Below are 56,754 nucleotides of genomic sequence, written 5' to 3'. Positions count from 1 at the left end.
GAGCTTCAGCGGCGACTGCCCGGCAGCGTCGTCAGCGACCCCGAGCACGTGGGCTTCGGCCTGCACCGGATGCTGCCGGCGCCGCTGCGCGCGGACTTCCAGGACCTCGCGTCCTGGCGCCACGGCGTCCACGAGGTCCTGGATCTCGCGCTGCGCGGGTACGAGGGCGTGGTGATCGTCCCCATGACCGTCGTGGAGCCCGCGTACTTCGAGGAGACGGTGGGGCGCCTGCGTGAGGCCGGGCACGAGGTGCACCACTTCGCGCTGCTCGCCGAGCGCGAGACGGTGCTGCGCCGGCTGACCGAGCGGGGGCTGGGACGCGGGCTGAAGCGGGAGAGCTTCGCGGTGGGGATGCTGGACCGGTGTCTGGAGCGGCTGAGCGGGCCGGAGTTCGCCGAGCACATCCGTACGGACGCGGTGAGCGTGCCGCAGGTGGCCGACCGTATCGCCCGCTCGGCGGGGCTGACCCTGGCGCCGAACACGGACGGGCCGCTGAAGCACCGGCTGCGCAAGGCGTGGACGGGGATCAAGCACATCCGCTTCGACTGACCGGCTGCTTCGGCGTACTGGCTCCGCTGGCTGGCTGGGAGACCGGGTGACCGACTGGCCGCCGGGCCGTCCGGCCGTCCGGCCTCCCGGTCGCTTACGCCCGCCTGCGCGCGCCTAGTCGCCCCGCAGGACGAGTGCGAGCAGTCCCGGAAAGCGCTCGTCGAACTCCGCCCGCCGCAGCCGGTTGACGCGCTTGGGGCCGAGGTCGCGCTGCTCCACCAGCCCGGCGCCGCGCAGCACCGAGAAGTGGTGGCTGAGGGCCGCCTTGCGCACCGGCACGTCGAAGGAGCCGCACGCGCGCGTCCACTCCTGCGATGCGGCGAGCTCGCGGACGATCTGGATGCGTACGGGGTCGGCGAGGGCGTCGAGCGCGGCGAGGAGCGGGACGTCGTCGGGGTGGGTGTGCTCGGGCGCGGGCCGGTGACTGCTCATGTCCCTGTCCTGATCCTCTCGGCGGTCATGTTCTCGGCTCGGTGGTCATGTTCTCGACGTGCTCGTGCGCGGTGCTCGTGCTCGGTGCTCGGGCTCGCACTTGTCGAGTGTTCGATGATGGTCGTACACTCCGAGTGTTCGCTTTCCATTGAACACTCGGAGTCCATTATGCGCGCAATACAGGTGACGGAGTTCGGCGAGCCCGACGTGCTGCGACTGGTCGACACGGACGCACCCGAGCCCGGCCCCGGCGAGGTCGCCATAGACGTCGCCTACGCCGGGGTGAACTTCGCCGAGATCCTCGCCAGGTCCACCGGCTTCCGAGTGCCGCAAGTGCCCTTCCGCCCCGGACTCGAGGTCTCGGGCCGTGTGCGAGCGCTCGGCGAGGGCGCCGCGGACCTGACCGACCTGAGCATCGGGCAGGAGGTCGCCGCCTTCCTCCCGCACGGCGGCTACGCCGAGGTCGCGGTCGCGCCCGCCGCCCAGGTCCTCCCGATCCCGGACGGCGTCTCGCTGCGCACGGCGGCCACGCTGCCGACGGTGCTGCCCACCGCGCACGCGCTGGTCCACGAGGTGGGGCGGCTGCGGGCGGGCGAGAGCCTGCTCGTACGGGCCGCCGCGGGCGGAGTCGGCACGGTGGCGGGCCAGTTGGCCAAGCGCGTCGGCGCGGGAGCCGTGTACGGCGTCGTGTCGTCCCCCGCCAAGGCGGAGTTCGCCCTCGAGCACGGCTACGACCAGGTGTTCGTCGGCGACGACTGGGAGCGGCAGGCGGCCGAGGCGACCGGCGGGCGCGGCGTCGATCTGGTCCTCGACCCCCTGGGCGGGGAGCAGTTGCTGCGCGCTCTCGACGTGCTCGCGCCCTTCGGCCGGGTGGTCTCCTTCGGCAACGCCAGCCACGAGGACCCATGGCGGCTCGGGGCGGCGGAGCTCAACTCCGCCGGGCGCTCGGCGGCGGCCTTCTCGATCATGATGCTGGCGCGCGCGGAGCCGGGCGCGCTGCGCGCGCTGTCGCAGCGGGCGTTCCAGCCGGTCGCGGACGGGGCGGTGGAGCTGCCCGTCACCGCCGAACTGCCGCTGGCGGAGGCGGCGCAGGCGCACCGGCTGATCGAGAGCCGTACGACGACGGGCAAGCTGCTCCTCCGGGTCACGGGCTAGCGGAGCACCATCTCCAGGAGGTCGCTGCCCAGGCGGGCGACCGCGGACACGTCCAGCTGGTGCAGTACGTAACGGCCGCGCCGCCGGGTGGAGATCAGCCCCGCCTTCTTGAGCACGGCCAGATGGCGGGAGACCTCGGGGGCGGTGATCCCGTACGAGTCCGCCAGCTCGCTCGTCGTGTACGGAGCGCGGGCGAGGTTGCGGCACAGGCGCAGGCGCATCGGGTGGGCCAGCGCCTCCATTCGGAGCTTCAGCAGCTCGACGGGCGCGGCGCCGGGGAGCTCGGGGGAGCCGACCGGGTAGTGGACGACGGGCCGCCAGCCCGGGGCGTGGAGCACCATCAGATGCGGCCAGCCGAAGCTGGAGGGCACGAACGAGACCCCGGCGCCCACGGCCGGGTCCACGGCGGTCGTCCGTCCGTCGGCGAGCTTGTCGGCGCAGATGCGGTCGCCGTCCGCGTCCAGCGAGAGCGCGGGGGAGACCGCGTGCAGCGCCTCGGCGAGGCCCTTGTGCCGCAGGATCTCGGTCTTGTGGCGGGCGTCGGCGGCGAGCTGGGTGCGCACGCGCCGCCAGGTGTCGGCGAAGAAGGCCTGGTCGCAGTCCTCGAAGAGACGGCGTATCCAGGCGCGTACGGACGCGGGGTCGTCGAGGAGCCGACGGGTGAAGTCGAGCTGCTTGGGGCCGCGGGTGGCGGCGAGTTCGAGCGCGCGGTCGCGGCGCACCGGCCCCCCGACGCCGTACTGGCTGGAGCAGGTGAACTCCAGCGCGGCGGCCACGAACCGCTCCTCGTCCAGCCGGTCGAGCATGTCCAGCTCTTCGCCGATGGTCGCGCCGGTGCTCCCGCCCTCGCCGGCCGGGAGCCCCGCGAAGGGCATGAACACGTCCGAGAAAGTCGAACGCCACAGGAAGTCCGCCTCGTGCAGCCGGTCGGCGAGGTCCGGCTTGAGGCTCGCCGAGGTGGCGGTGGCCCAGCCGTGCAGCCCGGGATGGTGCCCCGGCTCGGCCAGCGCGTGCAGCGCCACGCCGAGCTCGGCGAGGGGGGATATGTCGAAGACGATGCGCTCAGGGGGAAGGCCCGCTATATCGATGCTCACGCTCACGCGTCCCATAGTGCGGCGTGCGGGGGAGCGGCCCCCACTCAATTGACGGGCCTGGTCAATCGACGCGACGCCGGACGCGGGGCGGGCGCAGCGTGATGGGCATGAACGCCATGCATCAGTACATGCTCGACAGCTACCGCTCCTCGCAGCAGCACGGCGACCGCACGCCGCCGCAGCCCGGTCTGCACGACTGGCAGGTGGTGCGCGAGGTCTGCGACTACCGCCGCCTCCCGTCGGTCCTGCCCAGCCGCAGCGCCCAGGGCCGCAGCTGGCGCATTCGCAGCTCGCACAGCCGCAGCTCCAGCGGCCGCGGCTCCCCGGGCCGCAGCTCCCCGGGCCGCCTCCGCGCGACCCTCGCCCGCGCCCTCGGCCTGCGCGCCCGCCGGGCTGACTGACGCCGACCAGTCGGCGAGTGACCAGCCGACCAGCCAGCAGCCGACCAGAAGCCGCCGGGGGCCTCCCTCCCCCCCGCCCTCCCCCTCCCGCCCCCTCCCCCCGTTTCCTTTTTCGTGGCTCCGCAATGGAGCCTTCTACGAACCCCGACCAGCCTCAGCTGGCTGATCCCGCGCGGCCTCGCCGCACACGGGGTACCCCCTCCCGCCCTCCCCCCCCGCTCTAGCCGCCCAGCCTGCGTGCGAAGTCGGCTACGGCCTCCGCCACGTCCGTTCCCGTCCAGGACAGACCGTCTCGGCCCACCGCGACCTCCGTCACCGAGATGCCCGGCGGGCATCCCCACCCCTCGCCGAACCAGCGGCGGAACAGCGCCACCCCTGTCTCCTCCGCCTGTCTCAGCGACGCCTCGTTCAGCGCGTCCGCGTCGCCCGCCAGCCAGACCTGGAACTGGTGCGTGTGCGGGACCTCCGGGTGGACGCGGGACCAGCCCGCGCCGGCAGCCTCCAGGCTCTTGCGTATCGCCTCCGCCACCACCTTCGCGTGCGCCACGTACTCCGGCAGCAGCGGCAGCTCGCGCTCTAGGCCCAACAGGGCCGAGAGCACCGCCGGATACTGCTGGAAGACATCGCCCCCGTACCGATGCCGCCACGCCCGCGCCTCGTCGACCAGATCCTCGGGCCCCGCGAGCGCCGCCCCCGAGAGACCGTCCAGGGACTTGTAGAACGACACGTACACGCTGTCCGCGAGCGAGGCGATCTCGTCCAGCGGGCGGCCGAAGTGCGGGGCGCACTCCCACAGCCGCGCGCCGTCGAAGTGCACCACCGCATCCCGCTCCCGCGCCGCGGCCACCACGTCCACCAGCTCTTCCCAGGTCGGCAGCACGAAGCCGGCTTCCCGCAGCGGCAGTTCCAGCATCAGCGCGCCGAACGGCTCGTCGCAGTCCAGCACCTCCTCCGCCGTCGGCAGCCGCGGCTGCCGCGTCGGATGGACCGTGCGCAACCCGCTCACCACGCTGAACGCGTCCCGCTCGTGCACCTCCGGGTGCGCCGCCGGATGCAGCGCCACCGTCGCGTTCCCCGTCCGGCCCGCCCAGCTGCGCAGCGCCGCCTGCTGCGCCATCGTCCCCGTCGGGAAGAACGCGGCCGCGGGGAAGCCGAGCAGCCGCGCCACCCGCTGCTCCAGCTCCTCCACCACGCCGTTTCCGTACATGTCGGCCCACTGGTCCAGGTTGTAGACCTCGGCCGCGTCCGCGGCGAGCGCCGCGAGCCGCTCGCCGATCCGCAGCTCAGCCGACGAACGCCACAGGACACGGTCGGCGCTCCGCCACGCGGCGAGCCTCCGCTGCCGCTCATCGCGCTGGTCGTCAGGCCGCTCGTCGCGCTGCCCGTCGTGCAGGTCGTCGCGCCGCTCGTCGTGCTGCTCGCTCGGCTGGTCGCCAGGCCGAGCGCGCTGCTCACTGGTGTCTGCCATTCCTCGATCATCCTCCGGTCCGCGGACATCGCCCACAGCCTGTGGAAAACCTGCCTGTGGACAACCGGAAGTCGCTGGGAAACGCTGGCGTAGCATGACGAGAAATCGTCCGGTACCCCCCGCGGACTGGAACGGAAGGCCCCTACCGCGTGAATGCCACAGCACCACGACAACCGCTCGATCCGCGGGACCGCCCCGCCCGGCTCACCGTCGGCGTCGTCGGCGCCGGCCGGGTGGGCCCGGCTCTCGCGGCGTCGCTGCAGCTCGCCGGACACCGCCCGGTCGCCGTCTCGGGCGTCTCCGACGCCTCGGTGCGCAGAGCCGCCGCGCTCCTGCCCGAGGCGCCCGTCGTGCCCCCCGCCGAGGTGCTCGCGCGCGCGGAGCTGGTGCTGCTGACCGTTCCCGACGACGCGCTCCCCGGCCTGGTCGAGGGGCTCGCCGAGACCGGCGCCGTACGGCCCGGACAGCTGCTCGTGCACACCTCGGGGCGCTATGGCACGAAGGTGCTCGACCCCGCCCTGCGGGCCGGGGCGCTGCCGCTCGCCCTGCACCCCGCCATGACCTTCACCGGCACCGCCGTGGACGTCCAGCGGCTGGCCGGCTGCTCCTTCGGCGTGACCGCCCCCGAGGAGCTGCGGCTGGCCGCCGAGGCCCTGGTCATCGAGATGGGCGGCGAGCCCGAGTGGATCGAGGAGGAGGCCCGCCCGCTCTACCACGCGGCCCTCGCCCTCGGCGCGAACCACCTCGTCACCCTGGTCGCCCAGTCCATGGAGCTGCTGCGCGCCGCAGGGGTCTCCGCGCCCGACCGGATGCTCGGCCCGCTCCTCGGCGCGGCCCTGGACAACGCCCTGCGCTCGGGCGACGCCGCGCTCACCGGCCCCGTCGCCCGCGGCGACGCCGGCACCGTCGCCGCGCACGTGGCCGAGCTGCGCAAGCACGCGCCCGGCGCCGTCGCCGGCTATCTGGCGATGGCCCGCACCACCGCCGACCGGGCGCTCGCCCACGGAATGCTCAAGCCGGAGCTGGCGCAGGACCTGCTCGGCGTTCTCGCGGAGGGTGAGCAGCGATGAGCCACACCGTCGAACTGGTCTCCACCCGCCAGGACCTCGACCGTCTCCTCGACCGCTCCGCCGTCCCCGGCCGCACCGCCGTCGTGATGACCATGGGCGCCCTCCACGAAGGCCACGCCGCCCTCGTGCGCACCGCGCGCGAGCGCGTCGGCCGCGAGGGCCTCGTCGTCGTCACCGTCTTCGTCAACCCGCTGCAGTTCGGCGCGGGCGAGGACCTCGACCGCTACCCCCGCACGCTCGACGCCGACCTCAAGACGGCCGAACTGGCGGGCGCGGACGTGGTGTTCGCCCCCGGCGTGGAGGACGTCTACCCGGGCGGGGAGCCGCAGGTCACCATCGCCGCGGGCGCCATGGGCGAGAGGCTGGAAGGGGCCTCGCGCCCCGGTCACTTCGACGGCATGCTCACCGTCGTCGCCAAGCTGCTCCACCTCACCCGCCCCGACGTCGCCCTCTTCGGGGAGAAGGACGCCCAGCAGCTCGCCCTGATCCGCCGTATGGTCCGCGATCTGAACTTCCCCGTGGAGATCGTCGGCGTGCCGATCGTCCGGGAGTCCGACGGCCTGGCCATGTCCAGCCGCAACCGCTACCTGTCGACGGCGGAGCGCCGCACCGCCCTCGCCCTGTCCCGCGCGCTGTTCGCGGCGGGCGACCGCCTCGCCGCCCAACAGGCCCTGCACGCCCGCGCCGAGGCCATGCCGGCCGCCCCCGGCCGTACCGCCGCGCTCACCGCCATGGGCGAGGCGCGCGCCGCGGCCGACGCGCACGCGGTGGTCCTGGCGGCCCCCGCCGGGGGCGCCGACGCGGTGCGCGCCACGGCCCGCGCCGTCCTGGACGAGGCGGCGAGGGCACAGCCGCCGCTGGTGCTGGACTATCTGGCCCTGATCGAACCGGCTACCTTCGCCGAGGTCCCCGACGGCCACGGCGGCGAGGCGATCCTCGCGGTCGCCGCCAGAGTCGGCACGACCCGCCTGATCGACAACATCCATCTGACCTTCGGAGCCGACAAGTGACCGGAATACGGCTGAACGCCCCCGCCCCCGGCTGGGCCATCGAGGCCGACGTCGTCGTGGTCGGCTCGGGCGTCGCGGGCCTGACCGCGGCGCTGCGCTGCGCCGCCGCCGGGCTGAGCACGGTCGTGGTCACCAAGGCCCGCTTGGACGACGGCTCCACGCGCTGGGCGCAGGGCGGCATCGCGGCCGCGCTGGGCGAGGGCGACACCCCCGAGCAGCACCTGGACGACACCCTGGTCGCGGGCGCGGGCCTGTGCGACGAGGCGGCGGTGCGCACGCTGGTCACCGAGGGCCCGGGCGCGGTACGCCGACTGATCGCCACCGGGGCGCAGTTCGACACCTCCGACGCCGGCGAGATAGAGCTCACCCGGGAGGGCGGCCACCACCGCCGCCGGATCGCCCACGCGGGCGGCGACGCGACGGGCGCGGAGATCTCCCGGGCGCTGGTCGACGCGGTGCGCCAGGCGGGTCTGCGGACCATCGAGAACGCGCTGGTGCTGGACCTGCTGATGGACGCCGAGGGCCGTACGGCCGGCATCACCCTGCATGTGATGGGCGAGGGCCAGCACGACGGCGTCGGCGCGGTCCACTCGCCCACGGTCGTCCTCGCCACCGGCGGCATGGGCCAGGTGTTCTCGGCGACGACGAACCCGGCGGTCTCCACCGGCGACGGCGTGGCGCTCGCGCTGCGCGCCGGGGCGGAGGTCTCCGACCTGGAGTTCGTGCAGTTCCACCCGACGGTGCTCTTCCTCGGCGCGGACTCCGAGGGCCAGCAGCCGCTGGTCTCCGAGGCGGTACGAGGAGAGGGCGCCCATCTCGTCGACGCGTCCGGCACGCGGTTCATGGTCGGCCAGCACGAGCTCGCCGAGCTCGCCCCCCGCGACATCGTCGCCAAGGGCATCATGCGCCGGATGCAGGAGCAGGGCACGGAGCACATGTTCCTGGACGCCCGCCACTTCGGCGCCCGGATGTGGGAGCAGCGCTTCCCCACCATCCTGGCGGCCTGCCGTCAGCACGGCTTCGACCCGGTGACCGAGCCGATCCCGGTCGCCCCGGCCGCGCACTACGCCTCCGGCGGCGTGCGCACCGATCTGCACGGCCGTACGACCGTCCCCGGGCTGTACGCCTGCGGCGAGGTCGCCTGCACGGGCGTGCACGGCGCGAACCGCCTCGCGTCCAACTCCCTCCTGGAGGGACTGGTCTTCGCCGAGCGCATCGCCGCCGACATCGCCGCGGGCGCCGCCGCCGGCGCCACGCGCCCGGCCGGCCCGCCGGCGCCGCACGCGAGCCCCTCCGTGCTGCCGCTCATCGAGCCCGAGGTCCGCCACGAGATACAGCGGATCATGTCCCTGGGCGCGGGAGTGCTCCGCTCCGAGCGCAGCCTCAAGGACGCCGCCGAGGCCCTGGACGCCGTGTACCGCAACGCGGTCGAGGAGGGCTCGTCGAAGACGGCGGAGCCCGGCGTCGAGTCGTGGGAGACGTCGAACCTCCTGTGCGTCGCCCGGGTGCTGACCGCGGCCGCGCTGGAGCGCGAGGAGACCCGCGGCTGCCACTGGCGCGAGGACCGCCCCGACCGCGACGACGCCGGCTGGCGGCGCCATCTCGTCGTCACCGCGGCTCCCGACCGCAGCCTCCTCGTCCGCCGCACCGAGAACACCGACTTCGCCCCGACCGTCCCCGACGCCCCCCTGGAGCCGTAACCGTGAGCACGCCCGAAGAACGTCCGCAGCCCGTGGACGTACCGCTGATCCAGATCGGCGCCCCTGCCAGCGAGGCGGGCGGCTGCGGCGACGCCTGCGGCTGTTCCGGCGGCGACGAGGCGTACGACGAGCTGGAGTGCGGCCTGGACCCAGGCCTCGCCCAGCTGCTGGCCGACGCCGGCCTGGACCCCGTCCAGGTCGAGGACATCGCGCACCTCGCCCTCAGCGAGGACCTCGACGGCGGCGTCGACGTGACGAGCGTGGCGACGGTCCCCGCGGACGCGGTCGCCACCGGCGACTTCACCGCCAGGGAGGCCGGCACGGTCGCGGGCCTGCGGGTCGCCGAGGCGGTCCTGTCGATCGTCTGCACCGAGGCGTTCGCGGTGGAGCGGCACGTCGAGGACGGCGACCGCGTCGAGGCGGGCCAGACGCTGCTGTCCGTCACGGCCAACACCCGTGATCTGCTCACCGGAGAGCGCAGCGCGCTCAACATCCTGTGCCGCCTCTCCGGCATCGCGACCGCCACGCGCGCGTGGGCGGACGCGCTGGAGGGCACCAAGGCCCGGGTCCGCGACACCCGCAAGACGACGCCCGGCCTGCGCGCCCTGGAGAAGTACGCGGTGCGCTGCGGCGGCGGCGTCAACCACCGGATGTCGCTGTCGGACGCGGCGCTGGTCAAGGACAACCACGTGGTGGCGGCGGGCGGTGTGGCGCAGGCCTTCAAGGCGGTACGGGAGCGGTTCCCCGAGCTGCCCATCGAGGTCGAGGTGGACACGCTCCACCAGGTCCGCGAGGTGCTGGACGCGGGCGCCGACCTGATCCTGCTGGACAACTTCACCCCGGCTCAGACGGAGGAGGCCGTCGCGGTCGTCGCCTCCCGCGCGGCGCTGGAGTCCTCCGGCCGCCTCACCCTGGACAACGCCCGCGCCTACGCCGAGACGGGCGTGGACTACCTCGCCGTGGGCGCCCTGACGCACTCCTCGCCGATCCTCGACATCGGCCTGGACCTCCGTGAGGCTGAGCTCTGATGCTGCTCACGATCGACGTCGGCAACTCCCACACCGTGCTGGGGCTCTTCGACGGTGAGGAGATCGTCGAGCACTGGCGCGTGTCCACGGACCCGCGCCGCACGGCGGACGAGCTGGCCGTCCTGCTCAACGGCCTGATGGGCATGCATCCGCTGCTCGGCGACGAGCTGGGCGACGGCATCGAGGGCATCGCGATCTGCGCGACGGTCCCCTCGGTGCTGCACGAGCTGCGCGAGGTGACCAGGCGCTACTACGGCGACGTCCCGGCGGTGCTGGTGGAGCCCGGCATCAAGACGGGCGTGCCGATCCTGGTGGACAACCCGAAGGAGGTCGGCGCGGACCGGATCATCAACTCGGTCGCGGCGGTCGAGCTGTACGGCGGTCCGGCGATCGTCGTCGACTTCGGGACGGCGACGACGTTCGACGCGGTGAGCGCGCGCGGGGAGTACGCGGGCGGGGTGATCGCCCCCGGCATCGAGATCTCGGTCGAGGCGCTGGGCGTCAGGGGCGCGCAGCTCCGCAAGATCGAGCTGGCCCGTCCGCGCAGCGTGATCGGCAAGAACACGGTCGAGGCGATGCAGTCGGGGATCGTCTACGGCTTCGCGGGCCAGGTCGACGGCGTGGTCGAGCGCATGAAGCGCGAGCTGGCGGAGGACCCGGAGGAGGTCACGGTGATCGCCACGGGAGGTCTGGCCCCGATAGTCCTGGGCGAGGCGTCGGCGGTCGACGAGCACGAGCCGTGGCTGACGCTGATCGGCCTCCGCCTCGTCTACGAGCGCAACGTGTCCCGCATGTGAGCCACGCGAGCTGAGCGGTCCATGTGGTCCATGCGATCCATGCGAGCCAGGGGGCCCCTGAGACGCGCGTCGTCTCGGGGGCCTTCGCATGCGGGCCCTCGCTGCCGGGGCTTCGCATACGGGCCTCCGCATACCGGCCTTCGCACACGGGCCCTCGCATACCGGGCCTCGCTACGAGGCCTTCGCAGAGGGGGATGCCTCCGGGCACCGGCTGCGCGGCGACCGGCGCCCGCGGTGCCGACGGGGGCGCGGCGAGCTCCCGCGGCACGGGCTCGGGGGCCCTTCCTCACAGGGAGATGCCTCCGGGCCCGCACACGGCCGCGCGGCGGCCGGCACCCGCGGAGGGCCGCGGAGCAGGCGGGCGCGGTGAGCTCCCACCGCGCGGGCCGCGGGGTCCTGCCCGGCCCTCCCCGTCCCTCCGCTCGCCGACCAGCTCGCCTTCGCCGGGCCTCTGTCGCAGGACCAGGCCGCTGCGCGCCGGATTGGGCACTTCCCGCCGCGCGGGCCGCAGGGCCTGCCCGGCTCTCCCCGTCCGCTCGCCGACCGGCTCGCCTTCGCCGGGCCCCTCCCGCCGCGCGGGCCCCTCCGGCCGACCGCACCCCTCCGCCGACTGCATCCCTCCCGCCGACCGCACCCCTCCGCCGACCGGACTCCCCGGCGCGCCGATTCGTGGCATATTAACCGGATTTAGTCCATTTTGGACGTATTGTCGATCTATGCCCACGCCATACGGATCCCGTGGCGGCATGGCGTTCAGCGCAGACGAGCTGCGTGTGCTCCGACGCGCTCTCGCCCGTGCCCTCCATCCCGTCCCTCTCGCCGACGAGGACGTGCAGGACTGTCTGCGCCTGGCCGACTCCGTCGACGAGGCCGTCCGCGAGGCCGGTCGGCTGCGCGCGTTCCTCCTCGCCGACCTCGCCCGATACCGCCAAGCGCTTCCCGGCTCCGCCGGCAGCTATCTGGAGCTCCTTCAGGACGCCCTGGCCGCCGGATACGATCCCCGGCCCGAGGATCTCGCCGCGCTGCGCACCCTTCGTTCGACGCCTCTGGGGGCCGCCGTGCTGCAACGTTGTCAGACCCTCGCCGAGATGTCCGTGCGCGCCCGGCTCGCCGGCGCCCCCGCTCCCCGCACCCGGCTGCTCGCGCTGCCCGGCGGGCGGTCCGCGGACGAGCCGAAGCGGAAACCCCAGCCCGAGCCGCAGCCCAAGCCCCAGACCAAGCCGCCCGCCCCGGACGAGCGCCCCGTCCCCAAGCCGTCCGAGGTCTTTCCGCCCCGGCGGCGGCCGACGCCCCCGCCGCAGCAGCGCGCCGCCGGATAGCTACTCTGGGAGCCATGGACTATCTCTCCGCGCTTGTGCCTCCCGTGGTGATGGCCGCCTTCTTCACCGCTCTGGTCGTGACGATCGTCAAGAGTCAGGGCGGCCCGAACAAGGCCAAGGAGGACGCGGTCGTGGACGCGACCCTGGCCCGCGCCGACGCGGCCCGTCAGGCCCCCCGCGGCGACTGAGCGAGATGGCGCGCGACGGGCGCGGACGGGACGGGCAGGCGCCGAGCGCCCGGACGGCCCGCCTGGCGCGGCCGACCGGCCGGCGTGCGCGCCGGCCTTCCGATCGACCTGAGGACGTACGGCAGAGTCTCTGCCGTACGTCCTTTTTTGTTACGTCAATATCCAGTCATTCCGACATCTCTTGGACATCTCGCACTATGGTTGCGCTGTGCCCCGCCAATTGGGAGAGCTCGAAGACGCCGTCATGACACGCGTCTGGCAATGGAACCGGCCGGTCACCGTCCGGGAAGTCCTGGAAGACCTACAGCAGGAACGGTCCATCGCCTACACCACCGTCATGACCGTAATGGACAATCTCCATCAGAAGGGCTGGGTGCGCCGGGAAGTCGACGGCCGCGCCTATCGATATACCGCGGTCTCCACCCGGGCCGCCTACTCGGCCGCACTGATGAACGAAGCCTGGTCCAAGAGCGACAACCCCGCCGCCGCACTTGTCGCCTTCTTCGGCATGATGTCGCCGGAGCAGCGCGAGTCGCTCCTTGCCGCCGTCCGCATCGTTCAGGACGCCGAGGCCGGCGAGGGCGGGCAGGCCCCGGGGCGATAGCGTCGGCCCATGCCTTATGACGCAGCAAATGCCATCACCGTCCGACGGGCCAGGACCGGCGATGTCCGCGCGGTGCGCCGACTCGTCGATCCGTACGTCGGCGAAGGCATCCTGCTCGACAAAGCGACCGTCACCCTTTACGAGGCCATCCAGGAGTTCTGGGTCGCGGAACGCGACGAGGACGCCCAGGTCGTCGGCTGCGGGGCACTGCATGTGATGTGGGAAGACCTCGCCGAAGTACGCACTCTCGCCGTCGACCGCGCCTTCAAGGGCTACGGCATCGGCCATCAGGTGCTGGACAAGCTGCTCCAGACCGCCCGCTGGCTCGGCGTGCGGAAGGTTTTCTGCCTCACCTTCGAAGTGGACTTCTTCTCGAAGCACGGCTTCGTGGAGATCGGGGAGACTCCGGTCGACGGAGATGTCTACAGCGAGCTGCTGCGTTCCTATGACGAGGGCGTCGCCGAGTTCCTCGGGCTCGAACGGGTGAAGCCGAACACCTTGGGCAACAGCCGGATGCTTCTGCACCTGTGATCACGACATGAGCCGGAACCCTATGTCCGAATCGCGCACGTTTCCCGCGTTCTTGAGGTTCTGAACCTCTGTCAAGGGTTTGTGTTTTCCAGTGAAAAGCGGTTTCCTTTCCGCGTACTGCATTTTCGATGAAAGGAAATCCGGTGGCACAGAAGGTTCAGGTCCTTCTTGTCGACGACCTCGTCGGTGGCGAGGCGGACGAGACGGTGACGTTCGCTCTGGACGGCAAGACGTACGAGATCGACCTCACCGCCGCCAATGCGGAGAAGCTCCGGGCCTCGCTCGCGGACTTCGTGAAGGCCGGCCGTCGCACCGGCGGCCGCAGCTCCGCCAGCCGCGGCAAGGCCCGTGTGGCCGCCGGCGGCAGCGCCGACACCGCGAAGATCCGCGCGTGGGCCAAGGAGAACGGCTTCGAGGTCAACGACCGCGGCCGCGTCCCCGCCACGGTGCGCGAGGCCTACGAGAAGGCCAACGGCTGACTCTTCGCACGAGGCGAATTCGTACGCAGCAGCCGGACTCGGTGGCACGCCGTCGCCGCCGTGTCCACAAGCCGTACGAGATCGGGGTTGCCGTCGAATCCGGAGCTGTGCCCGAACGGGGCCAGAGCCGGCAGCGTCGGCTCCACCTCGCGCCCCGGCGCGGGGGGCCGCAGCCATACGGCGGCCCCCCGGGAGTCAGAGTGTCCGGACCGGTCGCGGCACGCGGACCGGCCGGCTCCGTCGGTCGCCGAGCACTCCCAGGGCTCCACGGGCTCGCCAGGCCCCTCCGGCAGGCCGGACCAGCCGGGCGGGGGCGGGGCGGTCATCCGTCCGCCGGAGCCGACCGCGGTCAGGTCCAGGGCGACGCCGCCCCACTGAAGCCAGTCGAGCAGCCCAGGCAGCTCGTCAGCGCTCCCCGCGGCCACCAGGAGCCGCATTCTCCGCCCCGACAGCGCCACAGGGCCGGGCAGGTCCATTCGGCGCAGCACAGCGACGCCTGCGTCCACGGGCAGCTCCAGCACGTCGAAGCGGAGACCGGTGAGCAGCCGCACGGGAGATCCGGGCGCGGCGGCCCAGCCGAGCTCGTCCTCGTACCACTGCGCCCACGGCGCGGCGCCGCCCTCGAGCGGCGCGCGGGGGAGCGGGACGGTGAAGGCCATACCCCGGGAACTAGTCCGCGGACCCGATAGTTACGCAGTGTGCGGACTCGACTGCGGACAGTGCCCGAGTTGAGAGCGTACGGGAGCATTCGAGGGCGCAAAGTTGTTCGCCCATAGCTGAGGGAACCGGTGCGCGCCGCATGGAGTGTCAGTCCTTACGGGTAAGACATTCCTAGTGGGGAGGGGCGACACGCTCCTCAGGCCGTCTCACGTTCGCCATCGGCGTAGCGGAGGCATGGGTATCTGCCTGGCCTGCGGGAACATCGTCTCGCACCATCGGGTTGGAGCAATTGTCGGCGTTCGGGGTCAGGAGGCCACAGACGGGTGTCGGCAGTTGGAATGAGCGGTCCCCGCTTGCGGGACTAAGCTGCGGAAGGACAGGGAGGGGACCGACCCCTTACTGCCTGACCGCTCTGAGGAGCGATTAACGATGTTCGAGAGGTTCACCGACCGCGCGCGGCGGGTTGTCGTCCTGGCTCAGGAAGAAGCCCGGATGCTCAACCACAACTACATCGGCACCGAGCACATCCTCCTGGGCCTTATCCACGAGGGTGAGGGTGTCGCCGCTAAGGCCCTGGAGAGCCTCGGGATTTCGCTCGAGGCGGTCCGCCAGCAGGTGGAGGAGATCATCGGGCAGGGCCAGCAGGCTCCGTCCGGGCACATCCCCTTCACGCCCCGTGCCAAGAAGGTCCTGGAGCTGTCGCTCCGCGAGGCTCTTCAGCTGGGCCACAACTACATCGGCACCGAGCACATCCTGCTCGGCCTGATCCGCGAGGGCGAGGGCGTCGCCGCACAGGTCCTCGTGAAGCTGGGCGCCGATCTCAACCGGGTGCGGCAGCAGGTCATCCAGCTGCTCTCCGGATACCAGGGCAAGGAAGCCGCCACGGCAGGCGGCCCGGCCGAGGGCACGCCCTCGACCTCGCTCGTCCTGGACCAGTTCGGCCGGAACCTCACCCAGGCCGCTCGTGAGTCCAAGCTCGACCCGGTCATCGGGCGCGAGAAGGAGATCGAGCGGGTCATGCAGGTGCTGTCCCGCCGTACGAAGAACAACCCCGTGCTCATCGGCGAGCCCGGCGTCGGCAAGACGGCGGTCGTCGAGGGCCTGGCGCAGGCCATCGTCAAGGGCGAGGTGCCCGAGACCCTCAAGGACAAGCACCTCTACACCCTGGACCTCGGCGCGCTCGTCGCCGGCTCCCGGTACCGCGGTGACTTCGAGGAGCGCCTGAAGAAGGTCCTCAAGGAGATCCGCACCCGCGGCGACATCATCCTGTTCATCGACGAGCTCCACACCCTCGTGGGTGCGGGCGCCGCCGAGGGCGCGATCGACGCCGCGAGCATCCTGAAGCCGATGCTGGCCCGTGGCGAGCTGCAGACCATCGGCGCCACGACGCTGGACGAGTACCGCAAGCACCTGGAGAAGGACGCGGCCCTCGAGCGCCGCTTCCAGCCCATCCAGGTCGCGGAGCCGTCGCTGCCGCACACCATCGAGATCCTCAAGGGTCTGCGCGACCGGTACGAGGCCCACCACAGGGTCTCCATCACGGACGAGGCCCTCGTCCAGGCCGCGACCCTGGCGGACAGGTACATCTCGGACCGCTTCCTGCCGGACAAGGCGATCGACCTGATCGACGAGGCCGGCTCCCGGATGCGCATCCGCCGGATGACCGCGCCGCCGGACCTCCGCGAGTTCGACGAGAAGATCGCCGGCGTGCGCCGGGACAAGGAGTCCGCGATCGACTCCCAGGACTTCGAGAAGGCGGCGTCTCTCCGCGACAAGGAGAAGCAGCTGCTGGCGGCGAAGACCAAGCGGGAGAAGGAGTGGAAGGCCGGCGACATGGACGTCGTCGCCGAGGTCGACGGCGAGCTGATCGCCGAGGTCCTCGCCACGGCCACCGGAATTCCGGTCTTCAAGCTGACCGAGGAGGAGTCCTCCCGGCTGCTGCGCATGGAGGACGAGCTCCACAAGCGCGTCATCGGGCAGAAGGACGCCATCAAGGCCCTCTCGCAGGCGATCCGCCGTACGCGAGCCGGTCTGAAGGACCCGAAGCGCCCCGGCGGCTCGTTCATCTTCGCCGGCCCGTCCGGCGTCGGTAAGACCGAGCTCTCCAAGACGCTCGCCGAATTCCTCTTCGGCGACGAGGACGCGCTGATCTCCCTCGACATGTCGGAGTTCAGCGAGAAGCACACGGTTTCCCGTCTCTTCGGCTCCCCGCCCGGATACGTGGGTTACGAAGAGGGCGGCCAGCTCACCGAGAAGGTGCGCCGGAAGCCGTTCTCCGTCGTCCTGTTCGACGAGGTCGAGAAGGCCCACCCCGATATCTTCAATTCGCTTCTGCAGATCCTTGAGGACGGTCGGCTGACCGACTCCCAGGGCCGCGTCGTCGACTTCAAGAACACGGTCATCATCATGACGACCAACCTCGGGACCCGGGACATCTCCAAGGGCTTCAACCTGGGCTTCGCCGCCCAGGGCGACGTCAAGACGAACTACGAGCGGATGAAGATCAAGGTCAACGAAGAGCTGAAGCAGCACTTCCGGCCTGAGTTCCTCAACCGTGTCGACGACACGGTGGTCTTCCACCAGCTCACCGAGGAAGACATCATCCAGATCGTCGACCTCATGATCGCCAAGGTGGACGAGCGCCTCAAGGACCGTGACATGGGCATCGAGCTCAGCCCCACGGCCAAGTCGCTCCTCGCCAAGAAGGGCTACGACCCCGTGCTGGGCGCCCGGCCGCTGCGCCGGACCATCCAGCGCGAGATCGAGGACATCCTGTCGGAGAAGATCCTCTTCGGCGAGCTGCGCCCCGGTCACATCGTGGTCGTGGACACCGAGGGCGAGGGCGAAGAGAAGAAGTTCACCTTCCGCGGCGAGGAGAAGTCGGCTCTGCCCGACGTCCCGCCGATCGAGCAGGCGGCCGGCGGCGCCGGTCCGAACCTGTCGAAGGACGCCTGAGCGTCCGGAGGGCTGAAGAGCCGGTAGAAGGGGCTGCCCCGGTCCGTACGCGTCGTACGGATCCGGGGCAGCCCCTTCTCCGCTGTTCGCGGCCCCTCGCAGGCCTTGCCCGTCAGACGTACACGCTGTAGCTGAGCCGGTCGCCGAAGAGCTCGTGCCCGACGACCATGGTGATGTCCCTGTCCAGGCCCCGCACGTCGATCGTCAGGCCCGGCAGCCGCCGGAGCGGGGTCAGATCCAGGACGTCTGGCGGGCAGCCGGGCGCCAGGGACAGGGCGAGGTCGGCCAGGTGGGGGAAGACGTGCGGAACGGCGTCGAGGGCGCCGCTCCAGTCGTCCACGGCGAGAGTGAGCTCGACGAGGCCGGGCGCCTGCGCCTGTTCCGCCAGCTCGCCGCAGGACCGCACGCTCAGGTGCAGGCTTGTGAGCATCGGCATGCGTCGGACATGTGTCAGCAGCTCATCGAGCCGGGGGTAGCGGTCGACGGTCAGGTCGTTGAGGCTCTCGGCGTGCGCGGTCAGGAAGTCGAGGTCGGTCAGCGCGGTGTTGTTGCGGATCCGCAGCGCCCCGACCGATACGGCCCGGAGCCGCTCGGAGAGCTCGGCGGAGGCGAAGTCGCCGTCGACGATCAGACATCCGATCGGCGACAGCCGGTGCACCTGGGCCAGTTGCTCGCGCGTGTTCACATGGAGGATCCCGTCCCTGAAATCGAGGTGGGCGAGGACCTCCACGGCGTACTGCTCGGCGTCGTACTGGGGCCAGTCGGAGGCGAGGCAGTTCGTCGCGGCGCTCCCTGCGTGGAGGGCGACGGCGTGGGCGTGGGGGATCGCGGCCGAGCCGCCGATCATGCCGATCAAGGCGGCCGAGTTGAAGAGCTCCGCCGAGCTGAGCCCCTCCGGCTCGGGGAGAAGGGGCAGGACCCAGGCGCCGAGCCGGGACAGCTGGATCGCCCACGCGTAGTTCTTCGGCGGGATCGTGGCGGTGACGCGCTCTCTGATCCGCTCGGCCGTCTTCCCGTCGAGCCAGGCCGCGTGCTGCGCGCACAGGGCCGCCAGCACCGACAGATCGGGATCCTCCGCGTCCAGCAGGCCGTTGACCAGGTGCGCCACCTCGCGGCGGCTGCAGTGGCCCGCCGCCAGCAGGACCACGTCCTGCCAGGTCTCCTCGTCGGCGTGCAGCACCAGCTCGCTGACATGGTCGTCCTCCACGAACTCCTTCGCCGCCAGGAAGTCCTGGAAGGTGCGGTGGATGAACTGGTAGACGTCGTCGGCGCGTTCCTGGAGGAGGCCGCTGCGGTTGAGCAGATGGGTCAAGATGGCGTCCGCGGAGCCCTGGAGCCGTACCCGCTCCATCCCCGCCAGCGCCGCCGCCAGTTGGCGTCCGGCCTGCTCGCGCGAGAACTCCGACTGGCCGCCCCGCACCAGCCACACCGCGATCCGCTGGAGCAGCTGCTGGTGCTCCTCGACGCTCATGTCGATGCCCTCGGGCATGGCGATCCGACGCTGCTTGTCGCGGTTGCCGAGGAGCATCGCCAGCGCCGACTGGTAGAGCATCCAGCGGGTCTCGGGCAGAAAGCCCTGGCGCTGGCGGTGCAGGGCGCAGATCACGGCGCACAGCAGCGGGGTGCGGGCGAGGTCGCGCAGCGCGCCGTTCTGGCCGAACTGCTGGGCCAGGTCCCGCTCCAGGTCGGGCAGGCCCTCCTGGTCGTCGTCGCTCAGCTGGGCCGCCCGGTGCCAGGCGGCCGTGAACTCCTGGATGTCCTCGTCCCGCATCGGCAGCAGCCGCAGCTCCTCGAAGCCGGCGGACTTCAGCCAGTCCGGGGCCACCGCGAGAGGGCGCACGGTCGCCAGGCACCGGGTCTCCGGGTAGCGCTCCAGCAGCTCGGAGAGCCAGCGGTGGGCCTCGTCGCGGTCGTCCTGCGGCACCTCGTCCAGACCGTCGACGAGCAGCAGCGCCCGCCCGGCCTCCAGCACCCGCTCGGCCCAGCCCAGCGGCGCCTCGTCGACCACGAGCCGGGCGACGGTGGGGAGCTGGGCGGGGGCTGGGAAGGCCAGACCCCGGGAGCGCAGGGTGCGCAGCGGGACGACGAACGGCACCATGCCGTTGAGCTCGGTGAGCTGCGGGCTGAGCGTGCCCGCCGCGGCCTGGGCGGCGAGGCGCCACACCAGGGTGGTCTTCCCGGCGCCGGCGTCGCCCCGCAGCAGGACGCGCGGACGCGAGCGCAGCAGAGCCTCGACGCGCGCGGGCGCGTTGTCGTGCAGGGGGCGCGAGTCCGGCGCGGACTCCTCGGCGGGCGCCGTCTCCTTCGGCTGCGCCTCCAGGCTCAAGTAGGCCGTCTCCAGGTCCCATTCGGACTCGAGCCGGTCCAGCTCGTCGAGCCCGAAGATCTTGGTCTTGCGGTAGGCGGCGCCGAGGGCCTTCGCGTACTCGTCCTCGAACTTCGGGTCCTGGGGGTAGTCCAGCGTCGGCATCTGCGGGCGCTGCGCGGCCGCGGCCATCTGGTTGTACCAGTCCAGGAAGCCCTCCTGGGTGACGATCGACTTCAGGGGTATGCACTCCACCCGCAGCCGGCCCCAGGACTGGCGGATCGTGCGGACGATGCCCAGCACCTCCTTGCCCTTGACGACCGGGGCACCGGCCAGACCGGACAGCTCGCCGGTGGGCGGCTCGTCGAACTCGAACAGCAGGCTGTGCCGCAGGAGTCCGCCTCCGGGGCGTACGGCTCCGGCGTACTGCTGGGCCTCGAGTCTGCTCGTGGGGTAGCCGATGATCGAGCAGCCGTTGATCGAGGACGCCGGGTCGGCGATGCTCAGCTGCGGATAGGAGGCGAGTATGGACGACTTCGGTCCGCCCGGGGTGTAGAGGAACGCCACGTCGAGCTCCGGGTCCGACCAGGCCACCTGGAGGAACGTCTGCGCCTTGGACCGCGGTATCGCGATGCGCACCATGCCGGGGGCGCCGAGGATGTGCGCGCAGGTCAGCACCACGTTGGGCCCGATGAGGACGCCGCTGCCCTGCTGCTTGGCGAGTACGGCCACGATGTTCCCGGGCGCGACCCGGTTCAGAAAGCCCACAAGCTCCGAGCTTAGAGTCACGGCACTGCCCCGGACCGTGACTTTCCATCGATCCGGGGCAGTCGAGGCGCCGAGCGGCGGGCGAGCGGGCGGTCAGCAGAGCTTCGGCTTCTGCCAGGAGCACTCGAGGTCGCCGGTCAGGGCGCCGGTCGCCTTGCCGGGCGGCGGTACGGCGGTGATCTCGCCCTCGCCCGTCCTGGAGGAGGCGAGCGTGATCACGATCGCGTCCTCGATGCTCTTCACCGAGGACGCGAGGTAATCGTTCAGGACGACGCTGTAGACGAGTTCGCGCCCGCCCGCGTCGGTGACGTACCCGCTCAGGGCCGAAGCCCCGGTCAGGGAGCCCGTCTTGGCGCGGGCGTTGAGGGCCGCGGGAGTGGAGCACATCCGGCTGCGGAGGGTGCCGCCGACGGCGCGGTCGGGGTGGCAGGCCACGGGCAGGGACGCGTGCCACGCGTCGTACCAGGGGGCGTCCCGCACCGCCAGCAGCAGCGCGGCGAGCTGCTCGGCCGGGAAGAGGTTCATCCGGGACAGTCCCGAGCCGTCCACCTGGCGCAGGACGGACGTCGAGACGCCCTCCTGCTTCAGATAGCCCTCTATGGCGGCCAGCCCGGTGCGCCAGTCGCCGCGGCCTGAGGTCTCGTAGCCGATCGTCTTGACGAGCGTCTCCGCGTGCATGTTGTTGGACAGCTTCATGAAGGGGTGCATCAGCTCCTTGAGCGGCATGGAGCTGTGCGAGGCGAGGACCGCGGCGCCGGGCGGTGTGGGGCGGCCCAGGCGGGGGCTGCCCGCGATGCGCACGCCGTGGGCGGCGAGGGCGTCGGCGAAGACCGCGGCGGCGTAGCCGGTCGGCTCCCAGAGGGCGATCCACTCCTTGGTCGCGCCGGCCCCGACCGGGATGTCCCCGCTGACGGCGATCGTGTGGGAGCCGTGCTGCCTCTCGATGCCGAGGGTGTCGCTCTGGCCTGCGGGAACGGTTCTGCCGCGGATGTCCAGGCGTACGTAGTCGGTCGTCGGGGTGATCTTCACACGCGGCTTGTCGCCGGGCGCGTCGCCGGGCAGCGCCTCGACGATCACCGTGCCGGAGTCGTAGTCCCTGTCCGGCGCGAGGGTGAGGGGCGAGATCTGCGCCGAGTAGTACGCGGACTCGTCGTCGGCGGCCCAGGAGCGGCCCAGGCGCTGCGCGTCGAAGCGGGTGTCGTCGGCGATCAGGCGGCCGGTGACCCGGCGGACGCCGGTCGCGGCGAGGTCGGCGGCGAGCCGGTCGTAGTCCTCGGCGAGGGCGGTGGGGTCGCCGCCGCCCCGCAGATAGAGGTCGCCGTGGAGGGTCGAGCCGTGGCGGCGGCCGGGGGACAGGACGTCGGTGCGGAAGCGGTAGTCGGGGCCGAGCAGCGCCATGGCGGCGGCGGAGGTGGCGAGCTTGGCGTTGGAGGCGGGCATCTGGCGGTCTGCGCCGTCGCGCTGGTAGAGCCGCCGGCCGGTGGCGGCGTCGGCGACGACCACGCTCGCGGACCCGCCGCTCAGGCGGGGGTCGGCGAGGATCTCGTCGATCGCTCCTTTCAGCCCGGTGTCGGAGGGGCCGGCCCCGGCGGGCGGGCTCCAGGCGGTCCAGACGAGCGTGCAGACGAGCCCGACGATCACGGGCCAGGTCCAGAGGCGGGGGCGGTGGTGCGTACGAGAGGGGCCCCGGCGGTTCACGCGAATCACGGGTCTGCTCATGGCACAGGAGGATCCCGGACGGACCTGCGCGCGGGAAGAACGCCTGCGACGTCGACAGGGTGTTGCGCTGCGGTCGCGGAGTGTGTCGCGAACCGTCTCTCAGACCTCCGCCGAGGACCCCGCCGGCGCCTCTTCCGGACCCCTTTCAGACCCCTTTCGGGCCCTCGGGGAGTGACCCCCGGCACACGGCTCTGGGGCCTCCAGGTGACAAGGCGCACAGGCGTATCTCGGCCTACTAGCCCCAATAGTGGACCTTATCAGTACAAATCCGACACCCCTGGCGTGGGGGCGCCCGGGACTTCCGGCCCCTCGACCCCTTGAGGCGTCCGATGTGAGGCGTTCTCCGGGTCGACCGGTCCAGGACATGGGGTTAAACCGGTCTGAACGGGTAAACGAAGGCGATTTCGGGGCCCCTCCGCCGTGGGGCCGGAGGGCGTCAAGAGGTCTGGTCACACCCGTCCCTTCTACGACGTGATGTCGTAGATGGGGGGTTTGAGTCGGGTTGGGGGCGCGGGTTACCAATGTGTCGTCAGCCCGGTGCGAACGTGCCGGGTCAGTTCATGACCGGAGGTTCTCCCGTATGTCGAAGCACGTCCTGATCAACCGACTCCGTCCGTCCGCGCTCCGTACCCGTGGCGCCGTCGTCGCCGCCGGCCTCGGCGCCGTGATGGTCGTCGGAGCCGGTGCGGGCGTCGCCTCCGCCAATGCGGGCGAGGCCGCCGTTTCCGCCCCCGCCGCCAAGGCCGCGCCCGCCAAGAAGGCGAAGAAGGCGAAGAAGGCCGTGTCCTGGGTCAAGCCCGTCGGCAAGTACACGCTGAGCGCGAGCTTCAACCAGGGCGGCGCGATGTGGGCCAGCAAGCACTCCGGCCAGGACTTCGCCGTCCCGGTCGGCACCCCGGTCAAGGCCGCCGGCGCCGGCACCGTCGTGAAGGCCGGCCCGAACGGCGGCGGCGACGGTCCCGCGTACGGCAACGCCGTCGTGATCAAGCACGCCAACGGCAAGTTCTCGCAGTACGCGCACCTGTCGAAGATCAACGTCGGCATCGGCTCGAACGTGAAGGCCGGCCAGCTGATCGCCAAGTCCGGCAACACCGGCAACTCGTCCGGCCCCCACCTGCACTTCGAGATCCGTACGACCCCGAACTACGGCTCGGCCCTCAACCCGTCGGCCTTCCTGCGCACGGTCGGCGTCACCCTCTGACGCACTGCCCCCCTGAGGGACAGAGCTGACCCGGCCCGATCGGCCGGGCAGCCCCGCCGACCGGTCCGAGCGGCCGGTCAGCGCGGCCCGTGATGGGCCTGATTCACCAGATCGACGGCGACCTCGAGAATGGCCTTGCGCTTCTCCTCCGGGTCGCCTTCGACGTCGTTGAGCGCGTACATCCCGGCGTGCATCGTGAAGAGCGCGCTGACGCAGCGGACCTGGTCGGGCAGGGCGGCCTCGGGCGCCTTGAGCAGGTCGAGCATGACCAGCATCCGGTCCTTGAACGTCGAGCCGACGCTCAGATCGCGCATGGCGGCCTGGTTCTCCTGCATGAAGCGGAAGAGCGGGGCGCCGGCGGTGAGCGCCTGGCTGTAGCGGTCCAGAATCTCCCTCTTCGTCTCCAGCGTGCGCGGCTGGAGCTTCCCCCACTCGATCAGCTCGTCGATCGGCCTGGTCAGATCCTCGAAGATGCTGACCAGGATGTCTTCCTTGGTCTTGAAGTGGTAGTACAGCGCGGCCTTGGTGACGTCGAGCCGCTCGGCGATCTCGCGCAGCGAGGTCTTCTCGTAGCCCTGCTCGGCGAAGAGTTCCAGGGCGACGTCCTGAATGCGCTGACGGGTGTTGCCTCTGGCCATAGGGCTCTCCTGGAAAACTTACTTGACGCCCGGCTAGTTACGGGTCTACCGTCCCCCAGTGTAGTCAACTTGCCGGGCGGCAAGTAAGTGTCGGGGAGTGGGGACGGTGGCCGATATGGCGAAGCTCGAGAAACAGCCGAGGAAGACCGAGACCGCAGGGGACGCCGCGAGCGGCGCGGCGGCAGCGGGCGGCACGGGGGAGACCAAGACCGCGGGCGCGGAGGGCGAGGGCCGCAGTGTCCGCGTCGTCGTCCTCGCGCTGATGATCGCGATGCTGCTGGCGATGCTCGACAACATGATCGTCGGCACCGCGATGCCGACCATCGTCGGCGAGCTGGGCGGCCTCGAGCACCTGTCCTGGGTCGTCACCGCGTACACCCTGGCCACCGCCGCCTCCACCCCGATCTGGGGCAAGCTCGGCGACATGTACGGGCGCAAGGGCATCTTCCTGACGTCCATAGTCATCTTCCTGATCGGCTCCGCCCTCAGCGGCATGGCCCAGGACATGGGACAGCTGATCGCCTTCCGCGCCGTACAGGGGCTCGGCGCGGGCGGACTCATGGTCGGCGTGATGGCGATCATCGGCGACCTCGTGCCGCCGCGGGAGCGCGGCAGGTACCAGGGGATGATGGCCGGCGTCATGGCCATCGCCATGATCGGCGGACCGCTGGTCGGCGGAACCATCACCGACCACCTCGGCTGGCGCTGGAGCTTCTACATCAACCTGCCGCTGGGCGCCGTCGCGCTCGCCATGGTCACCGCGGTGCTCCACCTGCCGAAGAAGGAGCGGACGCGGGCACGCGTCGACTACCTCGGCGCCGCGCTGCTGACCGTCGGCATCACCGCGATCGTGCTGGTCACCACCTGGGGCGGCACCGAGTACGCCTGGGACTCGGCCGTGATCATGGAGCTGACCGCGATCGGTCTCGCCTCCCTCATCGGGTTCGTCTTCGCCGAGACCAAGGCGGCCGAGCCGCTGGTGCCGCTGCACATCTTCCGCAGCCGCAACTTCACGCTGATGTCGGTGATCGGCTTCCTGGCCGGGTTCGTGATGTTCGGCGCGGTCCTCTTCCTGCCGCTGTTCCAGCAGTCGGTGCAGGGCGCCTCGGCGACCAACTCCGGGCTGCTCCTGCTGCCGATGCTGCTCGCGATGCTCGTCGTCTCGATGGTCGCGGGCCGGGTCACCACCAGCAGCGGCAAGTACCGGATCTTCCCGATCGTCGGCGGCGCGCTGATGACGGTGGGCCTGTTCCTGCTCGCGCAGATGGACACCGAGACCTCGCGGCTGACCTCCGGCCTCTACATGGCGGCGCTGGGCGCGGGCATCGGATCCCTGATGCAGGTCACCATGCTGGTCGCGCAGAACAGCGTCGAGCAGAAGGACATGGGCGTCGCGTCGTCCACGTCCACCCTCTTCCGTACGCTCGGCAGCTCCTTCGGCGTCGCGATCATGGGCGCGCTCTTCACCGGGCGGGTCCAGGACGAGATGGCGGCGCGCGGCGGCGGCCAGATCACCGAGGGGTCGGCGCAGCTGGACGCCGCGAGCCTGGCCAAGCTGCCGGACCCGGTCCGGGAGGCGTACGAGTTCGCGGTGGCGTCCGGGACACACGCGGCCTTCCTGCTGGGGGCGGCGGTCGCGGTGGTCGGGTTCGTCGCGGCGTTCTTCGTCAAGGAGGTGCCGCTGCGGGGGGCGGGCCCCGCGCCTGCCGCGGAGAGCGGACCGCAGGGGTCGGGCGCCGTTGATGCCGCCGGCACCGTTGATGCCGCAGGGGACGTCGAAGACTCCGGCGCCGCCGGTCCCGCCGGGGGCGTCGGGGAGGTCGGCGGCAAGGTGGCCGAGAAGGTCTGACCCGCCCGAGCACGGCCCCCTCTCGTCTGGCCGACGGCCCCCGGTGTGCACACACACCGGGGGCCGTCGGCAGTTCCGCGTGCCGGCATCGGAGCGTGGACCGCACCGCCTCCGCGCGGCCCGCCGGCACGGACCGCGTCCGCGTCCCGCACTCTGCGCCGCCCGCCGTACGGGGCATGGACGGGGCGCGTTCGGGGGTCGTACGGGGGTGGAGACGTCCTAGTCGGACACCGGCATCATCGGGAAGCTGCCGGTGTTGGTCGGCGCGTGCTCGGGGAGCCAGAGCACCGCGACCGCGCCGCCCGACATCCCCAGCGGGACGGACATGCCCTCCGGTGCGGCGTTGCGGAAGGTCAGCCGTGCGCCCAGGACGCGCGCCTGCCCCGCCGCGATCGTCAGACCCAGGCCGTGGCCCGTCCCCGCACGGTCGCTGGCCCCGGTCCGGAAGCGGCTCGGCCCCTCGCGCAGCAGCTCCTCGGGGAACCCGGGCCCGTGGTCGCGCACCCGCACCACCCGGCCCTCGACCGTGACCTCGACGGGCGGCTTGCCGTACTTGGCGGCGTTGGCCAGCAAGTTGAACAGAATGCGCTCGAGCCGCCGGGGGTCGGTGCTGACCCAGGACTCGTGCACCACCCGGACCTCGACGCCGGACTTCAGCGCGCCGATCCGGCGGCTGACGAACTCGCCGAGCGCGATCTCCTGGAGCTCGGCCCGCTCGGACGCGCTGTCCAGCCTGGCCACCTCCAGCACGTCCTCGACCAGGGTCCGCATCGCCTGCGCCCGGTCCCGTACCAGCTCGGTGGGGCGGCCGGGCGGCAGCAGCTCGGCGGCGGTGAGCAGCCCGGTCACCGGGGTGCGCAGCTCGTGCGCGATGTCGGCGGTGACGCGCCGCTCCGCCTCGATGCGCTCGTTCAGCGCGTCGGTCAGCGCGTCGACCGCGCGGGCCAGATCGTCGGTCTCGTCGCGTACGACACCGCCGATGGCGTCCCGTACGCGTACGTCCGTGTTGCCCTCCGCGACGGTGGCGGCCGCGGCGGCGGCCTTGCGCAGCCGGCGCGAGAGCTGGCCGCCGATGAGCACGCCCAGCGCGCAGCCGCCGAACACGACGGAGACCGAGCCGATGATCAGCGCCCGGTCGAGGTCCTTCATCACGCCCGCGCTGCGGCCGGCGAACTCGGTGCGCGCGGAGAGCACGTCGCCGTTGGCCAGCGGCACGGCGGCCCAGATGATCGGAGGTCCGCTGTGGGACTCGTCGACGTACGTGCCGCGCCGCTTCTCCCGCATCAGCTTCTGGAGGTCCTTGGGCAGGGCGGGGTCGTTGACCTTGGTGTTGAAGCGGGGGTCCTTCTTCGACATCTCGTACACGCGCTGGGCGAGGTTCACCCGAGTCAGCTGCACGTCACGGGCGTTGTCGAGCATCGAGACGCGTGCGGCGTTGTGGACGACCAGGCTCAGCGCCATGGCGATGAGCGCGCCGACGGCCGCGATGGCGATGCTGATCTTCCAGCGGACACCGGTGCGCAGTACGGGCCGCTTCATGCGTCGGGATCCTGTTCCGTGCGGGGTCTGCGGACGCCCATGCTCGCAGCCGTGTCCTCGGCCCTGCTCCGGGCCGTGCCCTCAGTCGTGTTCTGAGCCGTGCCCTCAGCCATGTCGGTGACGCATGCCATGCCCTGAGATACGCCCCGACCCGCCGCCCGACTCACGTCCCCTGCCGGGCTGACGACCGCCGCCCGCCCCAAGACCCCTGCCCGGCTCACGTCCCCTGTCGGGCTGACGACCGCCGCCCGGCTCACGTCCCCTGCCTGCCTCATGACCATGTCCTGCCTCATGACCCATGCCGTGCTCAGGCCTTGAGCTTGTAGCCGAAGCCGCGCACGGTCTCGATCCGGTCCTGCCCGATCTTGGTGCGCAGCCGCTGCACATGGACGTCCACGACGCGGGTGTCCCCGCCCCAGCCGTAGTCCCAGACCCGCTCCAGCAGCTTGTCGCGCGAGAGCACCGTGCCGGGCGCGGACGAGAACTCCAGCAGCAGCCGCATCTCGGTCGGCGTCAGCGACACCGGCATGCCGGCCTTGCGCACCTCCATGCCCTCGGTGTCGACCTCCAGGTCGCCGAAGGACAGCGCGCCCTGCTCCTGCTGCCCGGCCGTGGCCGCCTCGCCGGCCGCCGGTCCGCCCGCGTGGCCGAAGCGGCGCAGCACCGCGCGGATGCGCGCGACGAGCACCGCGCCGTCGAACGGCTTGGTGACGTAGTCGTCGGCGCCGGCCTCCAGGCCCAGCACCACGTCGATCGAGTCGGCGCGCGCGGAGAGCATGATCACCGGAACGGTCGACTCGTCCCGGATACGACGGCACAGGCTCACCCCGTCCAGTCCGGGCACCATCACGTCGAGGAGTGCGATGTCGGGCCGGTCGGCGCGGAACGCCTCCAGACCTGACAGCCCGTCGGGCATCGCCGTGACCACGAAGCCGTCCCGCTCCAGCGCGAGCTGGGTGGCCTCACGGATGACGTCGTCGTCCTCGACGAACAGGACATGGGTCTCAGCCATCCAGCTTGCTCTCTCAGTTCTCGTTCGGCGCGGTCGCCTCGGGCATCGGCTCGCCCTGTCCGACCGCGGTGCTGAATTCGTTGCGTACCCAGTACTGCTGGACGAACTTCCCCGCGGCCGTCCAGCGGTAGGTGGTCACTTCCTCGCCGGAGGGCTCGCTGACCGGGTCGTCCTTCGCGTACACCTGCCGCGTCACGACGAGGTCGCCCCGGTCGATCGCGGAGTACACCGCGGGCTGCTCGGCGGCGAAGACGTTCTCGAACTTGCCGCCGCTGTCGCGGTACACGTACGTCCCCATGCCGACCGCGTCGCCGCAGGTCAGCACATTGACGACGACGTCAGGCGAGTCTCCGCCGGTGAGGTTCCCGTACGACGTGTCCACCGGGTACGTGTCCGGCGTGCACGGCTCGAGGTCGGCCTTGACCCGGTCGCTGACCTTCGGATCGTCCTTGAGGAGCTGCACGGCGTCGACCGGCTGGAACGGCTGGGCGGCCTCGTCGGCGGCCGACGGCGCCGGCGACGGAGTGGCCTTGGCCACGGAGTCGGCGAGGGCCGCGCCCTCGTCCTGGACCCCGTTGCCGCCGGTGGAGCAGGAGACGGTGAACAGACCGACGGCGGCGAGCCCGGCCATCGCCGCACTGCTCGCCGCCAAGGTTCGCTTTCTGAGCCTGCCCTTGTTCTTGCCGGAGGATGAGGCTCCTAGGCCGCGCACCGCTCCCGCCCCCGTTCGTCCCGCCCACCCACACGATCACGTCCTGTTCCGGAATCGGCACGCTCCAGCGCACGGGCGTCCAGATCCCGGCTCTCCAGCTCCTGGCGGAGCCTGGCGAGCGCGCGGTGCAGTGTGCTCTTCACGGTACCGGCAGACATGCCGAGCGCGGCAGCGGTCTCCTCAGTGCTCATCTGCTCCCAGTGTCGCAGCACGACGACGCTGCGCTGCTTGGGCGCCAGCACCTTCAGGACGTCCATCAGCAGGGCGCGGTCCGCGCGCTGCTCGCTGCCGTCCTCGACGCTCGCGTCGGGGAGCTGCTCGGTGGGCACCTCTTCGAGCTTGCGGGCCCGCCACCACTCCGTCCGCGTATTGATCATCACGCGGCGGAGGTACGCGTCGGCGAGGGACTTGTCGGCTATGCCGTCCCAACGGCCGTACGTGCGGACCAGAGCGGTCTGCAGGAGGTCCTGCGCGTCGATCGGGTCGGGGACGAGACGTCGTGCGCTGCGCAGCAGCGCCTCCTGCCGCGTGCGTACGTACTCTTCGAATGCGAGCACCTCGCCGTGCGCCATTCCAACCGCCTCCGTCCCCGTGTAAAGCACCTTCGTTCCCCTGTCGGAGCAAGAAGTTACGGAGGTGTTGTCACGGCACTGTGCGGAGCAGCCGTCGGAGGGCGCACGGCCGTCCATCGGTTGTGTAACAGCGGATGTTTAAAGTGCCGACTCAGGTGAGAGGGAGCCGGAACGCACCGTTTTCCAGGGGTTCTACGAGTCCGTCGGCGACCAGTCCGTCCAGTGCGCGGGCGCGTTGGACGGGCTCGTGCCAGACGGCGTCGAGGGCGGACTGGGGGACCGGGGCCGTCGCCTCGCGCAGCACGGCCAGGAGCTTCCCGCGGACCTGGCGGTCCGTCCCGGCGTACGTCTGACCACGGCGTACGGGGCCTTCGTGCGCGGGCTTCCCGGCCAGCCGCCAGGCGCACTGGGAGGCGATCGGGCAGCGCGAGCAGTCCTCGTTCTTCGCGGTGCACACGAGCGCGCCGAGCTCCATGGAGGCGGCGGCCCAGCGAGCCGCGGTGGACTCGTCGTCGGGGAGCAGGGCGCGGGCGAGCTTGCGCTCGGCCGCGGTGGTGGCGTTGGGCGGGTACTGGATCCCGGTGGCGGCGCGGGCGAAGACGCGGCGGACGTTGGTGTCCAGGACGGCGTGCCGCTGTCCGTACGCGAACGAGGCGACCGCCGCGGCCGTGTACTCGCCGATGCCGGGCAGCGAGAGCAGCTGGCTGTGGTCGCTCGGCACGTCGCCGCCGTGGCGCTCCGTTATCGCCTTCGCGGCGCCGTGCAGACGCAGCGCTCGCCGCGGGTAGCCGAGGCGGCCCCAGGCGCGCACCGCCTCGCCGGGCGCCTCGGCGGCGAGGTCGGCGGGCCGGGGCCAGCGGGCGATCCACTGCTCGTAGACCGGGAGCACCCGGCTGACGGGCGTCTGCTGCAGCATGAACTCGCTGACCATCACGCCCCAGGCCCCGGCCTCAGGCCGCCGCCAGGGCAGATCGCGGGCGTGCTGGTCGAACCATGCGATGACGGGCGTGTGAAGGGAGGCGGACTCTGCGACGGCCACGTCGGCGGCGTGGCCGGCGGGGCCGGCGTGCGTCGTGATCTCAGTGGTGTTGTCAGTCATGGCACTCCGATCCTGGCATGCCAGAGGGGGAGTACGTCGCATCCCGCGTCGGCCGGGGACGGCGTCGGGCGTCGGTGTGGGCGTCGGTGTGGGCTGGGTGGGTGTGGGGCGTGGGCGTCGGCGTCGTCGGCCGGGGTGCGCGCCCGGAGGGGGGACGGGGCTGGGCTGGCGCCGGCGCGTCGGCCGGGGCGGGCCCGACGCGCCGGTCTCGATCTCGGTGGGGGTGGGTGTCGGGTGGGGGCGCGGGGGTGCGGTCGGCGTCGGGGCCGGAGGCCTGGCGCCGGGGTGCCGGGGGCGGCCGTCTCGGCGCTGGGGCGGCGGGTCAGCCCGGGGTGCCTCAGCCGCGGGGCACCTCAGCCGCGGCGGGGGTTCTAGGGCGGCGGCTCAGCCGCGGCCGGGGCCCGCGAACCAGAGCACCACGCCGGTACGGCTCGTCCGCATCGTTGTGAGCAGCGCTCGCACCGGCCGGAGCAGCAGCGCCACCGAGGCCGCCGCCACCGCCGCCCCGACGAGCAGGCCCGCGGCCACGTCGTGCGGGTAGTGGACGCCGACGAACACCCGCGAGAACGCCATCAGCAGCGCCAACGGCACGGTCAGCAGGGCGATTCGGGGCCAGGCCAGCGCCAGGGCCATCGCCGCGGCGCCCGCGATCGCCGAGTGGTTGCTGGGGAACGACCAGTCTCCGGTCGGCGGGCACTGCACCAGCGAGGCCGCCGCCTCCGTCACCGTGCGGCAGGGGCGCTCCTCGTCCACGACGGACTTGAACGACTCGCTGGCCACGTACCCGATCGCCGTCGCCAGCGGCGCGAGCACGGCCAGGGCTATCGCTCGTACGTCGGCCGCGCGGGCCTTCCACCACGCGACGACGAAGAGCGCGGCGAAGACCAGCAGCCCTCCCTCCGTGAAGAGCTCGGCGAGATGCTGCACCCAAGAGGGCGTGGTGTGGGCGAAGTCGAGGATGTCGCGGTAGAGACCGCGGGTGATGCTGCTGTCCATGGTCACGGACGGTACCTGTAACAGTGGCACAGTCACCTGCAGCGATCGTCCACCCCCACCCCCGACGAAAGTCAGGGCGCCTCTCCTACCGCCCCGGAGGGGAGTTGGCTTCGTTCTCTCGTAGAGTTTGGGCCGTGGGATCTCTGCGCAATCCGATCGGGCCGCTCCCCTCCTCCATCTACTGGCGACGGAGGGCAGTCGCGGCGTCGTTGGTCGCGCTTCTCGCGCTGCTGGTCGTCTGGGCCGTCAGCTCCGGCGGAGACGGCGGCGGCGGGGACAAGAACGACGACGGCGCCAACGGCTCCACGCCCGCGCCCTCCATCACTCCCGGCCCCACCGGCTCCGGTCCCGCGATCAGCGAACAGCCGGGCGGGCGCGACGAGTCGGACGAGACCGGCGGCGGGGACGGCGGCGACTCCGGCGGCGGAGACGGCGGTTCGGCCGGCTCCGGCGGAGACTCGGGCAAGAACGGCGACAACGGCGCGGGCGGCGCGTCCAACGGCGGCGCGGGCGGCGAGCAGGTCCCGGCCGGCTCCAGCCTCCCCGACTGCGCCCCGAGCGCGCTGAAGCTGACGCTGCGCAGCCTCGAAGTCTCGTACGGGCCGGGGGAGAAGCCCACGTTCCAGCTGGTCGCGACCAACTCGTCGGCGACCGCGTGCAAGGCGGACTTCGGCCCCAAGGCGGCCGTCCTGAAGGTCGTCGACGACGAGAACGAGACGGTGTGGTCCTCCAAGGACTGCCCGCGCGAGGCCGACGGCCTGCTGCTGAAGGTCCCGGCGAACACGAGCATCACGCACACCGTGGAGTGGGACCGCAAGCGGAGCGCCTCGCAGTGCGCCACGCCGCCCGCGGGGGCCGTCCAGGCGGGCAGCTACCTCGTGGAGGCGGACTTCCCGGGCGCCAAGGTGCTGCCGGCGCCGTTCCGCCTGGAGAAGGACTAGGGAACCCAGCCGGCTCGGGGCCTCGACCAGGGGACCCTGGCGGCTCGGGGCCTCGTGGGAGACGTTCCCGCTCCCGCGCCTCGGCCTCGCGCTGACGGCACCGCCCGTCGCTGGACATACCACCTGCTACGGGTCATACCGGCCGCCGCTGGACACACGGTCGGCACCGCTGGCGCTGGCTGTGTGCCAGTAGCCGCTGGACGTACAGGTCGGTACCGGCGTACTGCCCGTCCCCGCTAGACGTACCGCTCCAGGATCGACGACTCCGCCAGCCGGGAGAGCCCCTCGCGCACGCTCCGGGCCCGCGCCTCGCCGACGCCGTCCACCGTCTGCAGGTCGTCGACGCTCGCCGCGAGCAGCTTCTGCAGTCCGCCGAAGTGCTCGACGAGCCGCTCGATGATCGCGCCGGGCAGTCGCGGGACCTTCGCCAGCAGCCGGTAGCCGCGAGGCGAGACCGCCGAGTCGAGCGTCTCCGGGGAGCCGCTGTAGCCCAGCGCCCTTGCCACTATGGGCAGTTCCAGGAGCTCCGCGTGGGTGAGGTCGTTCAGCTCGGTGAGCGCTTCGTCGACCGTGCGGGAGCGCTTCGCGGTCGGCTCCGGCACATAGTCGCGGACGACGAGCTCGCGCTCCGGCTCCACGCCCGCGATCAACTCGTCGAGCTGGAGGGAGAGGAGACGCCCGTCGGTGCCCAACTCCACCACGTACTCGGCGATCTCGGTCGCGATCCGCCGCACCATCTCCAGGCGCTGCGCCACGGCCGTGACGTCCCGGACGGTCACCAGGTCCTCGATCTCCAGGGCGGAGAGGGTGCCCGCGACCTCGTCGAGGCGGAGCTTGTACCGCTCCAGCGTCGCCAGCGCCTGGTTGGCGCGGGACAGGATCGCGGCCGACTCCTCCAGGACGCGGCGCTCGCCGTCCACGTACAGCGCGATCAGCCGCATCGACTGGGAGACGGAGACGACCGGGAAGCCGCACTGCCGGGAGACCCGGTCCGCGGTGCGGTGGCGGGTGCCGGTCTCCTCGGTGGGGATGGACGCGTCCGGGACCAGCTGCACGCCGGCCCGGTGGATCTTGGTGATGTCCTTGTCGAGGATGAGCGCGCCGTCGAGCTTGCACAGCTCGCGCAGCCGCGTCGCGGTGAACTCCACGTCCAGCACGAAGCCGCCGGTGCACATCGATTCGACCGTTTTGTCCATGCCGAGGACGATGAGGCCGCCCGTGTTGCCACGGAGGATCCGCTCCAGGCCGTCGCGCAGGGCCTGGCCCGGCGCGACCGCGCTCAGGGCGGCGCGGATCAGTGCTTCGTTGCCGGAGCCTCCGCCGGACTTTCCGGGTGCTGCTGCCCGGTCGTTGGCTGCCACTGCACTCCTCCGGCTCGTACGGATGGGCGAGACCAGGGCAAAGTCTACCGGCGCGTGTCCGCGTCCCGTGGGGCGTCCGTCCGCTCTTTCCTCGGAGCGGCCTCCGAGCCCCTGTCCGAGGCCCTCTGCCGGCCGCGCGGCAGCACCCTCAGGGCATCCCCCATGTCGGCCACCTCCGTGACCGTCATCCCGGCGGGGACCTTGCCCGGATCGGACGGCACCAGGGCGTGCGTGAAGCCCAGCCGGTGCGCCTCGGCCAGCCGGCGCTGGACGCCTGTGACCCGTCTCACCTCGCCCGCGAGACCCACTTCGCCGATCGCGACCAGGTTCTTCGGCAGCGGGGTGTCGCTGGCCGCCGAGGCCAGCGCCAGCGCGATGGCCAGGTCCGCGGCCGGCTCGGAGAGCTTCACCCCGCCCACCGTCGCGCTATAGATGTCCCGTTTGCCCAGGGCGGTGATCCGGCCGCGCTGCTCCAGCACGGCCAGCATCATCGAGACCCGGGAGGTCTCCAGGCCGGAGGTGGTGCGCCGGGGCGAGGGGATCTGCGAGTCGACGGTCAGCGCCTGCACCTCGGCGACGAGCGGGCGGCGGCCTTCGAGGGTGACCGTCAGACAGGTCCCGGGCACGGGGGCGTCGCGCCGGGTGAGGAAGAGGCCGGAGGGGTCGGCGAGGCCGGTGATCCCCTCGTCGTGCAGCTCGAAGCAGCCGACCTCGTCCGTCGCGCCATAGCGGTTCTTGACGCCTCGTACGAGCCGGAGCCGGGCATGCCGGTCGCCCTCGAAGGACAGTACGACGTCCACCAGGTGCTCCAGCAGCCGAGGACCGGCGATCGCGCCGTCCTTGGTGACATGGCCCACCAGCAGCGTGGACATGCCGCGCTCCTTGGACGCGCGGATCAGCGCGCCCGCGACCTCGCGGACCTGGGCCATCCCGCCGGGCGCGCCGTCGATCTCGGGGGAGGCGACGGTCTGCACGGAGTCGAGGATCAGCAGGGACGGCTTGACCGCGTCCAGGTGGCCGAGGACGGCGGAGAGGTCGGTCTCGGCGGCGAGATACAGATGGTCGTGCAGGGCTTTGATCCGGTCCGCGCGGAGCCGGACCTGGCTCGCGGACTCCTCGCCCGTCACATAGAGCGTGCGGTGCTCGTCGCTGGCGGCCTTCGCGGCGACGTCGAGCAGCAGGGTTGACTTGCCCACGCCGGGCTCGCCCGCGAGCAGCACCACGGCGCCGGGCACGAGCCCGCCGCCGAGGACCCGGTCGAGCTCGTCCACGCCGGTGGAGCGGGCGGTCGCCTGCCGCCCGTCGACCTGTCCGATGGGCAGGGCGGCGGTGGAGACCCGGCCGGCGGCGGTCGTGCGCACAGCGGGCGCGCCGTACTCCTCGACCGTCCCCCAGGCCTGGCACTCGGGGCAGCGGCCGAGCCACTTGGCGGTCGTCCAGCCGCATTCGGTGCAACGGTAGGACGGCCGGTCCTTCGCGGATTTCGTACGGGCAGCCATGCGGAGAACCGTAGCGCCGACCACTGACAACGCGGTGGCCGCGTACCGGCGGGGAACTCGGCGAGGGGGTGGCGGTCGTGCGGTGCGACGGCGGTGCGGGTAGAGGTGCGGTAGCTGTGCACTGCCGTACCAGTGGTGTGCGGCTGTGTACTGCCGTACCAGTGGTTCACTGCTGTACCGCGGTCGCCGGCGTGCCCGTGCCGCGCCTCCTGGCCTGTTGACCACGGGTGGGCAGGGAGCGCATCGAACCCGGGCGGTCTGAATTCGGCATTCCTGTACCCCTTCGAGCGAACTGTTCACCCGTAAGGATTAAAAGTGTTCAAGGGGTACGAACAGGATGTGCTCCTGCGCCTACGGTCGCCGCGTGACGAGCAGCAGGGTGGAACCACCCACGCACACCACCGGCGCACACCGGGCGCACCGGCGCGCGACCCGTACGCTCGGGCAGCAGCCGCCCGCGCGCTATGAGCCGTACCTCGACGGCCTGTTCACGTACTGCCTGTCCGTGCTCTGCGACCACGACGCGGCGACCGCGCTGCTCGGCGACGTGCTCGCCATCGCCGAGCGGCAGTACGGGCGTTGCCCGTCAGGCGAGGCCGAGCGGAAGGCGTGGCTGTACGCGCTGGCGCGGTGGGCCTGCCTGCGCCGGCTGAGCGCGCAGCGGCGCACGCGCCAGGGGGCGCACACGGGGCGTCCGGTCGTCTCCGAGGAACGGCCCCGGGTCTCCGAGGAGACCGCCGAGCGGCGGCGCGCCGAACTGGCCCTGCTGGCCTGGCCGGAGGCCGCCGGCACGGCCCCCGAACAGCGCGAGGCGCTCGAACTGGCCGTACGACACGGGCTCGGCACCCGCGAAGTCGCCGCGGTCCTCGGCATGGACGGGCTGGCGGCGCGCGATCTGCTGGCCACGGCCGCCTGCGAGGTGGAGCGCACGCGCGCGGCGCTCGCGGTCGTCGAGACCGGCAACTGCCCCGCCGTCGCCCGGCTCGCCGGCGACAGCCGGGTGCTGCTCTCCGCGGCGCTCCGCCGCGAACTGGTGCGGCATGTGGACGACTGCCCGCGCTGCCGCCGCGCGGCGGAGCGAGCCGGGGCGGGCGGCCCCTGGCCCGGGTCGTCGGTCACCCCGGCGGCGCTGCCGCTGGTGGAGGCGCCGCGGGCGGCCGCGTACATGGCGATGCTGCACGTCCCCCGCGCCCGCGCGGGCGCGCCGAGGTTCGGGCCCGGCGGCTTTCCGCTGGACCCGAAGGACCGTGCGGCCCGTCGGGACCGGCTGCGGGCCCGCGCGCTGACGACGACGGTCGTGGCCACGGTCGTGGCGGCGCCGGTGCTGGCGCTGTGGGCGGCGTACCGGGGCGCGCCGCAGACGGGCGAGGGCCACGGCGGGGCGTCGGTCACGGCGAGCGAGGCGGACGCGCCCGACGGGATGGCGGGGGAGCCGTACGACCACTACGCGAACGCGGGCAACGCCCGGTCGGAGCCGGACCCCCGGTTCACGGCGGGCCCGCACGCGCCGGACGTCTCGGTCGAGGTCATCAGCGCCGGCGCCCCGGCCCCGCCGTCCCGCCCGGGCACGCCCGGACCGGGCCGCATCACGGTCGCCGCGGAGCCCTCGGGCGACACGACCCGCCTGACCCTGACGGCCTCCGGCGGCGCCCCGGTGACCTGGTCGACCTGGACGGACGCGCCATGGCTGTACGTGAGCCAGCCCTCGGGGACGCTCCGCCCCGGCGAGTCGATCACGATCTACATCACGGTGAACCACGACAGGGAGCCGGAAGGGCCCTGGACGGCGAGGGTGGGGGTGGATCCTTCGGGAGCGGTGGTGGAGATCGACGGGTATGGGGCGAGGCCGTCTGTGCCGCCGCCGTCTTCGTCGACCCCTACGCCGACACCAACGCCTACGCCGACTCCGCCGTCTCCCACGCCGTCCGACCCGAGCCCGACTCCGACGCCGTCGGAGGGGTCGCCGTCGGACCAGCCGTCGTCGGAGGGGTCACCGTCTGAGGCGGAGTCGCAGCCGCGGTCGATGTCTGCGGCGGGCTGATTCCTCCCCCACCCCGCCCCTTCCCTGAACTGGGGGCGAGCCCCCAGCCCCCCAAGGGGGGAGGTTGATGTGGGGGCGGAGCCCCCACACCCCGATTCGCGGCGGCTTCGCGCCGCGGGGGTGGGTGGGGTGGCCCGGGGGGCCGGGGATTTGGGTGAGCGAGGGGCTGCGCCCTCTACGCTGCGCCGCGGGCGCGGGGGCCTTCCCCCGGAGGGAGAGGTGTAGGGGCTCTGCGGCGGTTCCCGCCGCTGGCGCGATGGCGGCCGAGTCCCTCGGCGGGGTTCATGGAGGGGCTGCGGCCCCTGTATCCCCGGCTGCGGCGGCTTCGCGCGCTCGAGGGTGCCCCGGGCTCGGCAGAGGAGGCGGGGTCCTGAGGCGCCACGCCCCGGTGCGGCGGCTCACACCGCGAGGTGCCTCGGGCCCATGGGCCCTGTGTCCTTCGGCAGTTGGAGCGGTGCGGGGTCTTGGTCCGCTGGGGTGCTCGATGTGGGGCCGTGCAGGGTCGTCCCCGCAGGGGATCGGCGGCAGAACCGGGGTGCGCGGGACAAGGGCCTGTACGCCGCCGACCCCGAGGAGTCGAGCCCGGAGGGGCACCGCACCACCCGCACCGAACAAGACCGGCTGCCACGCGGGACCCCGGACGCCCAGGTGCCCGCACCTGCGGAGAGCCCGAGCCCTGGGACACCCCATGAGCCCAGGCGCCTGCACCAAACAGGACCGGCCTCCCCAGGCGACCCCGTGTGCCCGCACGAAACAAGACCGGCCGACTCGGGCGACCCCAGAGGCCCAGGTGCCCGCACCTGCGGAGTGCCCGTGCCCCGGGCGACCCCGCATGCCCGTGTGCCCGCACCAAACAGGGCCGGTCGGCCTGGGGACCGTGCCCGGGCGCCCGCACGAAACAAGACCCGCCGCATCGGGCGACCCCGGAGGCCCGTGTGCCCGCACGAAACAAGACCGGCCGCCCCCGGGCGACCCCAGAGGCCCGCGTGCCCGTACGAATCAGGACCCGCCGCCCCGAGCCCCCCCCGCAACCCCCGCCTCACCCTCCCGTCGGGTCCGCCGGGTGTGGTGCCAAGAGGGGGAGCTGGGACGCGAGCCTCGCCTCGCACAAGCCCGCCAGCACGTCGTACGCCGCCTTGCCCATCAGCTCCGTCAGCTCCGGGCGGTACGTCACGTACACCGGCTCCCCCGCCCCGTGCGCCGACGTCGCCGATGTGCACCACCAGTGGAGGTCGTGGCCGCCCGGGCCCCAGCCCCGCCTGTCGTACTCGCCGATCGAGACCTGGAGCACCCGCGTGTCGTCCGGCCGGTCGATCCAGTCGTACGTACGTCTCACCGGCAGCTGCCAGCACACGTCCGGCTTCGTCTCCAGCGGCTCGCGCCCCTCCTTCAGGGCGAGGATGTGCAGCGAGCAGCCCGCCCCGCCCTTGAAGCCCGGGCGGTTCTGGAAGATGCAGGAGCCCTCCCAGCGGCGCGTCTGGCGTTCGCCGTCCTCGTCGACGCCGACCCAGCCCGTGTCCGTGCCCACGTCGTGGAACTGCCACAGGTCGGGCGTCAGCTTGTCCACGAACCCGGCCACCCGCTTCTCGTCGTCCTCGTCCGAGAAGTGCGCGCCCAGCGTGCAGCAGCCGTCGTCCGCGCGGCCCGCCTGGATGCCCTGGCAGCCGCTGCCGAAGATGCAGCTCCACCGCGAGGTGAGCCAGGTCAGATCGCAGCGGAAGACCTGTTCGTCGTCGGCGGGATCGGGGAACTCCACCCACGCTCGCGCGAAGTCCAGACCCTTCTCGTCGTGCTGGTCGGGCTTGATCTGCTTCGGGGGCTTGGCTTTGCCCTGCTTCGCCTTTTTCGTCTTTGGCACGAGACCAGCGTATGTCCGCAGCCGCAGTAGCGTTCCTCCCATGAGACTCGGAGTCCTCGACGTCGGTTCGAACACGGTTCATCTGCTGGTGGTGGACGCCCACCCCGGCGCGCGCCCGCAGCCCGCCCATTCCCACAAGGCCGAGCTGCGCCTCGCCGAACTGCTCGACGGCGACGGCGCCATCGGCCCGCACGGCGTGGACCGCCTGATCGAGGTCGTCCAGGGGGCCGTTCAGGCAGCGGAGGACAAGGGCTGCGAGGAGGTCCTGGCCTTCGCGACCTCCGCCGTGCGCGAGGCGCGCAACGCCGACGGGGTCCTGTCCCGGGTCAAGAGCGAGACCGGCGTGGACCTCGACGTGCTCACCGGCGAGGAGGAGGCGAGGCTCACCTTTCTGGCCGCCCGCCGCTGGTTCGGCTGGTCCGCGGGGAAGCTGCTGGTCCTGGACATCGGCGGCGGCTCCCTGGAGATCGCGTACGGAATCGACGAGGAGCCGGACGCCGCCGTCTCCCTCCCCCTCGGCGCCGGCCGGCTGACCGCCGGCATGCTGCCCGGCGACCCGCCCGACCCGCAGGACGTGAAGGCGCTGCGCCGCCATGTGCGGGCGCAGATCGCTCGTACGGTCGGCGAGTTCAGCCGCTTCGGACGGCCGGACCACATCGTCGCCACGTCCAAGACGTTCAAGCAGCTGGCGCGGATCGCCGGCGCAGCGCGTTCCACCGACGGGCTCTACGTCCAGCGGGAACTGAGCCGTAGATCACTCGAGGAGTGGGTGCCCAAGCTCTCCGCCATGACGGTCGAACAGCGCGCCGACCTGCCCGGCGTCTCCGAGGGCCGCGCCCGCCAGCTGCTGGCCGGGGCGCTGGTCGCGGAGGGCGCGATGGACCTGTTCGGGGCCGAGGAGCTCGAGATCTGTCCCTGGGCGCTGCGGGAGGGCGTCATTCTGCGTCGCCTGGACCACCTCCCGACGTCCTAGCGAGGGCCCGTACGCTGTCCCTCGTGGCAGAACCAGTGGTGCGCATCCCGGATGCGAAGGTTGTCCTGTCGACGGCTTCCGTCTACCCGGAGTCCACGGCGACGGCCTTCGAGATCGCCGCGCGCCTGGGCTACGACGGCGTCGAGGTCATGGTCTGGACCGACCCCGTCAGCCAGGACATCGAGGCCCTGCGCCGGCTCTCCGACTACCACCAGGTCCCCATCCACGCCGTCCACGCGCCGTGTCTGCTGATCACCCAGCGCGTCTGGTCCACCGATCCGTGGGTCAAGCTCCAGCGCGCCCAGGCGGCCGCGGAGAAGCTCGGCGCGTCGACGGTCGTCGTGCATCCGCCGTTCCGCTGGCAGCGGCAGTACGCCCGCGACTTCGTGGCGGGCATCTGGCGGATGGCGGACGAGACGGACGTGCGGTTCGCTGTCGAGAACATGTATCCGTGGCGCTATAGAGACCGCGAGATGCTCGCGTACGCCCCTGACTGGGACGTCACCAAAGAGGACTACCGCCACTTCACGATCGACCTCTCGCACACGGCCACGTCCCGTACGGACACGCTGGCCATGGTCGACCGGATGGGCGGCCGCCTGGCGCACGTCCACCTCGCCGACGGCAAGGGCTCGGCGAAGGACGAGCACCTGGTCCCGGGCCGCGGCGACCAGCCGTGCGCGGAGCTCCTGGAGCGACTGGCCCGAAGCGGCTTCGACGGGCATGTCGTCATCGAGGTCAACACCCGCCGGGCGATGTCCGCGGCCGAGCGGGAGGCGGACCTCGCCGAGGCTCTCGCGTTCACTCGGCTGCACCTGGCCTCCGCCGCGTCCGGGATCAGCCGGTCATGAAGGGCGGCGCGGCCGACGGCGGCGAGAACGGCGAGAGCGGCGGGAACGGCGACGGCAAGGGCAGCACCGCCAAGCCCAGCCGTACCAGCAGTACGAGCCCGAGCCCGGGTAAAAGCCCGACCGCGAGCCCGAGCCCGAGCCCGAAGGCAAGCCCGAGCCCGAGCAAAAGCCCGAACCCGACCGCAAGCCCGAGCCCGAGGCGGCGCGGCCGCCCCGCCCGTACCGACTCCGAGACCGGCCCCGGCGCCCGGGACCGGATTCTGGAGGCGGCCCGCACGGAGTTCGCCGAGCGCGGCTACGACAAGACCACCGTCCGCGGCATCGCCAAGGCGGCGGGCGTGGACGCCGCGCTCGTGCACCACTACTTCGGCACGAAGGACGAGGTCTTCGCGGCCGCCATCGAGGTCTCCTTCGAGCCGGCCCTGGTGCTGCCCGCGGTGCTGGGCCAGGGCGCGGAGGGCGTAGGCGAGCGGCTCGCCCGCTACTTCATCGGTGTGTGGGAGAACCCGGCGACCAGGGCCCCGCTGCTGGCGATCATCCGTTCCGCGCTCACCCACGAGGCCGCGGCCAAGGTCCTGCGGGGCTTCGTGCTGCGGCGGCTGCTCGAGCGCATCGCGGGCGAGCTCGACGTGCCGAATCCGAAGTTCCGCGCGGAGCTGGCGGCGGCGCACATGATCGGGATCGCGATACTGCGGTATGTGATCAAGGTGGAGCCGCTGGCCTCGGCGGATCCCGAGGAGATCATCGCGACCGTGTCGCCGACCCTCCAGCGGTATCTGACCGAAGCGTGAGCCGTGCGTCCCGCATAGCGGACAGAGTGTCCAGATCTTGGAGCACCGGCGTACGCTCGAATGCAGTCCTATCTGTCTGAAGGAGCGAGCGACGATGCCCGAGCTGCGGTCCCGCACTGTCACCCACGGCCGGAACATGGCGGGCGCCCGCGCCCTTATGCGGGCGTCGGGCGTAGCCAGCGCGGACATCGGCAAGCCGATCATCGCGGTGGCCAACTCCTTCACCGAGTTCGTGCCCGGCCACACGCACCTCGCCCCGGTCGGCCGGATCGTCTCCGACGCCATCCTGGCGGCGGGCGCGGTGCCGCGTGAGTTCAACACGATCGCCGTCGACGACGGCATCGCCATGGGCCACGCCGGAATGCTGTACTCCCTGCCCTCCCGCGACCTGATCGCGGACAGCGTCGAGTACATGGTCGAGGCGCACTGCGCCGACGCGCTGATCTGCATCTCCAACTGCGACAAGATCACCCCCGGCATGCTGATGGCCGCCCTGCGGCTGAACATCCCGGTGGTCTTCGTCTCCGGCGGCCCCATGGAGGCCGGCCAGGCCACCCTGGTCGACGGCACGGTCCGCAAGCTCGACCTGATCAACGCGATCGTCGACGCGGTCGACGAGAACGTCTCGGACGAGGACGTGCTGCGCATCGAGGAGAACGCCTGCCCGACCTGCGGCTCCTGTTCGGGCATGTTCACCGCCAACTCGATGAACTGCCTGACCGAGGCCATGGGCCTGTCCCTGCCGGGCAACGGCTCCGTGCTCGCCACGCACACCGCCCGCAAGGCGCTGTACGAGGAGGCCGGCCGCACGGTCGTCGAGATCGCCAAGCGCTACTACGAGCAGGACGACGAGTCCGTCCTGCCGCGCAACATCGCCACCCGCGAGGCCTTCGAGAACGCTATGGCGCTCGACATCGCCATGGGCGGCTCCACCAACACGATCCTGCACCTGCTGGCCGCGGCGCAGGAGGCCGAGCTCGACTACGACCTCAAGGACATCGACCAGGTCTCGCGCCGCGTCCCGTGCCTGGCCAAGGTCGCCCCGAACATCGCGCCCGGCGGCACGTACTACATGGAGGACGTGCACCGCGCCGGCGGCATCCCCGCCATCCTCGGCGAGCTCTACCGCGGCGGCATGCTCAACGAGGACGTCCACTCAGTCCACTCCTCCTCCCTCGCCGACTGGCTCAAGACCTGGGACGTGCGCGGCGGTTCGCCGTCCGCCGAGGCCGTCGAGATGTGGCACGCCGCGCCGGGCTGCGTGCGGTCCGCGACCGCGTTCTCGCAGTCCGAGCGCTGGGCGTCCCTCGACGTGGACGCCGCCGGCGGCTGCATCCGCGACGTCGAGCACGCCTACTCCAAGGACGGCGGCCTCGCCGTGCTGAAGGGCAACCTGGCCGTGGACGGCTGCGTCGTGAAGACCGCCGGCGTCGACGAGTCGATCTGGACCTTCGAGGGCCCGGCCGTCGTGTGCGAGTCGCAGGACGAGGCGGTCGAGAAGATCCTCACGAAGCAGATCAAGGAGGGCGACGTCGTCGTCATCCGCTACGAGGGCCCGCGCGGCGGACCCGGCATGCAGGAGATGCTCTACCCGACGTCCTTCCTCAAGGGCCGCGGCCTGGGCAAGGCCTGCGCACTGGTCACCGACGGCCGCTTCTCCGGCGGCACCTCGGGCCTGTCCATCGGCCACGCGTCCCCGGAGGCGGCCTCGGGCGGCGCGATCGCACTCGTCGAGGACGGCGACCGCATCCGCATCGACATCCCCAACCGCTCGATCGAACTCCTCGTCTCGGACGCCGACCTGGCAACCCGCCGCGAGGCCCTGGCCGGCGTCTACGCCCCCAAGTCCCGCGACCGCAAGGTCTCGGCGGCCCTGCGCGCATACGCGGCGATGGCAACGAGCGCGGACAAGGGCGCGGTCAGGGACGTCTCCCAACTCCCGTAGCCCGTCTCAGCCCCGCCGGCGCTTGAGGCGACCCACCTCAGCTCCGGCGGCGTTTGGGGGCGGGCCATGTCAGCCTCGCCGGCGATTGAGGCGCGGGGTCCGGGGCAGAGCCCCGCGGGCCAGGCCGACGTTTCAAGCCCCGCCGGCGTTTGAGGCGCGGGCTGCCCGAGCAGTCCTCAGCCCCGCCGGCGTTTGAGGCGAGAGGACCCTGAGGCCGCCGCCCCCCCCACCCCTCACCACCGCCCCGGCTCCCCCGCCCCCACCCCGAACACCGACCCATTCGGCGCCGTGCCGAACACCCGTCCCCCCTGCGCCACCGGCGCCGGCAGCACCGACGAGAACGTATAGCGCCCATCGTCCATCCGCGGCTTCGTCTGCCCGATCAGCTCCCCGCGCCGCGCGTCCACCGCCAGCAGCCGCCCGTCGCCCGCCGACACATAGACCGCGCTCCCGTCCGCCGTCGGCCGCGAGAGATGCGTGACCTGGGTTTCCAGCCGCCATAGCTGCGCGTTCTTCTTGCGCGCCGTGTCGAGCGCGACGAGGGCGCCCCCGGAGCCGCTCAGATAGACGGTCCCGCCGGCCACGGTCGCCTGCGCCTGGTCCACCCGCACGGGCAGCTTGATCCGCCGTACAGCAGCAGTACCGCCCCGGGCGTCGATCCGTACGACCGCGTCCGTGTACCCGTCGGTGTCGGCGGAGAGCAGATACGACACCCCGTCCACGAGCCCCACCGGGCTCAGCGCCCCCTTGACCCGCTTCTCCCAGAGCGCGTCGCCGTTGCTCGGATCGACCGCGCTGACCAGGGTGGTCGTACCGTCGGCGGACACCGCCGCGACGAGCGCGAGGCCGCCCTGCCCCGGCGACGACATCCACTCGGAGGGGCCGGTGCCGCGCTGGCGCGTCCACCGCTCCTCGCCGGTCGCGGAGTCGAGCGCCCGCACCAGCCCGCTGGCGGCGACGAGCAGCACCACGTCGCCGGCGTGCCGGACGTTGGAGTACTGGGAGAGGTCACGGCTCCAACGCACCTTCCCGGACTCCGGGTCGAGCGCCTCCAGCCGGCCTCCGCCGGGCGTCACGATGTGCAGCAGCCCTCCGGAGAGCACGGGGGTCATGCCCGCGTCGGTCTGCGTCTTGCCGCCCCCGGCCTCCGACGACCAGACGGCCCTGCCGTCGGCGGGGTCGAGCCGGGCGGCCTTGATCCCGGGGGCGGTGCAGTAGAGCCCGGAGCCCGCGGCCGCGCAGACCGGCATCCTGTTCTCGCCGTCGCCTCCGCGCAGAGCGACGCTCCAGGGCTGGAAGCCCTGCTCGGCGCGCGGGCCGGCGGCCGAGGACCGAGGCGCGGGCTCGCCTTCGGCTATAGAGCTCACGACGACCCCGGCGGCGACCAGCACCGCTATAGCGGCCCCGACGGCCAGCCACCGCGCCTTCCCACTCCGCTTCCCACTCCGCTTCCCTCGCCGCTCCCGCGGCGCGGCGGAGGCAGCAACAGCCGCCCCGGACCCCGCACCCCCACCCTCGTCCGATCCTGCGCCCTCACCCGATCCCGCGCTCTCGCCCGGCTCCGGCGTCCGCTGCAGCGGTATGTAGGCCTGGGTGTCGTACGACGCCGAGGGCGAGGACGCCCGCAGCGCCACCATCAACTCGTCCGGGGTCGGCCGCTCGTCCGGGTCCTTCGCCAGACAGCGGAGGAACAGCGGCGCCAGGTCCTCCGGCACACCCGCCAAGTCGGGCTCGTTGTGGACGACCTGGTACGCCACGATGTACGGGCTGTCCGAGTCGAACGGCCCACGCCCGGTCGCCGCGTGCACCAGCACCGCGCCGAGCGCGAACACGTCCGCGGCCGGTCCGACCTCGCGCGGACGCTGGAACTGCTCGGGCGCCATGAAGGGAGGCGTGCCGATCAGCTTCCCCGTCTCCGTCCGCAGATCGCTGTCCTTGGGACGGGAGATGCCGAAGTCGATCACCTTGGGCCCGTCGGGCGCGAGCAGCACGTTGCTCGGCTTCAGATCCCGGTGGACCACGCCGACGCGGTGGATGTCGCGCAGCGCCTCGGCGAGGCCGGCACCAGCCCTGCGCAGTTCCTGGGAGCTCAGCGGCCCGTTCCGCTTGACCCGCTCGGCGAGCGTGGGGCCCTCGATGAACAGCGTGGCCATCCAAGGCCGTTCGGCCTCCGGGTCGGCGTCGACGACGGGCGCGGTGAACGCGCCGCTGACCCGGCGGGCAGCTGCGACCTCCTGCTGAAAGCGTGCCCTGAACTCGGGATCCGTGGCGTGCTCGGCATGGATGACCTTGACGGCGAGACGGAGTCCCGAGGCGGATTCGGCCAGATGGACCACGCCCATGCCGCCGGTGCCGAGACATGACTCGAGCCGGTACTGCCCGGCGTACTCCGGATGCTCCGCTTCCGGGAACGGACCGGCACTGCGCAGCGGCGGCATCGCCCACCCCCGTTTTTTCGGTGCGCACCCGCGACGCACGGAGCCTAGTCGATGATGCGTGCGAACCAGCCATACCTTGCTAGCCTGCGCGGCGAACGGCACACACACCACAACGGGGGAGATATCGATGGCTGTTGAAGAGGTGCAGAGTCAGACGGGGACGGCGTCCGCGGAGGCGGTCGAGGCTCTGGACGCCGCCGACGAGGCGCTCGGCTCGAAGCGCTACCCGGTCGCGCCGGGCCACCGCGTGAACGTCCGCAGCGGCCCCGGCACGAACTACCAGCTCGTCAAGACGCTGCCGTACGGCGCCCGCGTCCCGATCAACTGCCAGAAGCCGGGGGAGCGGATCAGCGGGCCGTACGGCACGACCAACCTGTGGGACAACATCGCCAACGGGCAGTTCGTCTCGGACGCGTATGTGAACACGGGCAGTGACGGCTATGTGACCATCCGCTGCTCCTGACCCACGGCACACCTCACCCGGGGGCGCCCAGGGATAATCGCCCCTGTGAGCGAGCAGACCGGGAACGACCGCACCGACGACACCCGCAGAAGCGCCAGCAGAAGCACCGGCGGAAACAGCAGCGGAAGCACCAGCAGTAACAGCAGCACGAGCACCGGTAGAGCCAGCAGCAGAGGCGCCGGCGGCGAGAGCGGCGGCGGCCCGCAGCCCGAGCCCATCCGTTTCTTCGGCACGACCTGGGTGGGCCGCGACGGGGGCTACGGGCTCCGCCGCGTCGGCGTGGCGGCCGGCTCGCTGGCCGCCGCCGTCGCCGGCTGCTTCGTCCTGCGCTTCGCCTACCAGGGCCTGGCCGTCGCCGACGTCGGCGGCTTCGTGAACATCCTGGTCGTCGTCATGTTCGCGATCTGCAGCGCCATCGCCTTCCGCAAGACGTGGGAGAGCTTCACGCGCCGCGCCGCGCGCTCAGCCGCCGAGGACTCCCTGCGCAGCCTGAAGGCCATCGGCTTCGTGGGCGTGCTGCTCGCCTACTTCCTCCGCTCGCTCGCCGAGGCGCCCGGAGAGAAGCTGCGCCGCGAGGAGTACGAGACGGCCCGCAGCCAGTACGAGAAGCGTCGCAACGCCCGTACCGGCAACCCCGCCGCCCGCAAGGGAAAGAGCGGCAAGCCCAGGCGCAAATAGCCGATTTTCAGCCAGGATGGGCCGTGTGCGTCGCGGCCGCCGCTCCCGTGGGACGTCCATGCCGTCCTGCGTGAGGCTTCCGCGCCGTACACCGGGCGGGGCAGGGCGGGACCTGTGCCGCTGCGCCGCACTCCATAGGAGACGCCGCCGAGTCGCTCGCTCGGTCGGGGCGTCGCATTCCACGGAGCCGCGTCGCACTCCGCGCGGTGGTGTCACATCCCGCGCGGCGGTGTCACAACCCGTGCGCCCGAACCGTCCACCCAGTAGGCGCCGCCCATAGGCGCCGTCAGCAGCAGAGGGAGGGCCGAATATGGCCGAGCTGGCCGAATTCGAGAAGCAGCGCAGCCGTCTGTGGGGCATCGCGTACCGCATCACCGGCTCCGTCGCGGACGCCGAAGACGCCGTACAGGAGTCCTGGCTGCGCTGGGAGTCCCTGCCGGACGGCGAGGCGGAGGACCCGCGGGCGTATCTGACGACCGTGGTCAGCCGCATCTGCTACGACCAGCTCGGTTCGGCCCGCGCCCGGCGGGAGGCGTACGTCGGTCCCTGGCTGCCGGAGCCGGTCGTGACCGTCGCCGCCGAGGGGCCCGAGGACCCGCAGGACCGCGTCACGCTCGACGAGTCCGTCGGCGTGGCGCTGCTGACCGTGCTGGAACGCCTCACTCCGGCCGAGCGCACCGCCTTCATCCTGCACGACGTGTTCGCCGTGCCCTTCCCGGAGATAGCCGACGTGGTGGGCCGCACCTCCGACTCCGTACGGCAGCTCGCCTCGCGCGCCCGCCGTCGCGTACGGGCGGAGGCGCCGCGCCGCTCGGTCGACCGGGACGAGCACCGGCGGACGGTCGACGCGTTCCTGACGGCGGTGATGGGCGGGGACTTCGAGGGGCTGCTGGAGGTCCTGGACCCCGAGGTCGTATGGCGTTCGGACGGCGGCGGCATGGTGGTGGCGGCCCGACTGCCGGTCCTCGGCGACGAGAAGGTCGCTCGCTTCGTCCAGCGTCTGACGCGCGACTTCGACCCGCAGACGATGCGCGCGCTGGTACGGGACGTGAACGGCGCGCCCGGCGTCGTCTTCGTCGACTCCGCGAACGCGCGGGCCGGCGTCTTCGCGTTCACGGTGCACGACGGTCGGATCACGGAGATCTCCGCGGTCGTCAACCCGAACAAGCTCCAGCACCTGGACCTCGAGAGCCTGTGAGGGCCGCGATGGCCGCACGCGCGGGCTAGGCAGCGGTACGGGCGGGGGTGTAGCGGGGAGCGTGTGCACGCCGCTGTTCGGGGCTGTCGCGCTGGCCCCTCTTGCCCGACGGGCCGCCATGGACGACGGTCGGCGCCTTGCCGTACGGCTGGCTGGTCGATGCCCTCGGCGGCCGTACGGGCGGGGGTGTAGCGGGGAGCGCGTGTACGCCGCCGGTCAGGGCTGTCGCGCTGGCCCCTCTCGCCGACGGGCCGCCATGGACGACGGTCGGCGCCTTGCCGTACGGCTGGCTGGTCGATGCCCTCGGCGGCCGTACGGGCGACGGCGTCGCGGCGAGCGCGATGCGCCCGGAGACCGCCGAGTCGGCGGAGGCGCTGCACAGGGGCTGGGCGGCCGTCGTCGGCGGCCTGACCTGCGAGCTGGCGGCGGAACGGTCCGTGGCGTACCCCCGCGACGACGTACGCCTCCTGTCCGGCACCTCCCTCGCCGCCGACCACTCCGCCGACCACTTGGCTCGCGGTCGGCCGCTCCGCCCGCCGCTGGCATACGGCCCGCGGCCGGTTGCTCCGCCTGCCACTCGGCGCCGCTGGCCACTCCGCCGCCACGCGGTGCCGCTGGCCACGCGGCCACTCCGCCCGCCACTCGGCCCGCGGCCGGTCGCTCCGCCGCCCCTCGGAGCCGCTGGCGGCCACTCCGCCCGCCGCCGGTCCCACGCCCGCAGGGTCCACCACGCCTGGGTCCGCCGCGCCAAGGCCCGCCACGCCATAGGCGTCCGCGTCGAGGAGGGCGTCCCCGACACCGCCCTCACCCGCGCCCCCGCGGCCTCCAAGCACCTCGCGGTCGAGCGCGACGCATCGCGGTCGACCCAACCTGCGCGCTGCGCGCATGCCCGTCCCCGCCCCCACCAGCTCCCACCGCACCCATGCAGCGACCTCGAACACCGTCGAGCCCCGGGCGAGCCGCCCACGCCACCACGCCTCGGCTATCCGAGCCAGTCCAGTTCGTCCGCTCCACGGCCCCCGCCCTCCGCCGGACAGCCCGCCGTCCGAACGCGTTCCCGCCGCCCCCGCCCTTGACGGCACCCACCGCCAGGCGCAGTATTCATCACATGATGAATTTCCTCGGCCCGTTGACGCCCGACCCGGCGCCAACCCCCGTGCCCGACCCGTCGCCCCCCGACCCGTCGCCCCCCGCCCTCGCCGTCCTCGCCCGCGACCTCACGGTGCAGCGAGGCCCCCGCACCGTCCTGCGCGGCCTCGACTTCACCGTGTGGCCCGGAAAGATCACCGGCCTGCTCGGCCCCTCCGGCTGCGGGAAGTCCACGCTGATGCGCTCCCTCGTCGGCACCCAGGCCGGCGTCGCAGGCACCCTCGAAGTGCTCGGCAAGCCCGCGGGCGACGCCTCGCTGCGCTCCCGCATCGGCTACGTCACCCAGGCCCCGTCGGTGTACGACGACCTGACCGTCCGCCAGAACCTCGAGTACTTCGCCTCGGTCCTCTACCCCGGCCGCCGCCACCGCGACGTCCGCCGCGAGAACGTCACGCGCGCCATCGACGACGTAGCCCTCGCCTCGCACGCCGACTCCCTCGCCGGCCGGCTCTCCGGCGGCCAGCGCAGCCGCGTCTCGCTCGCCGTGGCCCTGCTCGGCACCCCGGAACTGCTCGTCCTCGACGAGCCCACCGTCGGCCTGGACCCCGTGCTCCGCCGCGACCTGTGGGACCTCTTCCACCGCCTCGCCGCCGACCGCGGTGCGACGGTTCTGGTCTCCTCCCATGTGATGGACGAGGCCGAGCGCTGCCACCGCCTCATGCTCATGCGCGAGGGCGAGCTGCTCGCCGAGGACACCCCGGACGACCTCCGCACCCGCACCCACTGCGCGACCGTCGAGGACGCGTTCCTCCACCTGGTCGACGCCGCGAACGCGGCCGACGCCAGAACGAACGCAGCCGACGCCGGACCGGACGCGCCCGACTCCCAATCCCGCTCAGGCGCACCCGCACCCGCGCCCTCACCCGCGCAGGAGAACGTCCGATGAGCGCCGCCCGTACCCTCGCCACCGCCGCCCGCGTCCTGCGGCAGCTCCGCCACGACCCCCGCTCCATCGCGCTGATGGTGCTCGTGCCGTGCGTGATGCTGTTCCTGCTGCGCTACGTCTTCGACGGCAGCCCGCAGACCTTCGACTCCATCGGGGCCTCGCTGCTCGGCATCTTCCCGCTGATCACGATGTTCCTGGTGGCCTCCATCGCCACCCTGCGCGAACGCACCTCGGGCACCCTCGAACGGCTCCTCGCCATGCCCCTCGGCAAAGGCGACCTCATCGGCGGCTACGCCCTCGCCTTCGGCCTCGTCGCCGTCGTCCAGTCCGTCCTGGCCACCGGCCTCGCACTGTGGGCCCTGGGCCTCGACGTCGTGGGCTCGCCCTGGCTGCTCCTGCTCGTCGCGCTCCTCGACGCGCTGCTGGGGACGGCACTCGGCCTGTTCGTCTCGGCCTTCGCCGCGTCGGAGTTCCAGGCCGTCCAGTTCATGCCGGCCGTGATCTTCCCTCAGCTGCTGCTCTGCGGCCTGTTCACCCCGCGCGACCAGATGCAGCCCGCCCTCGAAGCGATCTCGAACGTCCTGCCCATGTCGTACGCGGTCGACGCCATGACCGAGGTCCTGCGCTACCCGGACGCCACCGGCGCCTTCACCCGCGACGTCCTGATCGTCGCCGGCTGCGCGATTCTCGTACTGTCCCTGGGCGCGGCCACCCTCCGCCGCCGCACCGCCTGACCCCCGACGGGCCCGACGGGCCCTACGCCCCCGCGCACGCCCGGCCCGCCCAGTTCCCCGAGCCCATCGTTCTCACAAAGCTCGTCTAGCTCACCGCGACCGTGTCCCCGACCTTGAAGTTGTCGTAGAGCCACTGCGCGTCCGCGGCAGGCACAGCGATCGCGTTCAGGTCGATGGCGTTCTCGCCGGACTCGTAGACGTACACCGTCCCGCCGTTCGACCGGCTCAGCTCCACCACCCAGTTCCGGGTGACCTCGTCCTTGGACATGTCGTACCTGTCGGTCGGCACCTTGCGCTTCGGAGACTTGGCGGCCACCGTCAGTCGCCCCTCGGCGACCCCGTCGAACTCCACCTCGATCGTGCGCACCGGCAGCCCGTCCCGGCTGACCGTCAGCATCCGCTTCCCCGTGTCCAGGGTGAACGGCGGAGGCGCCGGAACCGAAGGAGCCGGCTCCACCCCCGTCGTCGGCGGCGCCGCAGGCAGCCGCCCCTCGTCCTGCGACCCCAGCACCCGCGGCAGCCCGAACACGACGCCGCTCAACACCACGACCGTGGCCACTCCCGCGCCCACCACCCGGCGCCGCCGCCCGCGCGCCTCGGCCCGCCGCCGTACCTGCGCACCGGACACGGCTGGCGGGGTCTCGCCCGACGCGGCCAACTCCCTTATCGCGGACTTGAGTTCATGATCAGACACGACTCTCCTCCTTCTCCTCGGGAGACAGCAGCTGAGCCAGCGCGGCCCGTCCCCGAGACAACCTCGCCTTGACCGTTCCCGCGGGGGAACCCGTCTCGGCAGCGATCTGCTGAATGGTCAGATCACACAGATGATGCAGCACCACAGCCTGACGCTGCGCCTCCGGCAACTGCCGCAGCGCCTCCACCAGCACCGTGTGCTCCGGTCCCGGCCCCGGCGTCCGGTCCGCCGGCGGATTGTGCCGCACCAGCTCCAGCCACCGGCGCGCCCGCCGCCAGCGGCTCACCGCGAGCCGCATCGCGACCGTGCGGATCCACGCCTCGGGCGCCTCCTCGGCAAGAAACGAGCCACGCCGGTCCCAGGCCCGCACAAAAGCCTCCTGGACCACGTCCTGGGCCTCGCCGTGATCGCCCGTCAACGCGTACAGCTGCCCCACTATCCGTGGGAACGCGGTCGCGTAGAAAGCGTCGAACTCCTCCTCCGTCACGAGCGCTATGACAGCCCCACAGCCCTCGCGGTTCCCCGCGAGAATTTCCGTGTCCTACGTGCAACCTCCTCTCTCTCCCGTGCGTACAGAAGCCGAACCAGCACAGCTGTCACACCAGCTGACCCCGGGGGAGAATCCATGTCACGCCTGTCACGACTGCCGCGCCACCTCACCACCGCCGCGCTCGGAGTCATCTGCGCGCTGTCCATCACCAGCTGCTCGAACGGGAGCGTCACGCCGGACGCCGCCGCGGCCCCCAAGCGCCCCGCAGCCGACGGCTCCGCCTCCGCATCGCCCAGCCCCACGGCCACCCCGCTGTCGGCCGCGACCCTCGGCCACCTGGCCGACGCCTCCGTCAACATCGCCGACGGCCAGCGCATCGGCGTCGGCCTGCCGATATCGGTCACCTTCAAGCGCCCGATACCCAAGGCCGAGCGCGCCGACGTCGAGCGCCAGCTGAAGGTCACCGCCAACCCCGGAGTCACCGGCAGCTGGGCCTGGATCAAGGACCGCAACCTCCACGACGGCCAGCGCGTCGACTTCCGCCCCCAGGACTACTGGAAGCCGGGCACCGAGGTCAGCGTCAAGGCCGGCCCCTCCCTCTCTCGTTCCTTCACCGTCTCCCGCTCCCTGGTCGCCACAGTCGACGTCCGCTCCCACCAGATGAAGGTCGTCAAAGACGGCGCCCCCACCCAGACCATCCCGATCACCGCGGGCCGCCCGCCCTACGAGACCTGGAACGGCACGATGGTGGTCCTCGACAAGCAGCGGAAGGTCTTCATGGACTCCCGCACCGTCAACATTGCCGACACCTACCAGGGCTGGTACGGCTACGCCGTCCACCTGACGACCTCCGGCACCTACCTCCACGAGAACACCCGGGCCAACACCTTCGCCGGCAAGCAGAACGTCACCCACGGCTGCGTCGGCCTCGCCTCCGACGGCACCGCCCGGCGCTTCTACGAGCAGGTCATTCCGGGCGACGTCGTCCGCGTCGTCAACTCCAAGGACCAGGTCGCCCCCGGCAACGGATACGGCGACTGGAACCTGTCCTGGTCCGAGTGGCGCTCCCTCAGCGCCCTCTAGCCCGCCCTCTAGCCCAGCCTCAATCCCGCCATCGAGCCCCCTCTAGCCCGGGCTCTCTGGCGCAGGCCTCCCAGCCCCCCCCGACCGGCCCGGACCTTCGCCGGGACCGCGCCGGGCCGACGGCCGGGGCCCCGTCCGAGGTGCGGCGCGGCGCTCACCCGTAGCCCCGTACCGCCCCTCGGACGCCCCGGCACAGGCACGCCCCCAATGCGAGGATGGCCGCACGTACCCCCACCGGCGAGGTGAGCAGAGCCATGACCCAGACAGTCGCAGTCCTCGGCACGGGCAAGATCGGAGAAGCCCTCCTCAGCGGAATGATCCGCGCCGGATGGCGCCCCGCCGACCTGCTCGTCACCACCCGCCGCAGTGATCGCGCCGACGAGCTCCGCACCCGCTACGGCGTCGAGCCCGTCACCAACGCCGAGGCCGCCAAGCGCGCCGACACCCTCATCCTGGCCGTCAAGCCCCAGGACATGGGCAAGCTCCTCGACGAACTCGCCTCCCACATCAGCGCCGAGCGTCTCGTGATCAGCGCAGCGGCCGGAATCCCCACCTCCTTCATCGAGGAGCGCCTGGCCGCAGGCACCCCCGTCGTCCGCGTCATGCCCAACACCCCCGTACTCGTCGACGAGGGCATGTCCGTGATCTCCGCCGGCAACCACGCGACGGCCGAGCACCTCGCCCACGCCGAAGAGATCTTCGGCGGAGTCGGCAAGACCCTCCGCGTCCCCGAGTCCCAGCAGGACGCCGCCACCGCCCTCTCCGGCTCGGGCCCGGCCTACTTCTACTTCCTGGTCGAGGCGATGACCGACGCCGGCATCCTCCTCGGCCTGCCCCGCGCCCAGGCCCACGATCTGATCGTCCAGGCCGCCATCGGCGCCGCGGTCATGCTCCGCGACAGCGGCGAGCACCCGGTCAAGCTCCGCGAAGCCGTCACCTCCCCTGCCGGCACCACCATCAGCGCCATCCGCGAGCTCGAGAACCACGGCGTGCGCGCGGCGCTCATCGCCGCCCTGGAGGCAGCCCGCGACCGCAGCCGCGAACTCGCCTCCGGCAACGGCTGACCCCTGCGCCCCTCCTCGCAGCCGTCCCCCGCTGCCGCACCGCCACGGCAGCGGGAGGACCGCCCCCGGTGAGCCCGAGCCCTTGCTCCAGCCGGTCTCCGCCCGCGCTCGCGCACCGCCCCAGCCGGCCCCAGCCGCGCCCCCGAGCCGCGCCCTCAGCCCGCGGGCAGCAGCCCGATCGCCCGATAGGCCGCGTCGACCCTCGGCCGGGCCATCCCCCTGGCCCGTTCCGCCCCCTTCCTCAAAACGTCGTCTACGTACCCCGGATCCGCCGCCAGCTCCGCATGCCGCTCCCTGACCGGCCTCAGCAGCTCCACCACCGCCTCGGCCGCGTCCTTCTTCAACGCTCCGTACGACTCATATACACCGGCCAGCTCGATTGGGTTCCCACCCTCGCAAGCCGCGAGCATCTCGAGCAGATTCGCGACGCCCGGCCTGCTCTCCCGGTCGTACTCGACCTCGCGCCCGCTGTCCGTGACGGCCCGCATGATCTTCTTGCGCACCACGTCGGCCTCGTCCAGCAGATAGACGATCCCCGCCCCGGACTCGTGCGACTTCCCCATCTTCGAGGTCGGGTCCTGCAGATCCATGACCCGCGCGGCCACCGGCGGATGCGTCGCCTTCGGCACGGTGAAGGTGTGCCCGTACCGCTGGTTGAAGCGCACGGCCAGGTCCCGCGCCAGCTCGACATGCTGAGTCTGGTCTTCGCCCACCGGAACCTCGTCCGTTCCATAGGCCAGAATGTCGGCCGCCATCAGCGCCGGATACGTCAGCAGAGACAGCCGCACGCTCTGCCCGGCCTCCCGCGCCCGCGCGCCCTTCTCCTTGTACTGGATCATGCGCCGCAGCTCGCCGTCCGTGGCCGTGCACTCCATGACGTACGACAGCCGAGCGTGCTCGTCCACATGGCTCTGTACGAAGACGGTGCACCGCTCGGGATCCAGCCCCGCCGCCAGCATCAGGGTCGCGGCCTGCCGACTGAGCCGGCGCACCCGCGCGGGATCGTGCTCGACGGTCAGCGCATGCAGATCGACCACGCTGAACAGCGCGTCCGCCTGATGCTGATCGACCTCGACCCACCGCCGCAGGGCCCCGAGGTAGTTGCCCAGCGTCAGATGGCCCGTCGGCTTGATCCCGCTGAAGATCCGCGTCATTCCGCTCTCCGTCTCCTGGTCGAAGCCGCCGCCAGCGGCCGGCCTCCCGGAGGGGGAAACGCGAACGGCCGCCGAAGCGGCGGCCGTTGAGTGCATGCGTAGGTGCCGGCCGCCGTCAGGCGGCCCACCACTGAAGGAAGCACGTACGCGTAGTCATGGGGAGGAGCCTACGCGTCCAGGGCCGAGGTTGACAGCGGATACCGCCGGTCCGTAGTGTTCTCCGAGTTGTCCGACGTGAGCACCGACTTCGGCCGGTCCCCGGACAGCCATTCCGCAAGACCCACTACAAGCAAGCGACGCTCTCTGTCGCGCCGCTTTCCGTGCGCTTTTGCGAAATGAGGAATCCGCGTTCGAACGAGCGCAGCCCCGATTAGCGTCGGGGGCCAGGATTCCGCTAAAGTCTCACTCGTCGGAACGGCCCAACAGCCGCAAAGACAAACCCGAGTTCGACCGGGAATCAGGCCCGAAAGGATCTGATAGAGTCGGACTCGCCGGAAAGGGAAACGCGGAAGCGGAAACCTGAAAGGCACCGAGGAAATCGGACGCGAAAGAGTCTGATAGAGTCGGAGACGCAAGACCGAAGGGAAGCGCCCGGAGGAAAGCCCGAGAGGGT

The 56,754-nt window shown here is 72.1% G+C and carries 49 protein-coding genes and 1 pseudogene (1 of these 50 only partly in view); 29 read left to right on the top strand and 21 right to left on the bottom strand.

All coding sequences use genetic code 11. From position 1 onward, the window contains the following. On the top strand, positions 1-549 hold the 3' portion of the coding sequence (locus tag AB0M39_RS21510) for an AAA family ATPase (protein WP_365366646.1). It extends 54 nt beyond the left edge of the window; only the last 549 of its 603 coding nucleotides appear in the window; its start codon lies beyond the left edge, outside the window; the stop codon is at positions 547-549. 114 nt (positions 550-663) lie between these two features. On the opposite strand, the gene AB0M39_RS21505 is transcribed toward AB0M39_RS21510, so the two are convergent. Next, a complete protein-coding gene (locus AB0M39_RS21505) occupies positions 664-981 on the bottom strand; it encodes a helix-turn-helix domain-containing protein (protein ID WP_365366644.1) in 318 nt (105 codons plus the stop codon). Between the two features lie 168 nt (positions 982-1,149). Between AB0M39_RS21505 and AB0M39_RS21500 the strand changes: the two genes are divergently transcribed. After that, positions 1,150-2,136: a zinc-binding dehydrogenase gene (locus tag AB0M39_RS21500; protein ID WP_365366642.1), complete on the top strand. Its 987-nt coding sequence runs from the start codon at positions 1,150-1,152 to the stop codon at positions 2,134-2,136. Here the strand turns inward: AB0M39_RS21500 and AB0M39_RS21495 are convergent. Further along, the gene (locus tag AB0M39_RS21495; protein WP_365366672.1) at positions 2,133-3,230 is read right to left on the bottom strand and encodes a DUF5937 family protein; all 1,098 of its coding nucleotides are present in this window, start codon (positions 3,228-3,230) and stop codon (positions 2,133-2,135) included. The two genes, AB0M39_RS21500 and AB0M39_RS21495, sit on opposite strands and share 4 nt — an antisense overlap. Positions 3,231-3,337: 107 nt before the next feature. On the opposite strand from AB0M39_RS21495, the gene AB0M39_RS21490 reads away from it, so the two are divergent. Continuing rightward, positions 3,338-3,631 carry a hypothetical protein gene (locus tag AB0M39_RS21490; RefSeq protein ID WP_365366640.1) on the top strand — a complete coding sequence of 98 codons (294 nt, stop codon included), beginning with the start codon at positions 3,338-3,340 and terminating at the stop codon, positions 3,629-3,631. A 220-nt stretch (positions 3,632-3,851) separates the two neighbouring features. Here the strand turns inward: AB0M39_RS21490 and AB0M39_RS21485 are convergent, their stop codons facing one another. After that, complete coding sequence (locus tag AB0M39_RS21485; RefSeq protein WP_365366638.1) at positions 3,852-5,099, bottom strand: beta-eliminating lyase-related protein; 1,248 nt, start codon at positions 5,097-5,099, stop codon at positions 3,852-3,854. Positions 5,100-5,248: 149 nt separating this feature from the next. Here AB0M39_RS21485 and AB0M39_RS21480 point away from each other — a divergent pair, with 149 nt between their 5' ends. The 10 genes from AB0M39_RS21480 to AB0M39_RS21435 all read left to right on the top strand — a co-directional run bounded on the left by AB0M39_RS21480 (position 5,249) and on the right by AB0M39_RS21435 (position 13,825). Then, positions 5,249-6,169, top strand: a complete 921-nt coding sequence (locus tag AB0M39_RS21480; RefSeq protein WP_365366636.1) for a DUF2520 domain-containing protein — start codon at positions 5,249-5,251, stop codon at positions 6,167-6,169. After that, positions 6,166-7,179: a pantoate--beta-alanine ligase gene (panC, locus tag AB0M39_RS21475; RefSeq protein WP_365366634.1), complete on the top strand. Its 1,014-nt coding sequence runs from the start codon at positions 6,166-6,168 to the stop codon at positions 7,177-7,179. The genes AB0M39_RS21480 and panC overlap by 4 nt, the downstream gene beginning before the upstream one ends. Continuing rightward, a complete protein-coding gene (locus AB0M39_RS21470) occupies positions 7,176-8,879 on the top strand; it encodes an L-aspartate oxidase (RefSeq protein ID WP_365366632.1) in 1,704 nt (567 codons plus the stop codon). The genes panC and AB0M39_RS21470 overlap by 4 nt, the downstream gene beginning before the upstream one ends. Before the next feature lie 2 nt (positions 8,880-8,881). Beyond that, a complete protein-coding gene (nadC, locus tag AB0M39_RS21465) occupies positions 8,882-9,907 on the top strand; it encodes a carboxylating nicotinate-nucleotide diphosphorylase (protein WP_365366630.1) in 1,026 nt (341 codons plus the stop codon). Continuing rightward, a complete protein-coding gene (locus tag AB0M39_RS21460) occupies positions 9,907-10,704 on the top strand; it encodes a type III pantothenate kinase (RefSeq protein WP_365366628.1) in 798 nt (265 codons plus the stop codon). The genes nadC and AB0M39_RS21460 overlap by 1 nt, the downstream gene beginning before the upstream one ends. Before the next feature lie 746 nt (positions 10,705-11,450). Continuing rightward, positions 11,451-12,023 carry a hypothetical protein gene (locus tag AB0M39_RS21455; protein ID WP_365366626.1) on the top strand — a complete coding sequence of 191 codons (573 nt, stop codon included), beginning with the start codon at positions 11,451-11,453 and terminating at the stop codon, positions 12,021-12,023. A gap of 14 nt (positions 12,024-12,037) precedes the next feature. Continuing rightward, positions 12,038-12,211: a hypothetical protein gene (locus tag AB0M39_RS21450; RefSeq protein ID WP_365366624.1), complete on the top strand. Its 174-nt coding sequence runs from the start codon at positions 12,038-12,040 to the stop codon at positions 12,209-12,211. 208 nt (positions 12,212-12,419) lie between these two features. Next, positions 12,420-12,815: a BlaI/MecI/CopY family transcriptional regulator gene (locus AB0M39_RS21445; RefSeq protein ID WP_365366622.1), complete on the top strand. Its 396-nt coding sequence runs from the start codon at positions 12,420-12,422 to the stop codon at positions 12,813-12,815. Positions 12,816-12,824: 9 nt separating this feature from the next. Then, positions 12,825-13,346, top strand: a complete 522-nt coding sequence (locus tag AB0M39_RS21440) for an amino-acid N-acetyltransferase (protein WP_365366620.1) — start codon at positions 12,825-12,827, stop codon at positions 13,344-13,346. Between the two features lie 143 nt (positions 13,347-13,489). Next, complete coding sequence (locus AB0M39_RS21435; protein WP_365366618.1) at positions 13,490-13,825, top strand: Lsr2 family protein; 336 nt, start codon at positions 13,490-13,492, stop codon at positions 13,823-13,825. Here the strand turns inward: AB0M39_RS21435 and AB0M39_RS21430 are convergent. Continuing rightward, complete coding sequence (locus AB0M39_RS21430) at positions 13,804-14,484, bottom strand: SCO3374 family protein (protein WP_365366615.1); 681 nt, start codon at positions 14,482-14,484, stop codon at positions 13,804-13,806. The two genes, AB0M39_RS21435 and AB0M39_RS21430, sit on opposite strands and share 22 nt — an antisense overlap. A gap of 430 nt (positions 14,485-14,914) precedes the next feature. Between AB0M39_RS21430 and AB0M39_RS21425 the strand changes: the two genes are divergently transcribed. Next, positions 14,915-17,440, top strand: coding sequence for an ATP-dependent Clp protease ATP-binding subunit (locus AB0M39_RS21425; RefSeq protein ID WP_365366613.1), 2,526 nt, complete (start codon positions 14,915-14,917; stop codon positions 17,438-17,440). A 112-nt stretch (positions 17,441-17,552) separates the two neighbouring features. Here the strand turns inward: AB0M39_RS21425 and AB0M39_RS21420 are convergent, their stop codons facing one another. Then, a complete protein-coding gene (locus tag AB0M39_RS21420) occupies positions 17,553-20,513 on the bottom strand; it encodes an NACHT domain-containing protein (RefSeq protein ID WP_365366611.1) in 2,961 nt (986 codons plus the stop codon). Positions 20,514-20,606: 93 nt separating this feature from the next. Further along, positions 20,607-22,232 carry a D-alanyl-D-alanine carboxypeptidase/D-alanyl-D-alanine-endopeptidase gene (gene dacB / locus AB0M39_RS21415; RefSeq protein ID WP_365366609.1) on the bottom strand — a complete coding sequence of 542 codons (1,626 nt, stop codon included), beginning with the start codon at positions 22,230-22,232 and terminating at the stop codon, positions 20,607-20,609. 580 nt (positions 22,233-22,812) lie between these two features. Here dacB and AB0M39_RS21410 point away from each other — a divergent pair. After that, complete coding sequence (locus AB0M39_RS21410) at positions 22,813-23,433, top strand: M23 family metallopeptidase (protein ID WP_365366607.1); 621 nt, start codon at positions 22,813-22,815, stop codon at positions 23,431-23,433. A 77-nt stretch (positions 23,434-23,510) separates the two neighbouring features. Here the strand turns inward: AB0M39_RS21410 and AB0M39_RS21405 are convergent, their stop codons facing one another. Then, the gene (locus AB0M39_RS21405; RefSeq protein WP_365366605.1) at positions 23,511-24,071 is read right to left on the bottom strand and encodes a helix-turn-helix domain-containing protein; all 561 of its coding nucleotides are present in this window, start codon (positions 24,069-24,071) and stop codon (positions 23,511-23,513) included. Between the two features lie 115 nt (positions 24,072-24,186). On the opposite strand from AB0M39_RS21405, the gene AB0M39_RS21400 reads away from it, so the two are divergent. Then, positions 24,187-25,920 carry an MDR family MFS transporter gene (locus tag AB0M39_RS21400; RefSeq protein WP_365366603.1) on the top strand — a complete coding sequence of 578 codons (1,734 nt, stop codon included), beginning with the start codon at positions 24,187-24,189 and terminating at the stop codon, positions 25,918-25,920. A 219-nt stretch (positions 25,921-26,139) separates the two neighbouring features. Here AB0M39_RS21400 and cseC read toward each other — a convergent pair whose 3' ends face one another. The 6 genes from cseC to AB0M39_RS21370 all read right to left on the bottom strand — a co-directional run bounded on the left by cseC (position 26,140) and on the right by AB0M39_RS21370 (position 31,850). Continuing rightward, positions 26,140-27,459, bottom strand: coding sequence for a two-component system sensor histidine kinase CseC (gene cseC / locus AB0M39_RS21395; protein WP_365366601.1), 1,320 nt, complete (start codon positions 27,457-27,459; stop codon positions 26,140-26,142). 307 nt (positions 27,460-27,766) lie between these two features. Beyond that, positions 27,767-28,471, bottom strand: a complete 705-nt coding sequence (gene cseB / locus AB0M39_RS21390; protein WP_365366599.1) for a two-component system response regulator CseB — start codon at positions 28,469-28,471, stop codon at positions 27,767-27,769. A gap of 13 nt (positions 28,472-28,484) precedes the next feature. Then, positions 28,485-29,102: a hypothetical protein gene (locus AB0M39_RS21385; RefSeq protein ID WP_365366670.1), complete on the bottom strand. Its 618-nt coding sequence runs from the start codon at positions 29,100-29,102 to the stop codon at positions 28,485-28,487. A gap of 68 nt (positions 29,103-29,170) precedes the next feature. Further along, positions 29,171-29,755 (bottom strand): SigE family RNA polymerase sigma factor, encoded by a 585-nt coding sequence (locus AB0M39_RS21380; protein WP_365366597.1) that lies wholly within the window; start codon positions 29,753-29,755, stop codon positions 29,171-29,173. Positions 29,756-29,906: 151 nt separating this feature from the next. Next, positions 29,907-30,854, bottom strand: coding sequence for an A/G-specific adenine glycosylase (locus tag AB0M39_RS21375; RefSeq protein WP_365366595.1), 948 nt, complete (start codon positions 30,852-30,854; stop codon positions 29,907-29,909). Between the two features lie 384 nt (positions 30,855-31,238). Continuing rightward, positions 31,239-31,850: a phosphatase PAP2 family protein gene (locus AB0M39_RS21370; RefSeq protein WP_365366593.1), complete on the bottom strand. Its 612-nt coding sequence runs from the start codon at positions 31,848-31,850 to the stop codon at positions 31,239-31,241. A gap of 134 nt (positions 31,851-31,984) precedes the next feature. Here AB0M39_RS21370 and AB0M39_RS21365 point away from each other — a divergent pair, with 134 nt between their 5' ends. Next, positions 31,985-32,791 (top strand): hypothetical protein, encoded by an 807-nt coding sequence (locus AB0M39_RS21365; RefSeq protein WP_365366590.1) that lies wholly within the window; start codon positions 31,985-31,987, stop codon positions 32,789-32,791. A gap of 236 nt (positions 32,792-33,027) precedes the next feature. On the opposite strand, the gene disA is transcribed toward AB0M39_RS21365, so the two are convergent. Further along, positions 33,028-34,152, bottom strand: a complete 1,125-nt coding sequence (gene disA / locus AB0M39_RS21360) for a DNA integrity scanning diadenylate cyclase DisA (protein ID WP_365366588.1) — start codon at positions 34,150-34,152, stop codon at positions 33,028-33,030. A 44-nt stretch (positions 34,153-34,196) separates the two neighbouring features. Then, entirely contained in the window at positions 34,197-35,651 is a 1,455-nt protein-coding gene (gene radA, locus AB0M39_RS21355; protein ID WP_365366586.1) for a DNA repair protein RadA, read from the bottom strand. 337 nt (positions 35,652-35,988) lie between these two features. Between radA and AB0M39_RS21350 the strand changes: the two genes are divergently transcribed. Then, positions 35,989-37,692: a hypothetical protein gene (locus AB0M39_RS21350; RefSeq protein WP_365366584.1), complete on the top strand. Its 1,704-nt coding sequence runs from the start codon at positions 35,989-35,991 to the stop codon at positions 37,690-37,692. A 1,039-nt stretch (positions 37,693-38,731) separates the two neighbouring features. Here AB0M39_RS21350 and AB0M39_RS21345 read toward each other — a convergent pair. After that, on the bottom strand, positions 38,732-39,499 hold the full coding sequence (locus AB0M39_RS21345) for a hypothetical protein (protein ID WP_365366668.1): 768 nt from the start codon (positions 39,497-39,499) through the stop codon (positions 38,732-38,734). A gap of 91 nt (positions 39,500-39,590) precedes the next feature. Here AB0M39_RS21345 and AB0M39_RS21340 point away from each other — a divergent pair, with 91 nt between their 5' ends. From AB0M39_RS21340 to ilvD, 4 genes and pseudogenes are all read left to right on the top strand, one after another. Next, on the top strand, positions 39,591-40,523 hold the full coding sequence (locus tag AB0M39_RS21340; RefSeq protein ID WP_365366582.1) for a Ppx/GppA phosphatase family protein: 933 nt from the start codon (positions 39,591-39,593) through the stop codon (positions 40,521-40,523). 23 nt (positions 40,524-40,546) lie between these two features. Continuing rightward, on the top strand, positions 40,547-41,374 hold the full coding sequence (locus AB0M39_RS21335) for a sugar phosphate isomerase/epimerase (RefSeq protein ID WP_365366580.1): 828 nt from the start codon (positions 40,547-40,549) through the stop codon (positions 41,372-41,374). A 188-nt stretch (positions 41,375-41,562) separates the two neighbouring features. Then, positions 41,563-42,165 (top strand): annotated as a pseudogene (locus tag AB0M39_RS21330) (TetR family transcriptional regulator); the annotation flags it as partial. A gap of 94 nt (positions 42,166-42,259) precedes the next feature. Next, positions 42,260-44,110 (top strand): dihydroxy-acid dehydratase, encoded by a 1,851-nt coding sequence (gene ilvD, locus AB0M39_RS21325; RefSeq protein WP_365366578.1) that lies wholly within the window; start codon positions 42,260-42,262, stop codon positions 44,108-44,110. 233 nt (positions 44,111-44,343) lie between these two features. Here ilvD and AB0M39_RS21320 read toward each other — a convergent pair whose 3' ends face one another. Then, a complete protein-coding gene (locus AB0M39_RS21320) occupies positions 44,344-46,548 on the bottom strand; it encodes a serine/threonine-protein kinase (protein ID WP_365366575.1) in 2,205 nt (734 codons plus the stop codon). 127 nt (positions 46,549-46,675) lie between these two features. Between AB0M39_RS21320 and AB0M39_RS21315 the strand changes: the two genes are divergently transcribed. From AB0M39_RS21315 to sigJ, 3 genes are all read left to right on the top strand, one after another. Continuing rightward, positions 46,676-47,011, top strand: a complete 336-nt coding sequence (locus AB0M39_RS21315; protein ID WP_365366573.1) for a peptidase — start codon at positions 46,676-46,678, stop codon at positions 47,009-47,011. Positions 47,012-47,227: 216 nt separating this feature from the next. After that, positions 47,228-47,689, top strand: a complete 462-nt coding sequence (locus tag AB0M39_RS21310) for a hypothetical protein (RefSeq protein WP_365366666.1) — start codon at positions 47,228-47,230, stop codon at positions 47,687-47,689. A gap of 310 nt (positions 47,690-47,999) precedes the next feature. Further along, the gene (sigJ, locus tag AB0M39_RS21305) at positions 48,000-48,887 is read left to right on the top strand and encodes an RNA polymerase sigma factor SigJ (RefSeq protein WP_365366571.1); all 888 of its coding nucleotides are present in this window, start codon (positions 48,000-48,002) and stop codon (positions 48,885-48,887) included. A 25-nt stretch (positions 48,888-48,912) separates the two neighbouring features. Here sigJ and AB0M39_RS21300 read toward each other — a convergent pair whose 3' ends face one another. Beyond that, the gene (locus AB0M39_RS21300; protein ID WP_365366569.1) at positions 48,913-49,365 is read right to left on the bottom strand and encodes a hypothetical protein; all 453 of its coding nucleotides are present in this window, start codon (positions 49,363-49,365) and stop codon (positions 48,913-48,915) included. A 630-nt stretch (positions 49,366-49,995) separates the two neighbouring features. Here AB0M39_RS21300 and AB0M39_RS21295 point away from each other — a divergent pair. Both AB0M39_RS21295 and AB0M39_RS21290 read left to right on the top strand, forming a co-directional pair. Beyond that, positions 49,996-50,922 carry an ABC transporter ATP-binding protein gene (locus AB0M39_RS21295; RefSeq protein WP_365366567.1) on the top strand — a complete coding sequence of 309 codons (927 nt, stop codon included), beginning with the start codon at positions 49,996-49,998 and terminating at the stop codon, positions 50,920-50,922. After that, entirely contained in the window at positions 50,919-51,656 is a 738-nt protein-coding gene (locus tag AB0M39_RS21290) for an ABC transporter permease (protein WP_365366565.1), read from the top strand. Before AB0M39_RS21295 ends, AB0M39_RS21290 begins: the two co-directional genes overlap by 4 nt. Before the next feature lie 85 nt (positions 51,657-51,741). Here AB0M39_RS21290 and AB0M39_RS21285 read toward each other — a convergent pair whose 3' ends face one another. After that, complete coding sequence (locus AB0M39_RS21285; RefSeq protein WP_365366563.1) at positions 51,742-52,350, bottom strand: hypothetical protein; 609 nt, start codon at positions 52,348-52,350, stop codon at positions 51,742-51,744. Then, on the bottom strand, positions 52,343-52,837 hold the full coding sequence (locus AB0M39_RS21280; RefSeq protein ID WP_365366561.1) for a SigE family RNA polymerase sigma factor: 495 nt from the start codon (positions 52,835-52,837) through the stop codon (positions 52,343-52,345). The genes AB0M39_RS21285 and AB0M39_RS21280 overlap by 8 nt, the downstream gene beginning before the upstream one ends. Positions 52,838-52,975: 138 nt before the next feature. Between AB0M39_RS21280 and AB0M39_RS21275 the strand changes: the two genes are divergently transcribed. Both AB0M39_RS21275 and proC read left to right on the top strand, forming a co-directional pair. After that, a complete protein-coding gene (locus AB0M39_RS21275; protein WP_365366559.1) occupies positions 52,976-53,923 on the top strand; it encodes a L,D-transpeptidase in 948 nt (315 codons plus the stop codon). A 254-nt stretch (positions 53,924-54,177) separates the two neighbouring features. After that, entirely contained in the window at positions 54,178-54,987 is an 810-nt protein-coding gene (gene proC / locus AB0M39_RS21270) for a pyrroline-5-carboxylate reductase (protein WP_365366557.1), read from the top strand. 155 nt (positions 54,988-55,142) lie between these two features. On the opposite strand, the gene trpS is transcribed toward proC, so the two are convergent. After that, positions 55,143-56,141, bottom strand: coding sequence for a tryptophan--tRNA ligase (gene trpS / locus AB0M39_RS21265; protein ID WP_365366555.1), 999 nt, complete (start codon positions 56,139-56,141; stop codon positions 55,143-55,145). Positions 56,142-56,754: the final 613 nt, after the last annotated feature.

Source organism: Streptomyces sp. NPDC051907 (assembly GCF_040681075.1).
GTDB lineage: Bacteria > Actinomycetota > Actinomycetes > Streptomycetales > Streptomycetaceae > Streptomyces.
The sequence above is the reverse complement of the archived record's forward strand: the minus strand, read 5'-3'. Positions and strand labels throughout refer to the sequence as shown.

What these genes read in the sequence shown, in the direction of transcription:
- radA (WP_365366586.1), bottom strand. Translation starts at nt 35,651, where the DNA reads ATGGCTGCCCGTACGAAATCCGCGAAGGACCGGCCGTCCTACCGTTGC.
- AB0M39_RS21485 (WP_365366638.1), bottom strand. Translation starts at nt 5,099, where the DNA reads ATGGCAGACACCAGTGAGCAGCGCGCTCGGCCTGGCGACCAGCCGAGC.
- AB0M39_RS21375 (WP_365366595.1), bottom strand. Translation starts at nt 30,854, where the DNA reads ATGACTGACAACACCACTGAGATCACGACGCACGCCGGCCCCGCCGGC.
- cseC (WP_365366601.1), bottom strand. Translation starts at nt 27,459, where the DNA reads ATGAAGCGGCCCGTACTGCGCACCGGTGTCCGCTGGAAGATCAGCATC.
- sigJ (WP_365366571.1), top strand. Translation starts at nt 48,000, where the DNA reads ATGGCCGAGCTGGCCGAATTCGAGAAGCAGCGCAGCCGTCTGTGGGGC.
- proC (WP_365366557.1), top strand. Translation starts at nt 54,178, where the DNA reads ATGACCCAGACAGTCGCAGTCCTCGGCACGGGCAAGATCGGAGAAGCC.
- AB0M39_RS21295 (WP_365366567.1), top strand. Translation starts at nt 49,996, where the DNA reads ATGATGAATTTCCTCGGCCCGTTGACGCCCGACCCGGCGCCAACCCCC.
- AB0M39_RS21385 (WP_365366670.1), bottom strand. Translation starts at nt 29,102, where the DNA reads ATGGCCGGGCTCGCCGCCGTCGGTCTGTTCACCGTCTCCTGCTCCACC.
- AB0M39_RS21500 (WP_365366642.1), top strand. Translation starts at nt 1,150, where the DNA reads ATGCGCGCAATACAGGTGACGGAGTTCGGCGAGCCCGACGTGCTGCGA.
- AB0M39_RS21410 (WP_365366607.1), top strand. Translation starts at nt 22,813, where the DNA reads ATGTCGAAGCACGTCCTGATCAACCGACTCCGTCCGTCCGCGCTCCGT.
- AB0M39_RS21320 (WP_365366575.1), bottom strand. Translation starts at nt 46,548, where the DNA reads ATGCCGCCGCTGCGCAGTGCCGGTCCGTTCCCGGAAGCGGAGCATCCG.
- AB0M39_RS21455 (WP_365366626.1), top strand. Translation starts at nt 11,451, where the DNA reads ATGGCGTTCAGCGCAGACGAGCTGCGTGTGCTCCGACGCGCTCTCGCC.
- AB0M39_RS21425 (WP_365366613.1), top strand. Translation starts at nt 14,915, where the DNA reads ATGTTCGAGAGGTTCACCGACCGCGCGCGGCGGGTTGTCGTCCTGGCT.
- trpS (WP_365366555.1), bottom strand. Translation starts at nt 56,141, where the DNA reads ATGACGCGGATCTTCAGCGGGATCAAGCCGACGGGCCATCTGACGCTG.
- AB0M39_RS21380 (WP_365366597.1), bottom strand. Translation starts at nt 29,755, where the DNA reads ATGGCGCACGGCGAGGTGCTCGCATTCGAAGAGTACGTACGCACGCGG.
- AB0M39_RS21505 (WP_365366644.1), bottom strand. Translation starts at nt 981, where the DNA reads ATGAGCAGTCACCGGCCCGCGCCCGAGCACACCCACCCCGACGACGTC.
- cseB (WP_365366599.1), bottom strand. Translation starts at nt 28,471, where the DNA reads ATGGCTGAGACCCATGTCCTGTTCGTCGAGGACGACGACGTCATCCGT.
- AB0M39_RS21290 (WP_365366565.1), top strand. Translation starts at nt 50,919, where the DNA reads ATGAGCGCCGCCCGTACCCTCGCCACCGCCGCCCGCGTCCTGCGGCAG.
- AB0M39_RS21430 (WP_365366615.1), bottom strand. Translation starts at nt 14,484, where the DNA reads ATGGCCTTCACCGTCCCGCTCCCCCGCGCGCCGCTCGAGGGCGGCGCC.
- AB0M39_RS21350 (WP_365366584.1), top strand. Translation starts at nt 35,989, where the DNA reads ATGTGCTCCTGCGCCTACGGTCGCCGCGTGACGAGCAGCAGGGTGGAA.
- AB0M39_RS21275 (WP_365366559.1), top strand. Translation starts at nt 52,976, where the DNA reads ATGTCACGCCTGTCACGACTGCCGCGCCACCTCACCACCGCCGCGCTC.
- AB0M39_RS21450 (WP_365366624.1), top strand. Translation starts at nt 12,038, where the DNA reads ATGGACTATCTCTCCGCGCTTGTGCCTCCCGTGGTGATGGCCGCCTTC.
- AB0M39_RS21460 (WP_365366628.1), top strand. Translation starts at nt 9,907, where the DNA reads ATGCTGCTCACGATCGACGTCGGCAACTCCCACACCGTGCTGGGGCTC.
- AB0M39_RS21400 (WP_365366603.1), top strand. Translation starts at nt 24,187, where the DNA reads ATGGCGAAGCTCGAGAAACAGCCGAGGAAGACCGAGACCGCAGGGGAC.
- AB0M39_RS21315 (WP_365366573.1), top strand. Translation starts at nt 46,676, where the DNA reads ATGGCTGTTGAAGAGGTGCAGAGTCAGACGGGGACGGCGTCCGCGGAG.
- AB0M39_RS21490 (WP_365366640.1), top strand. Translation starts at nt 3,338, where the DNA reads ATGAACGCCATGCATCAGTACATGCTCGACAGCTACCGCTCCTCGCAG.
- AB0M39_RS21440 (WP_365366620.1), top strand. Translation starts at nt 12,825, where the DNA reads ATGCCTTATGACGCAGCAAATGCCATCACCGTCCGACGGGCCAGGACC.
- ilvD (WP_365366578.1), top strand. Translation starts at nt 42,260, where the DNA reads ATGCCCGAGCTGCGGTCCCGCACTGTCACCCACGGCCGGAACATGGCG.
- AB0M39_RS21370 (WP_365366593.1), bottom strand. Translation starts at nt 31,850, where the DNA reads ATGGACAGCAGCATCACCCGCGGTCTCTACCGCGACATCCTCGACTTC.
- AB0M39_RS21405 (WP_365366605.1), bottom strand. Translation starts at nt 24,071, where the DNA reads ATGGCCAGAGGCAACACCCGTCAGCGCATTCAGGACGTCGCCCTGGAA.
- dacB (WP_365366609.1), bottom strand. Translation starts at nt 22,232, where the DNA reads ATGAGCAGACCCGTGATTCGCGTGAACCGCCGGGGCCCCTCTCGTACG.
- AB0M39_RS21340 (WP_365366582.1), top strand. Translation starts at nt 39,591, where the DNA reads ATGAGACTCGGAGTCCTCGACGTCGGTTCGAACACGGTTCATCTGCTG.
- panC (WP_365366634.1), top strand. Translation starts at nt 6,166, where the DNA reads ATGAGCCACACCGTCGAACTGGTCTCCACCCGCCAGGACCTCGACCGT.